Below are 57,671 nucleotides of genomic sequence, written 5' to 3'. Positions count from 1 at the left end.
GGATCACCCACCCGACGGGCCGGTGACCGGACGGTACGGTTCCTCCCGGACGGCGTGCGCCAACGTGAGCTTGAGGAACATCACGACCGGCAGCCACGCGAAGCCGTCCGGGGCCGGCAAACCGCAGGCGACGACCGTGGCGACGACGCAGCAACCGAGGGCGACCGGGCGTTGCAGGTGCAGGGCGGCACCCCGGACGGCGACGACGGACGTCAGGACGGCCAGGTACCACAGCGGCCCCCACCACCAGGACGCGCCGGGGAAGAGCAGGCCGACGGCGACCGGCTGCACGTGGACCGCAGCGAAGTGGACGGGACGCCGGACCAGACGGCCGAGGCGCGAGGCTTCCAGGGGCGAGTCGGCGGCATGGTGGTCCCGCTTGGCGGAGTTGAGCCCGTTGGCCACGACGCCTCCGGCCAGGTCGAAGGTGACCAGGGCGGCGAGCGCGTACTGCCAGGCCGTCCAGGTCTGCCCAGTGGGGCCGACGGCCAGGACGAGGGCCACCGCCACCAGTCCCGCCCCGGTGGCCAGGAGCCGCTCCTCCCGGCGTGCCCCCGTCCCGTGGACCGGGTCGGGCCTGCCGACCGGCACCGTCCAGTCCACCCGTACGCGCACCCGCTCCCCCTCGCCACGATCGTCGGCGCAGGCACCACGCCCCGACCGAACTTAGGCGAGTGTACAAAAACCTGCGCCGGTCGCCAGCCCGGTCCACGCTCCACCCGGAGAGACGGCGGCAGCGCCGGCCGCCGGCCGGGGCCGCGTGCGCACCGACGCGGACCGGGAAGGGGCACCCCCGACCCACCCGCACCAAAGTCATGACAATCTCGCGCCCCGCAATTCCCTCTTTTGGTATTGACTGGAACGGATGTCATCAACGACGGAAGGACGACAGATGCGTAAGCACCTCGCCGCGATCGGGATCGCCTCGGCGCTCACCGGCCTGCTGGCCCTCGCCACGCCGGCCAGCGCTGCTCCGGGCGACACGACCAGCGGGCAGCCGGGCGGGGCCCCGATCGTCGCCGCCACCTGCGAGTGGGTGGTGACCTGGCCGTCGGCGGGTGTGTACGAGCTGCCGACCCGGATGGACCCGGCGCTGAAGGTGAAGAACTCCGGCGACCGGGTCGGCGGTGGTTACTGCATGGAGCACTACAACACCAGCGAGTTGGAGTGGTACGTCTCCGTGTCGTGCAGCTGCGCCAGCGACGGGATCGGCTGGATGCGCCGCAACGCGCTCCGCGCGGCCTGAACCGGCACCCGGTCCGGTCCCGTCCAGGACGTACGGGGCCGGACCGTGTCCGGGTGCGCCGCAGGTCACCCGGGAGCCAGGTGGAAGCCCGCCTTCTGCTCGGCGATGTTCTCCGGATGGGTGCCCGCCTGGATCCGCGGCACGGGAGGGTGGTGGAGGAGGTAGTCACGGGCGGATGGGCTTCCCGGGATCCTCCTCGATGCACGCCGACCCTACCGACATACGGGACCGCCTGCGGTCCACCGGGCGGTTGCGACCACGGCGGACGGCCGGAGGACCACGGAAGCCCCACCCGCCCCCCCCGGGCGACTGAGCGAGCACTCAGCACACAGCAGCGGATGACACTCCGGTTCCCCCTGCTCACAAGACGTGTCGGCGCATCCGTCCGGTCTCCGCCGGCCGGGCGGAGCCCCTTGGCGGATCTCCATCGACGGGTAAGATCACGCAGGTCGACAGGTCCCCCTCCCTCCGCATCCTGTGGCGATCCGCATCGCTCCGGAAGGGCTGTCCCGATGAGACACGATCCAGTGACAGACGTGGCGATGATCCCCGGTTCCACCGCCGCCTCCCGGCGGGCCGTCGAACCGGGCCGGCGGGTGACCCTTCCCTCGGGCCAGTGGGCTGCCTGGAACCAGGTGATCCTGCGGGCTCCGGGTTTCCCCGCCGCCGGGCTGGCCGCACTCGCCTCCCCCGAGATCGGGCGCGCGGCCGACGCCGCGCTCGACGCGCCGGCCGGCGGTGAGCAGGACCGGGCGTACCGTGCGGTGTTCGAGCGGGAGATCCTCCGCGTGGGGACCGCGCTCCAGGACGTCGCCCGGGGCGACCGGTTCCGGCTCGCCCTCGGCTGGCAGAACCACCGTGCGCTGGCGACGGCGGTCGAGCCGCTGCTGCGCCGCCGACTCGGGACCGACCGGCGACACAGCAACCACCGTCAGCACGAGGAGCTGGTGGCCGGCTACTGGCAGCGCTACTGCCTGAAGAACGACACCATCGGGTTCTTCGGTCCGGTGGGCTGGACCCGGCTGGATCCCGACCGACCGGCCACCACCCTGACCGCCGGGCCGGGCCTGGTCGACCGCTTCGAGGTGTTCTTCGAGTCCTGGGCGATGGACCGACTGGCGACGGTGATCGCCGCCGAACCGGGCATGCCGGCCTGGCTGGCCCCGCGCCGGATGCCGTACGTGCGGCTCGACGGCGACACCGCCCGGCTGCCCGGTCGGCCGCCGATCCCGCTGACCGACCTGGAGGCGTCGATCCTCCGTCACTGCGACGGGGTGACCCCGGCGGTGGAGGTGGCCGCCGTGGTCCGCGCCGAGGTGACCGCCCGGCCGGACGACGCCGAGGTGTTCGACACCCTGAACCGGTTGTGCCGCCGGCGGCTGGCGAGCTGGAAGCTGGAACTGCCGCTCACCCCGTGGCCGGAGCGCTACCTGGAACGGGCCCTGCGGCGGATCGGCGACCCGGAGCTGGCCCGGACCCAGTCCGAACGGCTGGACCGGCTGGTCGCCGCCCGCGACGCGGTCCGGGCAGCGACCGCCGACGCGGCCCCGGGTCGCCTGGTCACCGCACTGCGCGAACTGGACCAGAGGTTCGTCGAGGAGACCGGCACCGCCGCCACCCGGCACGAGGGCAAGGCGTACGCGGGCCGCACCCTCGTCTACCACGACGCCCGCCGCGCGGTGGACCTGGTGCTCGGCGCCGAGGTGTTCGCCGCGCTGCGCCCCATCGAGCTGCTGCTGACCAGCGCGCGGTGGCTGAGCTACCAGGTCGGACGTGGGGTCACCGAGGTGCTGCGCGGGATCGCCTCGACCGCGATCGAGCGCGGTGGCGGGCGGCTGGACCTCAGCACCTTCTGGTTCGACTGCATGGCCCGGCTGCACCAGGAGTCGGCGCGGGTCGCCGACCAGGTGCAGGCGGAGTTCCAGCGCCGCTGGGACACCCTGCTCGACCACTCGGGGGACCGGACCACCGTCGAATACGCCGGCGCGGACCTGGCCGACCGGGTCGCCGAGGTGTTCGCGGCACCCCGGTCGGGCTGGGGCGGGGCCCGCTACTGCAGCCCGGACGTGATGATCGCGGCACCGGACCTGGCCGCGCTCAACCGGGGCGAGTTCACCCTGGTCCTCGGCGAGATGCACCTCAGCCTGAACTCCTGCCGGCACCACTGCTTCGTCACCCAGCACCCGGCGGCCGAGCAGCTCTTCGACTGCCTCACCGAGGACTTCCCGACCCCCCGCCTGCTGCCGGCGCTGCCGAAGGAGAACGTGGGTCGGCTCTCGGTCCGCACCCACTCGGCGCTGACCCGCGAGGACGACTACGTGGTGGTGCTCGCCCACCACACGGTGGACGCGGCCCGGCCCCGTACCCTCCCGGCGGTCGACCTGACGGTCGAGGTGGAGCCGGACCGGGTGGTCGCGGTGCTGCCCGACGGTAGTGCCCGCTTCGACGTGCTCGACCTCTTCTCGGAGATCCTCACCGACGTCGTGCTGGACCGGTTCCGGATCCTGCCCGAACGGGCCCACACTCCCCGGATCACCGTGGACCGGATGGTGATCGCCCGGGAGACCTGGCGGTTCGATCCGCAGGATCTGGCCTTCGCCACCGTCAAGGACGAGGCCGGGCTGTTCCTGGCGGCCCGCCGCTGGTGGCGCGCGACGAGCCTGCCGCAGCGGGTGTTCGTCAAGGTGCCCGGTGAGGACAAGCCGTTCCACGTGGACTTCGACAGCCCCACCTCGGTACGGATGCTGGCCCGGTCGCTGCGCCGGCTACGCACCGCCGAGCCGGACGACAAGGCGCTGATCACCGTCAGCGAGATGCTGCCGGACCCGGAGCAGCTCTGGCTGACCGACGCCGACGGCAACCGCTACACCTCGGAACTGCGTATCGCCATGGTCGACCTGACCCCGACCGATCCGGCACCGCCGCGAGCGGTGTCGTGACCGGCGACCGGCCGGAGTCGGCCGAGTCCGACCGCCCGCCGGTCGCCGACGGGCGTCGGGTGTGGTGGACGCACCTCGTCGTCCGTAGTGCCGGCTTTCCGGCCTCCGGTTTGTCACGGTTGACGCAACCCGCCCTGGCCGCCGCCGTCGACGTGGCGAACGGCGACCCGGCACCCGGCCACGGGAGGGCTCCCGCCGAGGGGACGCACCCGGCCGAAGGGACGCACCCGGCCGACGGGGGACTCGACGCCCTGTGGGCGGCGGCCACGCGGCGCGAACGGGTGGCCATCCGGGAGATCGCCGCGACCGAGCGCTTCCGGGCGGCGGTCACCTGGCAGAACCCGGGGGTGCTGGACACCGCGTTCACCCCGCTGCTGGCCCAACCGCTCGACGACGACCGGGCCGCCGCCAAGCGGCGGTCCCGGGAACGGCTGGTGACCAGCTACTGGCAGCGGTACTGCGTCAAGAACGACTCGATCGGCTTCTTCGGACCGGCCGTCTGGGGGCGGCTGTCCGACGACGACCCGACCGCCGTCCGGTTCCGGCACGGCCCGGCCCTGACCGATCGGCAGTGGACCGACGTGGAGCCCTGGGCGGTCGACCTGCTCGCCCGTGAGCTGAACCGGGATCGCCGCCTGGCACCCTGGCTGGCCCCTCGGCGGGCGCCCGTCCTGTGGTGGGACGGTACGCAGGCCGCGCTGCCCGGCCGCCGCCCGGAGCCGGTCGATCCGGTGGCCCGTACCCTGCTCGCCCAGTGCGACGGACGACGCCCGGCGCACGAGGTGGTCGCCCTGGCCGGCGCGGATCTGGGCCGCCCGGCGGAGGAGCTGTTCCCGGTCCTGGACGGGCTTCGTCGACGGCGCTGGCTGCTGTGGGACGTGGACACCAGTGGTGACCTGGACTCGCTCGACCAGCTCCGCGCGCTGGTGGAGACCATCGACGATCCGGCCGTGCGCGGACCGGCGTCCGACGCCGTGGCCCGCCTCGACCGGGCCCGGCGGGAGGTCGACCGCGACGGGACAGATTCGGACTCGCTCCGGTCCGCGCTCGACCGCGCCGCGGACACCTTCACCACGTTGACCGGCGCGGCACCGGTCCGGCGGGCCGGTCAGACGTACGGCGGCCGGACGCTGGTCGTGCAGGACTGCCGGCGGGACCTGCGACTCACCGTCGGTGCCGACCTGCTCACCGCGCTAAGCCCGGTCGACCTGCTGCTCCAGGCGGGCAGATGGCTGACCTGGCAGGTGCGGACCACGCTGCTGGAGCGGGTACGCGAGCCGTACGAGCGGGTCCGCCAGCGCGGCGGCGGACGTCCGGTCGATCTCGCCTCGCTCTGGCTGGAGTGCATCCCACTGCTCGGCACCGCCCTCGACGACCTGGTCGAGGATGTCTCTGCCGAGGCGCGACGGCGCTGGCAGGAGATCCTCGCGTGGCCGACCGGCGCACGTCGGTTCGACGCCGATCCCGACACGCTGCGCCCGGAGGTCGAGCGGGTCTTCGCCGCCCCGGCGAGCGGCTGGAGCGAGGGGCGGTACGCCAGCCCCGACTTCATGATCGCCGCGTCCGACGCGGACGCCGTCAACCGGGGCGAGTTCACACCGGTCCTCGGCGAGCTGCACCTGGGCGTCAACTCGCTGGACTATGCCTACTTCGCCCGGCTGCACCCGACCCGCGACGACCTGCTGCGAGAGGTCGACCTGGACTTCCCCCGGCCCCGGCTGCTGGTCATGGCACCGATGGAGGCCGGGGCGAACCTCGTGCCACGGACCCAACGGGCGCTGGTCCGTCCGCAGGACCACGTGGTGGCGCTGACCAGTCGGGTACCGTTCCCGACCCGGGGACGACCGCTCGACGGTGCCGACCTGACCGTCACCGAGAAGCCCGACGGTTGGGAGATCCAGCTGCCCGGCGGGGAGCGGTTCGATCTCATGGAGGTCTTCGCGCAACCGTTGAAGACCGCGCTGATGGCCCGGGTGTCCTTCTTCCGTGGCGAGCACCTGCCCCGGATCAGCTTCGGCCGGCTGGTCGTGGTGCGGGAACAGTGGCGGATCGCGGCCGACGAGCTCACCTTCGCCGCCGTCCGCGACGCGCGGGACCGGTACGCGCACGCCCGCCGCTGGTGGCGACGCCGCGACCTGCCCACGCGGGTCTTCGTCAAGTCACCGCTGGAACGCAAACCGTTCCACGTCGACGCCGACAGTCCCGCCCTGGTGGACCTGCTCTGCGCTGCGGTGCGCCGGCTGAAGACCGACGGTCCCGGTCACCGCCTGACCATCAGCGAGATGCTGCCGGCCACGGACGAGTGTTGGCTCACCGACCAGGCCGGCCAGCGGTACACCGCCGAACTCCGGCTGGTCGCGGTGGACCGGGCCAGCTGACGCGAGTGAAGGAGAAATTCGTGGCCCGTCCGGTGGTGGAGGTGTCGGGGCTCTCCCGTACGTTCACGGTCCGTAAGGAGACCGTGAGCGCGTTGCGCGACGTCACGTTCACGCTGCACGAGGGGGAGGTCGTCGGGCTGCTCGGGTCGAACGGCGCGGGAAAGACCACGTTGACCAAGATCCTGAGCGCGCTGCTGCTGCCGACCGGCGGGTCGGCGCGGATCCTCGGCCACGACGTGGTCCGCCATCCCCGACAGGTACGCGAGCGGATCGGCGTCATCTTCGGGGGCGAGACGGGGCTCTACGACCGCCTGACCGGCCGGGAGAACATCCGGTTCTTCGCCATGCTCAACGGCGTACGGCGACGGCAGATCACCGAGCGGATCGCGGCGGCGCTCGACGAGGTGGGGCTGACCGGTGCCGCCGACCGACCGGTGGAGACCTACTCCAAGGGCATGCGGCAACGCCTGCACATCGCCATCGGCACCGTGCACCGGCCCCGCGTGCTGCTCCTGGACGAACCGACCATCGGACTCGACCCGATCGAGGCGGAACGGCTGCGTACGGCGATCGGCCGGCTCCGTGACGACGGGGTCTCCGTGCTGCTGACCAGTCACTACCTGCTGGACGTGGAACGGCTGGCGGACCGGGTGCTGGTCCTGGCCGACGGCACCATCAGCGCGAACATGACGACCGGCGAGTTCGCGCGGGCCGCCGGATACCGGGCGGTGGTGACGGTGCGCGCCCGTGGCAAGGTGCCGCCCGGGCTGACCGACGGCGGTGTCGGCGTACTGGTCGACGGGATCGTCGAGGACGACGACGTGTGGTCGGCGCGGCTCCGGGTGCAGGACTGGGGCCCGACCTCGTTCGCCCATCTCAGCAGTGTGTTGAGCGACGCCGACGTACTGGACGTCGACGTGGCGCCGGTCCGGCTGGAGGACGTGTACGCGACCCTGGACCTCGGCGGGCGGCGGTGAGCCGGGCCGCCGTCCCGGTCCGGTCGGGCACGCCCGGATCGGACGACCGGACCGGATCCGCCGGGACGCGACCCGGGCCGGATCGGGAGTGGCTCTGGGTGCTGTTCTCCTCGCTCCGGTTGCAGACCCGCCTGATGCGGGGCAGCCCGTTCGCCGTGCTGCTGGGGATCGTGCAGCCGGTGGCCCTGCTCGCGGTCACCGTCGGCGCGAACGACCAGCTCACCACAGAGGCCACCACCCGGTTCACCGTCGGCGTGGTGATGATGGCGTTCTGGGGGGCCACGATCTGGACCGCCGGCGGCATCCTCCAGTTCGAGGTGCACGCCGGCACCCTGCGTGCCAACGTGACCAGCACCCGGTCGCCGCAGGTGATCCTGCTCGGCAAGTGTCTGGGTGCCAGCCTGTACACGCTGCCGATGATCGTGGTGACGACGATCGTCACCGTCCTGCTGCTGGGCGCGCCGCTGCGGGCGGATCGCCCGGGTCTGCTGCTGGTCGGCCTGCTGCTGGTCGCGGTCTCGGGCACCGGGCTGGGAATGCTGCTGTCCTGCCTGTTCCTGCTGACCCGACACGGCAACCACTGGTCGAGTGCGCTGATGTACCCGATCTACATCCTCGGTGGCTTCATGATCCCCATCGACCTGCTGCCCGGGGGCGTCCGGTGGATCTCGACGGTGGTCAGCCTGCGGTGGGCGACCGACTTCCTCACCGCCGCCGCGGCCGGTCGCTTCGCCGCCGGCTCGCTGGCCATGGTGGTGGCGCTGACCGTCGGCTACTTCGCGCTCGGCTGGTACGCGCTCCGGCAGATCATCCGCCGGGCCAAGCGGGAGGCACTCCTTGACCGTCGCTGAGCAACTGGGCCGGTCGGCCGAGACCGTACGGTTCGGCGTACGGGAGTTCTACGCGGAGAACCCACCGCACATCGTGGTCACCGTCCTGATTCCCCGGGCGGTGCTCCAGGCGCTCTTCATGACGCTGCTCGGCGGCGTGATCGGCGGCCCCGAGCTGCGGGAGTACGCGTTCGTCGGGTCGCTCGCGGTGATCCTGCCGCTCGCCGGGGTGATCGCGGTCGGAGAGATCCCGGGCAACGACAAGTGGAACGGGACCTTCTACCGGGTCCGCAGCGGACGGATGCACCCGTTCGTGATCTTCTTCCTGCGGGCCCTGCCGTACGTCCTGCTCGGCGTCGTCTTCAGCGCGGTGTCTCTGCTCGTGGTCGGCGCGCTCACCGGCATGGGCGGGCTGATCCTGCGGCTCGTCCCGCTCCTGCCGCTGTACGTCCTGATGTCGGTGACCGTGACCGCCGCCGGGCTGGCCGCGGCGGCCTTCGCGGTCGGCCGGCGGGCCGACGTGCTGATCGGCAACCTGCTGTCGTACCTGATCCTGTTCGCCGGGGGGATCCTGGTGCCACCGGGCCGGCTCGCGGTGGCCGACCTGGTCGGTGCCGTGCTGCCGGTCCGGCACGGCCTCCAGGCGGTGCACGCGGCGCTGGCCGGCGAGCCCTGGCTCGGCCACGCGGCGCTGGAGTGCGTGGTGGGTGCGGGCTGGGCGGCGGTGGCCCTGCTGGTGGTGACTCTCCAGGTCCGCCGGGCCCACCGGCACGGTCACGACGACTTCACCTGACCCGGCCGCCGGCGCGTGGCGCGGGGCGTCAACGCGACCGGAACAGCCCCGCGTCCAGGTCGGGCGTGGGTGTCAACGCGACCGGAACAGCCCCGCGTCCAGGTCGGCGTCCACTCCGGCGATCTCCGTCAGCACCTGTACGTAGCGGTCCACGAACCGGTCGGCCCAGGACTGTTCGTACTCGCTGGGCCAGCAGAGCAGCACCACCGTCAGCTCGTCCTCGCTGGCGTGCACGGACAGTTCGAACGGGAAGGGAGTGTCGAGGACGTCCGCGTCGTCCTCGAACTCCAGCCCCGCCACCTCGTTGTCGCCGTGCAGCCGGTTCATGAGCTGGAAGACCATCATCCGCCGGAACCCGTCGCCGGTGACCCCCAGTTCCTCGCGCACGTCGGCGGGGTACTGGTGCAGGTAGAGCTCCTGGTGGGCGAAGGCACCGACGAACGTCCGGTGGGTGTCCCGGACGAACTGCGCCGCGTCCCGCGACTCGGGCACCCGGCAGCGCAGCGGCACCAGGTGGGCGAACGGCCCGACCGTCTCGTTGACCTCCGGCCGGCCCCGGTTGGCGAACAGCGAGAAGATGGTCAGGTCGTCCTGGCCGCTGGCCCGGTGCAGCTCGGCGGCGAACGCGGTGAGCAGGAGCGGGAAGAGCGTGGTGCGGTGCCGCCGGGCGAGGCCGCGCAGCCGGCCGGCAAGCTCTCCAGGGAGGTGCCGGGTGACGGCGACCCGCTCCGGCCAGGGCAAGGTCGGGGCGTCCCGGTCGGGCAGTGCCGGCAGGCAGGCTCCGTCCAGTTGCTTCGACCAGTAGTCCCGCATACGTCGGAGGCCGTCCCCGGTCGACCACTGCCCGGCCCAGGACGTCCAGTCGGAGAACTGCCACGAGACCGCCGGCAGCTCGACCCGTTCACCCGTCCGGCGGCGGTAGAGCGCCTTCAGGTCCCGAGCGATGATCTCGCAGGACCAGTCGTCGGCCAGTAGCGCGTGCAGGTTGAGACGGATCTGGTGGTCGGTGGGGCCGAACCGCTGCACCGTCAGCCACACCGCCGGCCGACTCGACGGGTCGATGTCGGCGGCCTTGCAGGTGGCCGAACGGTCTCGCCGGGCCTCCTCGGACAGGCCGAGGTCGGTGAGGTCGAGCAGGTCGTAGCGGAGCGGTGCCGGCTCGTGGAGGCGCTGCCGGAGCGTCCCGTCGCGGAACTCGAAGGTGGTCCGGAGGATCTCGTGCCGGGCCACCAGGTCCTCGACCGCACCGCCCAGTGCGTCGAGGTCCAGCGCGCCCCGGATCCGGAAGCGGATGGACGAGTCGAGCACTTCCGCGCCGTCGCGTTGGTACGCGGACCACAGTTGACGCTGGCCGACGGACGCTTCGATGTCAGAAGTCACGACAACTCCACTCGCGATGGTCCGGGCATCGACGGGTGACTGACGCTACGCTCGAGCATCGGACACTGTCGGTAACCAGCCTGCTCGCCCGTCCAAGTCCGGGGTTCGCCACGAATCGTAGCCGGTCGACATCCAATGCTGAAGGTCGCCAGGACGGTGTCCAGCCACTTCCGGGCTACGAGGCTTCGATGCACCCGCGTCGGGTGATGCCTGCCGGTGGTGGCGCCGCCTGCGGGCGGCACTGCCGACCACTACGGACTGTCACACCTGGCGAGGATCTGCTGCCAGCCCGCCCGCCACCAGCCCGACGTTGCGGCAGGCGGGCAGGTCCGTCCGACGTCAGGCCGACAGCGAGGAGAGCGCCTCGGCGAGCTCCTCGGCCGTCGGATAGATGAACATCTGGGCGATTGGCACCGCCACGCCGGCCTGCTGGTTGATCATGGCAGCCGCGTCGACCGCGGCGGTCGAGTCGCCGCCGCTCTCGAAGAAGTCGTCCTGCGCGGACATCGAGGGGTTCTTCAGCACGACCCGGAAGACGGCCAGGATCTGATCGCTGAGCTGAGCAGTCATGCCCGGATCCTAGCGCTGACCTGTGCATATGAACGCAACTCACCTATTGCCGACCCAGTTTGATCGACTACCGTACCTGCACGGAGCGCCCTACCGCACCAGACGGTGAAGCTGGCCTCCGACGGCCGTGATGCTCTCCGGCCCCGGTCGATTCTGCCCGCGCGACTGAGGCCCCGGCGGACGCCACCGACAACCAGGACAGTCACCGTCAACACCGGCGGCGGCTTGCCATAACCACGCGAAATGTGGGGAGAAGTCATGTCATCAGGTCATCGCTCGATCTTCGTCGAACCACACCGGTCGCCGGCCGGTGTGCGACGGCTGACCGAGGACCAACTCGACCACGCGCGCAACCTGTTGCGGGTCGAGGGGGCAGTGATCCTGTCGGGAATCGTGCCGGCGGAACTGGTGGCGCGGCTCCGCGACGCGATGCTGGCGGATCTCGCCCGGCGCGAGCGTCCACTGCCCACCAACTTCGTGAGCGGTCACATCCAGCAGGACCCGCCGCCGGTGCCCGAGCTGCTCCTCCCCGAAATCATGACCAACGAGTCGGTGTACGCGGTGACCACCAGCCTGCTCGGGTCGGACGCCAAGAACGCGGTCTACAGCGGCAACATCAACCTCCCGGGCAGCGGGGAGCAGCCGGTGCACCTCGACGAGGGTCACCTCTGGCCCGGACCGACCGAGCATCCGCCGTACGCGCTGGAGGTCGACATCCCGCTGATCGACTTCACCCTGCACAACGGCACCACCGAGTACTGGCTCGGCACCCACCAGCTCAACCCCGTGGGCTGGTACGACGACTCGGGTCGGGTCAGCGCGTCGGCGCTGGAGGAGCGCCGCGCGGTCCGGCCGCCCCAACGGTTCGACATCCCGGCCGGCTCGGCGGTCATCCGGGACGCCCGGCTGTGGCACCGGGGCACGGTGAACCACTCCTCCGCGCCCCGCCCGATGGTGGCCATGACCCACTACTGCGACTGGTTCGAGACACCGCCGATCGTCCTGCCGACCGCGGTACGGCCGTGGATCGAGTCGTCGCCGTACCGGACGAGTGCGACCTTCACCGACGAGCCGATCGACTACTTGACGTCCGCGCATGCCTTCGCGATCCAATGAGCGCAGATCGCCCGGCGGTCGGCCCGGCCAGCGGGTGACCGGGCGGATGCGGAAGGGGAGTCACTGGTGAGGACATTGGTCGTCGGGGGTACCGGCACGGTCGGACCGGGCGTGGTCCGTGGGCTGGTGGACGCCGGACACGACGTGGTGGTCGCCCACCGTGGCGAGACCGTCGCCGAACTGCCCGGCGGGGTGTCGGTCGCCCGGGTCGACCGGCATCTCGACGGGGCGCTGGCAGAGCTGGTGTCGACCGTACGCCCGGATGCGGTGGTGGATCTGACCTGCGACGACGAGGAGGACGGCCGGCTCACCGTGGCCGCCTGCCGGGAGGTCGACCGGTTGCTGGTCGTCTCCTCCGTCAACGCCGCCGGCGGTCCGCTGCCGACGCCGGTGCACGAGCGGGTGGCACCCGCCCCGGTGTCCGACTACGGTCGCGACAAGCTCGGCCTGGAGCAGGCGGTCCGGGACAGCTGGGCGACGGGGGACTCCCGCGCGCTCCTGGTCCGGCTCGGTCCGGTGTACCGGCCGGGCAGTCCGCTGGACGGACAGCTCGCCGAGGACACGTACTGGCTCGGGCAGGCGCTGGCCGGTGAGCCGGCGGTCCTGGCCGACGAGGGCGAGCGGTACTGGAACCTGCTGCATGCCGAGGACGCCGGACGCGCCTTCGCCACCCTCCTGGCCAACCCGGCCGCCGAGCGGGACCTGGTGCTGGTCGCGTCCCGACGCCCGATCCGCTGGCGTGACCTGTACCGGACCGTCCACTCCGGGCTCGGCCTGTCGACGCGGACCGTGTCCGCCCCGGCGCAGTGGCTCGTCGAACAGCTCAGCGACGACGAGTGGCTCCAGGAGACGTCGCTGTGGGACCAGGTCTACGACCTCAGCCTGCTGGAACGGCTGGCCCCGGAGTACCAGGAGCACGCGGGCGACAAGGACCTGGTGGCGACGGCCGCGTGGCTGGTCGACCAGGGCGAGACCGGTGATCCGGAGCTGATCGCGGAGATCTCCGGCCTGGGCCGGGCGTGGGCCGCCCGCAACGGGTCGCCGACGGACGGTTAGCCGCCCGGTGTCCCGGGCGGGTCCATCGGGCCCACCCGGGGCCGGTGGGCTGTCCGGTCGGGCGGCGTCCCTGCTGGCGTCACTGGTTGGCGAGGACGACCTGCCGCGCGTCGACGACGATGTCCACCCAGCGTCACCGATCAGGGGACCTGCCGCGAAGGGCAAGGTCGGCCGGACGGAGTTCGTCGCGTCCGGCAGCAGCGCGACGAACTCCATCCGGCCGGGTTCCCGCAGGAGGAGACCGGCGGTCACGCCGACTCGGCGGGCCGTCAGTCGGTCGGGCCGGGCTTGCGGCCGACGGCGACGTAGAACGTGAGGATGCCACCCGGGGCGATGGTGACGGTGTCGTCGTGTGGGCGCCAGTCGGGATACTCCACGACTCCCGGCTCGGTCAGCTCGTACCCGTCGAACAGGGCGACGATCTCGTCGCGCGACCTCGGGGTCAGCTCCGCGCCCACCTCGGTGTTGTACTTGTCCTGCATCTGGGCCATGTCCGGGATGGCCGTCGACCACGAACTGTGGGAGAGCACCAGGAAGCTGCCCGGTGCCGTGGCGTCCCGCAGACGACCGACGATCCCGGCGGGTTCGGCGCTGTCCGGGATGTAGTGCAGCAACCCCAGCAACAGGACACCGACCGGTTCGTTCAGGTCGATCAGGGCCCGCAGGGCGGGGTCGGTCAGGATCTTGTCCGGGTCGCGGACGTCGGCCTGGATCACGGCCACCCGGTCGTTGCCGGCGAGGATCTCGCGGCTGTGCGCCACGGCCACCGGATCGACGTCCACGTAGACCACCCGGGCGTCGGGTGCCGCAGCCTGGGCGACCTCGTGGGTGTTGCTGAAGGTGGGAATGCCCGAGCCGATGTCGACGAACTGACGGACGCCCTGCGCCACCAGGAGCCGGACGGCCCGGACCAGGAACTCCCGGTTGGCCTTCACCAGTTGGGGGAACTGCGGTTCGGTGGTGAGCATGAACTCGCCGAGGTGACGGTCCGCGGCGACGTTGTGGCTGCCGCCGAGGAAGTAGTCGTACACGCGGGCGATGCTCGGTTGCTGGAGATCGACGCCCTCGGGCGCCCAGTTCGGTCGGTCCACACACGCCTCCCATGAGTCTGTGCCGTTCGCCGATTGGCCGGGGATGTTCTCCGATCGTGGTGAGTGGCGGATCACCGGCGACCGGTGGATCGCTGTGGACGTCACGGGGCCGGGACGGCCCACGTCCGGGCCGAACCCGGGGCCCGGCGTCCGCCGCAGGGCACCGGGGAGCCTTCGCCTCGGGGTCAGCCGAAACGCAGGGGCAGCACCTCGGGGCCGTAGATCCCGATGGGGGGCCGCCAGGTGACGGGACCGGCGACCGACGGGGGCCCCAGGCGTCGGGCGAGCACGAGCAGCGCCTCACCGAGTTCGGCACGGGCCAACGCGGCACCCAGACAGGTGTGCGGTCCCCCGCCGAACTGGAGTGGAGGGGTCTGCCGGGCAACCGTGATGTCGAAGGTGCCGGGGTTCTCGTACACCCGGGGGTCCCGGTGCGTCGCGGGCGTCAGGACGACGACCGTCGCGCCCTTCGCGATGTGCAGGCCGTGGTAGTCGAAGTCCTCCTCGGCCCACCGCAGGACGGTCCTCGCCGACGGGGACCAGCGCATGACCTCCTCCACCGCCTGTGCCGCCAGCTCGGGACGCTGGCCCAGCAGACGCCACTGCTCGGGGTGTCGGGAGAAGGTGACCATGGCGTTGGCGAGCTGGTGACGTGTCGCGTCATGAGCGGCGAACATCAGGGTCACGATGAGGTTGAGGACCTCGTCCCTGCTCACCCGACCCTCGTCCCGCTGGGCGGCCAGCAGCGCGGAGATGAGGTCGTCGCCCGGCTCGACCGACTTCCGGTCCATCAGGGCACCGACGTATTCGTACAGGCCGACGACGGCGGCCTCCACCCGTGCCTGGGTGTCACCACCGTGCGCGAAGCTGAGGACCAGGCCGAGGTCCATCGTCCAGTTCTTGAACGTGTCGTAGTCCTCACCGGGCACGCCGAGGAGCTGGCACATCGCCGCGAGGGGCAGCGGGTTGCCGAAGTCGTCGACGAACTCGCACACGTCCACCGACTCGATGTGGTCGGTCAGGCGCTCGGCCTTCGCCCGGATGAAGGGCCGCAGATCATTGATCATGCGTACGGTGAACGCCTTGGTGACCAGGCTGCGCAGGCGACGGTGTTCCTCCCCGTCGAAGGTGACGATCATCGAGACGTACCAGTCGTAGATCGGCCCCTCGGTGATGCCCTGCATCTCGATGAGACGGGTGCCGCCGTGGCCGAGCCTCGGATCGCGCAGAAGCTCCTGTCCCTCGGCGTACCGCAGCACGACGGGACCCACCGGGCTTTCCGCATACCAGCTTTTCGCCTGGGCCGACGCCACCTCGGGGGAATTGAAGTCGAAGTCGGGGTCGGCGAGATCGAGGAACGGAACGTCGTCGGTTACCGGGTCTGGGCTTGCGGTCGATGTCATGCTTCACTCCCGTGGAGCAGGATCCCGCTCCGGCGCATCCGGCCGCACCGGAAGACTAATGACAGGGAGTATGCCACGGCACCACGCTTCATGGGAGCGCTCCTCCATATCTCGCCCCCCATTCCCGCGATTGCCGAAAACATTCGACCAATGGGATTCCCAGACCTCGGAAATGGCCCACACATCCGGAGATAAAAGGTCCACGCAAATCGCGACACACGGGACCAACGAGGCAGTCCTCATCACCGCCGGCCGCCCCTCGGGCGCGTATTGATCGGCGGATCGGGCCTCGGGCGATACGGATCATTCGCCGCAACGGAAATCCGACCATCACCGGCGCACAGAAATTGGACCGGGCCGGGCCGGGCCGGGCCGCTCAATCAGGTCGGCAGCAGGCCCGATGTCCCTGGTGACGACCGGCGTCGTGCGGGATCCCAGTGATCGGCGACCGACTCAGCCGGCTGACGTACGTGATCGCCCACGCGCGCCGCCCGCCCGCCCGGCCGACCCGGAGCCCAACCAGCCCGCATGGAGCCATTCGACGAGGTCAGGGGGCGCGAGTTCCGCCAGACGGTCCTGGTAGCGACGGACGTCGGACGGGCCGAGCAACGCGCGCCACTGCCCGCTGGTGCCGGAGTGGAAGAAGTCCCGGTTGCTACGCCAGAGATTGGCGCTGGCCCCGGGTGCCAACTCGTCGGCACGCTCCCGCATACGCTCGAAGGTGGCCGCGCCGGCGAGCTGCTCGATCCGCCGGTCGCTGACGTCGATCGCCAGCACGGTGGCCAGGTGTCGGAGCTGGCCGGGCAGGTCCGTCAGGAGATCGTTGTAGTGGAACAGCGCCACCCCCGGTTCGTGCCGCCGCTCCCAGAACGTCCGCACGTGGTGGACCAGGTTGACCAGGGTCACGCCCGGGCCGGTCGGGTCGTCGACGAACTCGCCGTCCGCCCACTGCCAGAACCGCTCGAGCGGGTCGGCGGGCGGAGTCGGGACCTTCCGGGGGTCGATGCCGGCCCTGGCGGCCTCGGCCACTCTGACTGCGGGATTGATGTTGGCGCTGGCCGCGTCGAAGGACATCGCGACATCGCGTGGATCGCGGCCCTGGCAGACATAGGTCACCCGCTCGTCGAAGGGGAGTCCGTCGAGCGGCGTGTGGGTCTTGATGAAGCGTCGGTGCTGTTGGGCTTCGAGCGTCGCGCAGGTGCTGGCGAGGTCGTGGCTCACGGCATCGAGCCATGGGGAGATCTCGGTCAGCGGACGAGGGAACTCGGGCGAATCGAAGATCAGCAGAGCGCACAGCATCTGCATCCAACTCGTTCCACATTTCGGCGGCGTGCTGATCACCACGTCACCGTCCCGCATCGGGAAACCGGCCCACAGAGCACTGTCGGACACCCTGGTTCGATACCGTCGGACCTCCGCCATAGCCACAGACCCTCCCGCGCCGTCGACCCCACCCGCCCTAATCAGCATCGCAGTGTAGCAAGTCGACCGGCCGGCAATTGAGATCTTGAATGCGTCAGACCGATCCCGGGTTGATCGATTGCTGGGGCTTTTCGCGAATAACGGAATGCCACGGCCGACGGACGTCACCCACCCGTTCAGGGTGGCACCGCAAAGGTGGCCGCCGGCCGTTTTCGACACCCTGTTCGCATTGGTCCGATTGGTCACCACCTGCACAAGCCCACCTGCCTACGGCGCATCGCGCAGCGCGCACTCCCTCCCGGTCGACGCAGACCCGCGAGACGTCGAAGCACCCGGTCCACCGATGGGCGGTACCGACGCGGCGCGACCGGTCGGGCCGTACGCGGCGGACCGGCCGACTGGCATCAAGGCGGCGGTGGCCACGGGTGGACCGGACCATCCTCGCCGATGTCGCGCAAAACCCGTAATCATCAGCGGACAGGGCCGCTTTTCACCTCATCGGCGGTCACCGGTAACGCCTCCACAATGGATTGCTGACAGGAGTTTCGGACGCCGGTACCCTGTGGACACTTGAGATCGACATCAAGCTATCCAGTGCAATCGCCTGCCGGACAACCGCCTGCCGTGGCCGGCGGCTGCCGCAGGTGCCCACCGCGCCGACGTCCGTGGTCCCATCACGGCGGACGGTCCACTGGAACGGTGTACGTCGATATATCGGCGCGGGCCTACCGTGTCGAAAGAGAGGGAAAAGGATGCACCGGGTCAGATTGTCTCGTTGGCGGCTACTATCCGCCGTCGTCGTTCTCGGGGCCCTGCCGGCTCTCGCCGCCACCCCGTCCGCGGCAGCGGGACTGTTGCCGTCCACACCACCTACCTTCGAGCACGAACTGCTGGCAAAGGCCGCCCCCGACGAGTGCTTCGACGGGATCGGCTTGCCCTACCCGGCCGGCCCCCCGTGCGAGCAGGGCCAAGCCAAGGTCAACCAGGCCTACGTGTGGTCGCTCGCCCGGGCGGACAACCGCCTGTGGTTCGGCACCGGGGCGAACGTCAACTGCATCGTCGGCGGTACGACCCTCTCCCGACCGAATCCCCGGCTCAACGACGACTACGTGTGCGAGTACGCCGAGAGCCAGGTCGTGAAACAGAACCCGACCATGCCCACCAACGTCGGCGACCACCGCCACCCCCGGGCCTACGTCTACGACCAGTCCTCCCGGGTGCTGACCGAGAAGACGGACGACATCAAGAACGCCTCCGCCGACGACACCTCCCGGCTGCGGCGGACCCTGGGACTGCGGGCCGGTGCGACGCACCAGGGCGTCGTCCTCCTGGCCGGGCCCGCCCTCGGGCAGTCGGTCAACATGTTCGCGTTCGACACGACGACCGGGCAGTACCTCGGCTCGGCGAGCTTCGCCAAGTACGGCAACATCCGCAACTTCGTGATCGCCGACAACGTCCTCTATGCCGGAGTGGGCGTCGGCGCCAACGGCCGCGAGGGCGGATACGTCCTGCGGTGGGCCGGGGACCGCACCAACCCGTTCAACTTCGTCGAGGTCGGGCAACTGGCGGCCCAGGTGGCCGACCTGGCGGTGCACGAGGGACGGATCTTCGTCAGCACCTGGTCGGCGGCGAGCGGCGGCGCGCTCGCCGCAGGTTCGACGGCCCGCAGTTCCGGGCTGATCGGAAACGTCACCGGATCACTGCTCGGTCTCATCGGCATCAAGCCGGTCGAGGACGCGGATCCCGGAGTCGCCGGGGTGTGGATGAGCCCACCGCTGGCAGAGGGAGACCCCGGACTGACGGCAGGCGACAGCGCACGCTGGAAGCTGGTGTGGAGCGCGTCCTCCTACGAGCCGGATCCGATCATCGCCGGCACGTACGGCCTCGGCGCCCTGATGTCGTACGACGGGTACCTCTACTGGGGCACGATGCACGTGCCGATGAAGTCGACGAGCAAGGTCGCCGAGACGTACCCGCCGGCGGACGAGATCAAGGCTCGGGAACTGCTGGAGAACTCCCAGCGTGCGGTGAGCATCTTCCGGGGCAAGCGGTTCGGCACCCTCCTCGAGGACGTCGACCTGCTCTACGGAGAGGCGAAACTGCCGGCGTACGACGCGACCGCGAACGACGGCGCGGGTGCCTGGGAGTACGTCTCCACCGGGCACCGCGCCCTCCACGGCCGCATCGGCTTCGGCAACATCTACACCAACTACACCTGGACCATGGAGGTGGCCGGCGGACGACTGTTCATCGGCACCATGGACTGGAGTTACCTCGCGAAGGACCTGCTGCCCGACGCCGCGGCGCAGATGGGCTTCCGCAACGCGGCCAAGGGGCTCAGCAGCGAACTCGACCCGATCGTGATCGACCCGGCGCTCTACGGCGGCGACCTGTGGATGTACGAGTCGAGCCTGCGGCCCGCCACGGCGGTGAACACCAAGGGACTGGGCAACCACCTCAACTACGGCTTCCGCACGATGCTCCCGGACGGTGCGAACCTGTACCTCGGTACGGCGAACCCGATGAACCTGCGGACCGATCCGACCGACGACGTCCCGGAAGGCGGCTGGGAGTTGCTCAAGCTGACCCCGGTCGCGGACTGAGCGACCGGACCTGCCTGAAGAGCTGGTCGTCGGCCGTCGGCTGACGCACTGACCTGCCCCACGACCGAGGCGGCAGCCGGGTGACGGACAACGTCGTCCAGCTGCCGCCTCGATCGGTCATGGTCGGCGACGACCTGTACACGTGCGAGTGGAGTGTCAGGCAGCGCCCCCGTTGACGTACAGCACCTGGCCGTTGATCCAGCGGGCGGCCGGGCTGGCGAGGAAGGCCACCAGGTCGGCGGTGTCGGTGGGGTCGCCGAGCCGGTTCATCGGCGACATCGCCGCCATCCGGGCAATGACCTGCTCGTCCTTACCCTTGAGGAAGAGGGCGGTGGCGGTGGCCCCGGGTGCGACAGCGTTCACGGTGATGTCACGCTCCCCCAGCTCCCGGGCCAGGATCAGGGTGATCGCGTCCACCGCCGCCTTGCTCGCGGCGTAGGCGGCGTAGCCGGGCAGGGACAGCCGGGGTGTCGTGCTGGAGATGTTGACGATCGTGCCCCCGGGCCGGACCCGGCGGGCCGCCTGCTGGTCGACCACGAAGGTGCCGCGAACATTCGTACGGTGCACCCGGTCCAGGTCTTCGAGGTCCAGCTCGGTCATGGGGGCGTGGACCACGATTCCGGCCGAGTTCACCACGACGTCGATCCCGCCGTAGGTCCGCTCGGCGGTGTCGAAGAGTCTGGCCACCGCGAACTCGTCGGCGACATCGGCCTGCACCGCGACGGCGTCTCCACCGGCGGCGATGATCGCGGCCACCGTCTGCTCCGCCTCGACCTTGCTGGTGGCGAAGTTCAGCACCACCGCGTAGCCGTCCGCCGCCAACCGTTTGACGATCTGACGGCCGATGCCCTGGGAGCCACCGGTGACGATCGCGACACGCTGCGGGACGGCCATGATGAGCTCTCCTTGATCCTGAGGACCCCGTCGCGGTGAAGGTGCTCCAGCGACCGGATTAGATCAAAGAAAGACGTCTACGGCTGCCCCTACCTGCCTTTACGGCATTTGCCGGAGCGACGAATCGGTCATGTTGGGCACGCCGAGCGTGGCCGTCGATCGGCGAAGGCGAGGCCCCGCTCGGCCAGCGTGGCGGCCAGGATGTCGACCGCCTTCGGCCCGACCCCGTGCATGGCCAGCAGGTCGCGACGGCTACAGGCGGCCACCTGCGCGAGCGTCGTGATGCCGGCCGCGAGCAGGGCGCTGTTGGCGGGCCGCCCGATCGGTGGCAGGTCGCCGATCTGCGCCGGCACCTCGCGAGAACTCACGCGATCACGATAGCCTGGCCCGGCCGGGCCAGGTGGGTGATGATCAGGTCGACGAGGTCGATCCGGTTCGCGGTCAGGGACTCGAACCCCTGACCTTCCTTGAGCCAGATGACCTCGTAACGAGTGGCGAGAGCGCGATGGCCCGGGTCACGTCCGAGTCGCACCGGCAGCATCCCGTAGGACGGCTGCGATGCCGCTGTTGCTAGGGTGGTAGGGCGGCGGAGACTGCGGCGAGGAACCAGGGAGCGGATCATGGTGACGGGGGACGACGACATCTCGGGGTGAGCGACCCCACCGCCCGCCGGCCGGTGCCGGGGCGGTCTGTCTCGTCATGCTTCCGTCCGCTCGACCGGGAGCGCCCTGCCGCGTTCCCGGCTTTCCCCGAGGTCTTTCGATGTCCGACGCCTGCATCATCTGTACGAATCTGTCCTTTTTCTGGCCGGACGACACCCCGGTCTTCTCCGACCTGTCCTTCACCGTGCCGCCCGGCCGTACCGGCCTGGTGGCGCCGAACGGTGCCGGCAAGACCACGCTGCTCCGCCTGATCGCCGGCGATCTCACCCCGACCGGCGGCACCGTGACGGTCGACGGCGTGCTCGGCTACCTGCCGCAGAACCTCCCCCTCGCCGGTGACCTGACCGTCGCCGAGGTGCTCGGTATCGACGCGACACTCACGGCACTGCGGGCCATCGAGGCGGGCGACGCGGCGGAGGAGCACTTCACCGCCGTCGGGGACGACTGGGACGTCGAGGAGCGCAGTCGAGCCGAACTCGACCGGCTGGGCCTCGGTGACGTCGCGTTGGACCGGCACCTGCACACTCTCAGCGGCGGGCAGGTCGTCTCCCTCGGCCTGGCGGCGCAGCTGCTCAAGCGTCCGGACGTGCTGCTGTTGGACGAGCCGACCAACAACCTCGACATCGACGCGCGGCACCGGCTGTACGCGGTGCTGGCGGACTGGCCCGGGTGCCTGCTGCTGGTCAGCCACGACCGGCTCCTCCTGGACCGGATGGACCGCATCGCCGAACTCGACCGTGGCGAGGTGCACCTGTTCGGCGGGAACTTCACCGCGTACGAGGAGGCGGCGCGGACGGCACGCGAAGCGGCAGAGCGTACCGTGCGCAGCGCCGAGCAGGAGGTGAAGCGGGAGAAGCGGGAGATGCAGCAGGCCCGGGAGCGGGCCGACCGGCGGGCCAGCAACGCCGCCCGCAACCTCGGTAACGCCGGCCTGGCCCGGATCGTCGCCGGTGGGCTCAAGCGCAGTGCCCAGGAATCGGCTGGCCGGGCGCGGCAGGCGCACGCCAACCGGGTCAGCGAGGCGCAAGCGCGGCTCGACGAAGCCAGCCGGTCGCTGCGCGACGAGCAGATTCTCACCCTCGACCTGCCCGACACCACCGTTCCCGCCGGCCGCACCCTCGTCGCGGGCGAACGGATGCAGGTCCACCACGGCGGCCGGCCCGTCTTCGCCGACGACGGTGTCGACCTGACCATCCGGGGTCCCGAGCGGATCGCGCTGACCGGGCCCAACGGCGCCGGCAAGTCCACTCTGCTGCGCCTGCTGCACGGTGACCTCGACCCGGACGCCGGGCAGGTACGCCGTGCCGAGGGCCGCGTCGCCTACCTCTCGCAACGCCTGGACCTGCTGAATCTGGACCGGACGGTCGCGGAGAACCTCAGCGCGTACGCCCCCGACCGGCCGGAGACCGAACGGATGAACCTGCTGGCCCGCTTCCTGTTCCGTGGTGCGCGGGCACACCTCCCGGTCGGCGCGCTCTCCGGTGGCGAACGGCTGCGCGCCACCCTCGCCTGCGTCCTCTACGCCCAGCCAGCGCCTCACCTGCTGCTACTCGACGAACCCACCAACAACCTCGACCTGGTCAGCGTGAGCCAGCTGGAGAGCGCCCTCACCGCGTACCGGGGTGCGTTCGTGGTGGTCAGCCACGACGAACGATTCCTTACCGACGTCGGCGTGCAGCGGTGGCTGCGCGTCGACGGCGGCCAACTACGCGAGGTCCCCGCACCTGGCAGCGTCTGAGTTGTCGGGTGGGAAGTCGCGGACGGGCCCTCTCGGTGAGTGGTCGGTCACGGCAGGATCTCGACGTACCCGTCGGCTCCGTGGACGCGGATCCGCTGCCCGTCCCGGATCAGCCGAGTGGCCTGCTCCACGCCCACGACGGCCGGCAGGCCGTACTCCCGGGCGATCACCGCGCCATGGGTCATCAGGCCGCCCACCTCCGTCACCAGGCCCGCGACCGCGACGAACAGGGGGGTCCAGCTGGGGTCCGTGTAGGCCGTGACCAGGATGTCGCCCGCCTCGAGATCGGCCTCCGCCATGTCCAGGACGACTCGGGCCCTCCCCTCGACGGTCCCGGCGGAGACCGGTAGGCCGATCAGGGCACCGGCCGGCACCCCGTCGCGGCGGTACGACCCGGCGACGGTTTCGCCGTCCGACGTGAGCAGCCGGGGCGGCGTGAGCGCCTGGTACGACCGGAACGCGTCCCTGCGCTGGCGGATGAGCCGGTCGTCCACCTGGTTCGTGCGCGCGACGTCGTGGAACTCCTGGAACGTGAGGAAGAAGACGTCCTCCTTGTCGCGGAGCACGTGGGCCCGGACGAGGCGCTCGGCCTCGTCCAGCAGGGCCTGTTTGTAGACGAAGTAGCGACTCACGATGCCGTACTTCGGGTACTCCCGGTACCCGATGAAGGTCCGGACCCGGTCGATCATCCGCTTGGCCTCGGTGGCCTTGTGCTCCCCGTCCGGCAGGGCCCGTAGGCGCACCAGCACCTCCTGTGCCTTCCTCTCCGCTTCCTGCCGTCCCTGCTCGAAGCGCCGCTCGGCGGCACCCGGCTCGAAGTTCCTGACGTTGTCGAGGATCACGGGCACGAGCGTGGTGGGACGCTCGCTCCAACGCGGCCGCGTGATGTCGATTTCGCCGACGCAACGCATGCCGTACCGGTCGAGGTAGGCCTTGATGGCGTCGCGCGCTTCGGTCCCGCCCGCGAGCTTCGGCAGCTCGTCCAGAAAACCCTCGTCCCGGACGTCGTGCAGGAAGGCCACCACCTCCGGGTGCGGGCGGATCACGTCGGCGACGTCGAGGAGCGCCAGCCCCATCTCCGACGTGACGTTACCGGGGGCGGAGAGCGTGAGAGTGTCGGCGGCGTTCTTCTCGCCCAGCCACTCCTGCAGCTTGTCGTTGAGCCACCACGTGGCCTCCATCCCGGCCATGATCGCCTGCATGCTCAGTGGTTCACTGAGGAGCCGCCGGTGCTCCTCGAACGCCTCCAGCAGGAAGTCGAACAGCGCCGGTCCGTGCTTCGTCCGGACCTCGCTCCGCAGAGCGGCGACGGATGCCTGGGTGCGCTCGATCAGCTCGGCGACGATGGCCGGATCGGTCTCGATCGGGGCGGGCGTGCCGCCGGGCGGCGGCCCGCTGGGACCCTCGTCCGGAAGCGACGGGACGAAGTCGTCGCGGTCGAGGACGGTCTCCAGCGCGTCCCTGGTCAGCGGATCGGATCTCCCCGCCATCTCCAGGAGGCCGGCGCGGCTCGCGGGCGAGGCCAGGCGCCGGGTGACGTCGACGAACAGCCGCCCGCCGGCCTCGTGCATCGGCGCCAGGGCCGTCAGCCGCCACATCGAGAGCCCCAAGGGCTTCATCGGGTCGGTCATCATCTGCTGGTGACCGACGGAGAGGTAGACGTGGTTCTCCCCGTCGCCGGCCGCCGGGATCGGGAACAGCGTGGTGATCGGCCGGCTCTGGACGATCTGGAAGTCGTCGTCGACCAGGCACCATTCGATGTCCTGGGGACAGCCGAAGTGTGCTTCGATCCGCCGACCGAGTTGCACGAGCTGCACGACCTGCGCGTCCGCCAGCGCTGGCTGCTCCTGTCGCGCCGGGTCGACCGCCCGTTCCTGCGTCCCGCCTCCCGGCAGCGCGTGGATGGCCCGCTGCTTGGCGGCGACCGCCCTGGCGACCACCTCGCCGTCGCGCACCTTGAACACGTCCGCGTTCACCAGGCCGGAGACCAGGGCCTCACCGAGGCCGAAGCTGGCGTCCACGGAGGCGACCTTCCGGTTGCCCGTGACGGGGTCGGCCGTGAACAGGATGCCGGCCACGTCCGGGAAGACCATCTGCTGCACGACCACGGCCATATGGACCGTACGGTGGTCGATGCCGTTGCGCTGGCGGTAGATCACGGCCCGCTCGGTGAACAGCGAGGCCCAGCACCGGCTGACGTGCTGGAGGACCGCGGCCGGGCCCACGACGTTCAGGTACGTGTCCTGCTGACCCGCGAAAGAGGCGGTCGGCAGGTCCTCTGCGGTCGCGCTGGATCGGACAGCGTACGCAGCTTGCTCGCCGAGTCGGGCGAGAGCGCGGGTGATCGCCGCCGCGAGGTCGCCAGGAACGGCGACGCCTTCGACGGTCCGGCGGATCTCCGCGCTGAGCGTGCGGACCGCCTCCCGATCATCCGGGTTCAGGCGCGAGAGCTGATCGAGCCGATCGTCGATCGACGGCGCTTCCGCCATGATCCGCCGAAAGGCGTCCGTCGTCACGCAGAAGCCGGCCGGCACGCGAATGCCGTCGATCCGCGACAGCGCCCCCAGGTGCGCGCCCTTGCCGCCGACCACCGCGACCTGCGTTTCGTCAACCTCGTGCAGACCCAACACGTACTGCTCGATCATCGCGACACCTCCGCGCCGAGCGCCCACAACCGCACCGCCGATCCCACCAGTGGTTCGACGTCACCGCGTCCCCCGTACGCCGACAACAACACACGCACGTCGCGCCCCATTTCTTCGCCGGTGCTCGGTCCGGCCGACGATTCTGCGGCAAAACCCGGGCCTTGCCGCAAGCCCCCGGGTGCGATATACATTAAGAGTGGCAAGGAGTGCGATCTCCTTGTCCTTTCTTTTTGCCCCGCAGGAAGCGCAGGGTGGCCAGGTCGCGAATGGGCCTCTCATCGACACCGGGTTGAACTCGGAAGTCGAGATCCGCGACAGGCCACCGCTCCGCGACGCCCGGAGTCGGCCGAGGCCGCCGGCTGCCTCGATGCTGGACGACCGGGGCAACGGCGGCTGGCCTACCACCGTGGGTCGCCCGGCGGCCGGACGCGGGTCCTCGGCGGGCGGTCGGACCCGACGGCGGGGCGGCAGGCGGAATGGGGCGGCCGTACAGTGTGCCCCACCCCTTGACAAGGAGAGTGCCGTGACGCAGCCACCGGCGCCCCGACCGTCCGATGCGGACTCCGGCAGCGGCACCATGCCGCCGTACCTGCTGGCCATGCCGGCGGGCGCGGAAGGCCCCGGCGCCATTCCGTGGCCGGAGGGCCAGCCCGCGTGGGCGATCCCGGTCGAGCTTCCGCCCGGCACCCGTGGGTACGCCGTGTTCATCCCACTGGTGCCGGTCGCCGGGGCCGACGCGACTGCCACGACGATGACCACCGCGCCCTTGCCAGCCCCGGCGGCGACCACGATCGGCGGGCTGCCGGTGTCCGAGTCCGCAGCGCACGGTCGGACCGCCACTCCCGCCGAGACCGCCCCACCACGGACAGCGGGTACGACAGCGTCCGCCCCGGTGGCACCGGTCGCCGCGCCCGTCGGTGCCCCGACGAACGGGGGCACCCCGGCGACCATCGCGTCCGGCCCCGGCGGCCCTCCCCGGCCCGCCGCGACACCCGCTACCGCCGGCACCACACCGCCCGCTGGGACCTTCGGTCCTCCGGCGCACCCCGCCGCCTTCGGCGGCCCGCCCGGCGCTCCGACGCACCTGGGGATGGCCGGTGGCTTCTACCGGCCGAAGCCGCCCGAACCGTCGTTCCTCCAGCGACACTGGCCCGGTCCGAAGCCGGCACGCGGACGGGCGGTGCCCGCTGCGGTCCTCGTCGGCGCGCTCGGGCTGGCGTTCTTCGTGCCGCTCGGCCGCACCGGAATCGGGTGGTTCCTCGGCTGGCTGGCGCTGACCGCAGCCGTGGTGTTCGCGGTCCGGCGGGCGGTGGCGGAGCTGCCGCGTACCGAACGGTGGGTTCGGGCCGGCTGGGCGGCGGCGGCGCTGGCGCTGCTGGCGGTGCCGACGTTCCGCAACGCCTGGTGGTTGGTGACGTTCTGCGTCCTGGGCGCGCTTGGCTGCGCGGCGCTCGGCGTGGTCGGGGGCCGGCTCATCCGGTCGATCCTGTTCAGCCTGGTGGCCGCGCCGACTGCGGCGTTCCGGGGGCTGCCCTGGGTACGCGCCCACTTCCGGTCCGCCGCCGACCCGGGACTGCTCCGTCGCGTGGTCGGCTCGGCCACGGCCACCATCGCCGCGCTGGTCGTCTTCGGCACCCTGCTCGCCTCCGCCGACAGCGCGTTTTCGGTGCTGCTCGGTGCGATCGTGCCCGAGGTCGGCGTGGGTACGGTGTTCGGCTGGATCTTCCTCGCCACGGTGGGCGCGCTCTGTGTGGTGGCTGCGGTGTGGACCCTCTCCGCGCCACCGGACCTGTCGGCGGTGGACCGGCCGGCCCGCCGCAGCCTCGGCATGATGGAGTGGGCACCGGCCATCGGCGCGCTCACGCTGCTGTTCGGCGGTTTCGTGGCGGTGCAGTTCACCGTGCTGTTCGGTGGCGAGCGGCACGTACTGCGTACGGCCGGCCTGAACTACGCCGAATACGCCCGCAGCGGCTTCTGGCAGCTCGTCACGGTCACCCTGCTGACGTTGGCGCTGCTCGGCGGCGTGGGTCGCTGGGCGCGACGGGAGAGCCGAGCCGAGCGGATCGTGTTGCGCGTGCTGCTCGGTGCGCTGAGCGCGCTCAGCGTCGTGATCGTGATCTCGGCGCTGTCCCGGATGTACACGTACCAGAAGGTCTACAGCTTCACCGGCGAGCGCCTGTTCGTGATGGCGTTCGAGCTGCTGCTCGGCAGCGTCTTCCTGATGGTCCTGATCGCCGGGCTACGGCTGCGGGGCGGCTGGATCCCGCGCGGGACGGTGGTGCTCGCCGTGGCGATGCTGCTCGGCCTGGCGGTGCTCAACCCGGAGGGGTACGCCGCCAACCGCAACATCGACCGGTACCGGGAGACCGACAAGATCGACGCCTGGTATCTGCGGGCGCTGTCGGCCGACGCGACCCCCGCCCTGGCCGGCCTGCCCGGCCCGGTACGCCGCTGCACGCTGAGCTGGATCGCCGAGGACCTCGACGAGCCGGACCCCTGGTACGCCTGGAACCTGGGCCGGCTCCGCGCCCGGCAGGCCCTGGACCGGGCCGGTCCGGACGCGGTCGGCGGGCCGAGCGACTGCCGGGCGGCCGACCAGTTCGACCTGCCGAAGACCCGTCAGCCCCGCTGACCCGGCAGCCCCTGACCTTCTGATCCGCAGACCGATGCATGACGTCGGAGCAGTCACAGAGCGGGGCGGGGCGGGGGGACCGGGGCAGGGCGGGGCGACCGGCCACCACCACGAGATCAGCCGACGGAGCCGTCCGGTCGGGCGACCTCTTCCTCGACCAGCAGCTCGCGGGGCCATGCCGGAACCGGCCACGGAGGTTGTTCAGCGCCTGGCCCGTGAACGCCGGGTCAGGCGTCCACGCGGTAACGCGCGAAGATGGTGCCCTTCGAGAAGGTGTGCTGGTCGAGCAGGGTCAGGTTGCGGCGGACGCCGTCGGGCAGGGAGCGCGTGCCACCGCCGACGAGCACCGGGCAGATGACCAGGCAGATCTCGTCGACCAGGCCGGCCCGGTGGGCCTGGGCGGCCAGGTTGGCGCCGCCGATCGCCAGGTCGCGCGTGGCCGACTCCTTGAGCGCGCGGACCGCCTCCGGGTCGAACGTGCGCTCGATGCGGGTGCGGGCGCTGCGCGGCTCCTCCAGCGTGGACGAATACACGATCTTGTCGGCGGAGCGCCAGATCTCGCTGTAGTCGAGGATGTAGTCGGGGTGGCCGGGTTCCTCGTGCGCCGTCTCCCAGTAGGACATCACGTCGTAGAGCCGGCGGCCGTACAGGTGGGTGCCGATGCCCCGGTCGAGGTCGTTCAGGAAGCGGTGCACCTCTTCGACCGGCTCGCTCCAGCCGAACTTGCCGTTCTCGTCGTTCACGAACCCGTCGAGGGACACGATGTCGGTGCTGATCAGCTTGGCCATCTCTCCGCCTCCGCTTCTGGTTGCATCTTGCAACCGGTATCAGTCTAGTGGCTGAGCATGAAACGTCGGCCTGTGGGTCGGGCTTGGGCGTTGCGCCAGCGGACGTAGCGGGCGATGGCCTGGCCGGGTTCGTCGTGGTTGCGGTGACCGGTGCCGTTGAGCGCGGTAGCACGGGGCAGCGAATCGGCCTCGGTCCAGTTCAACCGGGACGCGTCGGTGGGCATGTACACCAGCTCGACGTTGTTGTCAGCACACCAGGTGCGCACCTCGGCGACCCCGATCCTTGCCGCGTGGAACGCCAGGAGGACCTGCTCGACCTACTCGTGACCGCCCCTCAGCGAAGCGTCTGCGCGCCGATGACGGACAGCATCTGGAGTTTCTCGTAGCTCTCGCTGCCGGGAACCGCGGTGTAGACCATCAGTGAGTGGGCCTGGCCCGGGTCGACCAGGCGCTGACAGTTCAGCTCCAGCGCGCCGACCTCGGGGTGGACGAAGTGCTTGACCTCGTGCGGACGTATCCCGATCTCATGGTCGTCCCACACCCGCCGGAACTCCTCGCTACGGGCCAGCAACAGCTCGGCCAGGTGCGCCGCCCGGGAGTCAGGGCCCCGGAGGGTGACCAGTTCGCGCAGCCCCGAGGCATACATCCGGGTCAGGAACGCATGCTCCTCGGGCGCGTAGATCTGCCGGGCGGCGGGGTTGGTGAACCACCGGTACCCCGCACTGCGGGCAGGACCGGCGTACCGCGTCGTGTTCCCGGTGAGCGCGACACCCATCGGGGACTGTCGCAGGGTTTCGCCCAGTTCGGTGACGATCTCGGCGGGGGTGTCGTCCAGACGGTCGAGCACCCGCAGCAGGCCGGGACTGATGTGGTCGTTGGGGGCGCCTCTGGGTGGCGGGTTGTGGCCGGCGAGGCGGAACAGGTGGTCGCGCTCGTCGATCGACATGTGCAGGCCCTGGGCGATCGAGGCGAGCATTCGGTGCGATGGCTGAGGGCCGCGTTCCCGCTCGAGCCGGGAGTAGTAGTCGGCCGACATGTGACACAGCGATGCGACTTCCTCGCGCCGTAACCCGTTCGTCCTGCGCCGCTGCCCGCGCGGCAGGCCGACGTCTTCTGGTTGCAGTGCCTCACGCCGATTACGGAGGAACTCCGCCAGCCCGGTGCGGTCGATCACGACGCTCCCCCTTCGAGTACTGCCTCGTTTCTACCGCCTGCAGGAAGAGGTAGCCACGGACCGCCGATCCCCCCATCGTGAGCGGAGGGGCGGCCTGGTGAGCCTGTGATCGAGAGGCCGTGGTTACCGCTCCGCCTTCGGCCGACGATCGATGACGTGACTCGAGGACCTGAACAACCAGATGGAGGAGCAAAGCCGATGCCACGTACACCGATCGACATCACCGTCCCCGACCTGTCCGGAAAGCGCGCCGTCGTCACCGGCGCGAGCGACGGGATGGGCCTGGGGATGGCCGCGCGGCTGGCCGCGGCCGGCGCCGAGGTGATCCTGCCCGTCCGCAATCCGCGCAAGGGCGAGGCCGCGATCACCACGATCCGGCAGGCCGCCCCTGGGGCGAAGGTCTCGCTGCGCAGCCTCGACCTGTCCTCGCTGGAGTCGGTCGCGGTCCTGGGCGACGCCCTGCGCGAGGAGGGCCGTCCGATCCACATCTTGATCAACAACGCGGGCGTGATGCGACCGCCGAACCGGCAGACCACGACCGACGGGTTCGAGCTGCAGTTCGGCACCAACCACCTCGGCCACTTCGCGCTGGTCGCCCGGCTCCTCCCGTTGCTGCGCGCCGGCGGTGCGCGGGTTACCTCCCAGGTCAGCATCGCCGCGCGTCGTGGCCGCATCAACTGGGACGACCTGAACTGGGAACGCTCGTACGACGGGATGCGTGCCTACAGCCAGTCGAAGATCGCGTTCGGGCTGTTCGGCCTGGAGTTGGACCGCCGCAGCAAGGCGCACGGTTGGGGCATCACCAGCAACCTCTCCCACCCCGGGGTGGCCCCCACCAGCCTCCTGGCCGCCCGCCCCGAGCTCGGCCGCAGCCAGGACATCCCTCAGTTCCGCCTGATCCGGGCCATGTCCGCTCGTGGCATCCTGCTGGGCACCGTCGAGACCGCGAAGCTGCCCGCGCTCGTGGCCGCGACCGACCCGGACGCCAAGCCCAGCGTCCTCTACGGGCCCAGCGGCCCCGGCAACCTCGGCGGTCCACCCGCCGAGCAGCGGATGTACCCGCCGCTGCGCAGCACCGAGGAGGCCCAGCGGGTCTGGCAGGTCTCCGAGCGGCTCACCAGGACCGCGTTCGTCGCGGCGTGAGCATCACGGGGAGCCACCTGCGCACCCTCGCCCGTCGCACACATCCAACAAGCCGCGCAGCCCCTGGTGAGTGGCCTGTCGGCGGTGGCACCGCCGAGCCGTCGCCCCCGATCCACCTGGCCACCATCGACCTGTTCGTGCTGCCGATCGTCGATCTGCAACAAACCTGCACGTTCCTGCCCTTGCCTCACGAGCAAGCGCTTTCCTAGCCTGTTGTTTCATCGATGTTTCGATCCTTGACCGGGCTGAGGGTGCGGACACGAAGCCACGTGCGGTGTCGGGTTGTCAAGGCAGTGCCTGCACCGTGCTCACTCCTGAGGAGTCCAACAGTGAGAACCACAGTGCGACACAAGCTTCTTGCCGGCGGCACCGCCGTGGCCGCCGCAGCCGCGGTCGCCGCGGCTCTGCCGATGACCCAGGCGTCGGGTGCGTCTGACGGCCCCAGCCCCGCATCGGTCGGCGCCAACGCGACCAACCTCAGCCTCGGGGCCGGCTCCGACGGCTCCAGCAAGGCCAGCGGCACCAGCTACGGCAACGTGCTCGACGGCAGCATGAGCACCTACTGGTCGCCGGCCGGATCGACCGGCCGCATCTCGATCAAATGGGGTTCCGCCACCACGGTGGCCTCGATCAACATCCGGGAGGCGGCCGGCGCCGTCGGGGCCATCGGCTCCTGGCGGGTCGTCAACAACGACACCGGCACCACCCTGGCCAGCGGCACCGGGGCCGGGGTCATCACCTTCGCCGCCACCTCGCTGCGCAAAATCAACTTCGAGATCACCGGCTCGACCGGTACACCGAGGATCGCCGAGTTCGAAACGTACGCCTCGGGCACCACCACCCCGCCGACCACGCCGCCGCCGACGACCGGGCCCACCACTCCGCCGCCGACCACGCCGCCGCCGACCACGCCCCCGCCGTCGAGCAGCACGCTGTACGTGGCACCGACCGGCACCGACAGCGCGGCCGGCACGGAGGCGAACCCGACGACGCTCACCTCCGCGATCACCCGGATCACCGCCGGCGGCACGATCTACCTGCGCGGCGGCACCTACCGCTACTCGCAGACCATCACCATCGGCCAGGGCAACAACGGCACGTCGAGCGCGCGCAAGAACATCTTCGCCTACCCGGGTGAGACCCCGATCCTGAACTTCTCGGCCCAGAGCGAGGATCCGGCGAACCGTGGCCTCGCGGTGGGCGGATCGTACTGGCACATCCGCGGCATCATCGTCGAGCGGGCCGGGGACAACGGCATCCTGCTCGCCGGCAACAACAACATCATCGAGCGTACGGTGACCCGCCACAACCGGGACTCGGGCCTTCAGCTCTCGCGTCTCGTGGCCAACGCGCCCCGCGACCAGTGGCCCTCCAACAACCTTGTGGTCAGCACCGTGTCGCACGACAACGTCGACTCCGACGGTGAGGACGCCGACGGTTTCGCCCCGAAGCTCACCGTCGGCCCCGGCAACGTCTTCCGCTACACCGTGGCACACAACAACATCGACGACGGCTACGACCTCTTCACCAAGAGCGACACCGGGGCCATCGGCGCGGTGACCATCGAGTCCTCTCTCGCCTACGGCAACGGCACCCTGAGCAACGGTGGCCAGGCCGGCAACGGTGACCGCAACGGCTTCAAGCTCGGCGGGGAGGACATCGCGGTGAACCACACCGTCCGGGGCAACATCGCGTACGACAACGGCAAGCACGGGTTCACCTACAACCGCAACCCGGGCGCGATGACGGTGTCGAACAACGCCAACATCGGCAACACCGAGCGCAACTTCAACTTCGACGGCGGCTCCTCGGTGTTCCGGAACAACACCTCGTGCGACAGCGGCTCGAACGACCGGATCGTCGGCAACTCCGACAGTTCGAACCAGTTCTGGTCCGGCACCAACGGATCCCGGTGCTCCCAGTACTCCGGTGCCCTGGGCTGGTCCTTCGCGTCCGATGGTCGCCTCGTCGTGACCTTCGGCGGCAGGGTGGTCACACCGTAACGAAGCAGGACGGCGCCGGCGTCACCACAGCGGTGCCGCCGGCGTCCCGCTGGCCAGCCAGCCGGTGGGTCTGCGACAGCGCTGGACCAGGCCGGACGTGAGGGATCTCGTCGCACGAGCATTGTCGGCATCCGCGCGGTCAGGACCGCGCTGAGCAGTGGGTTTCCGCAAGGATGACCAACAGCGCCGCGACACGGTGGCTGGGCACCACGTAAACGCCACGGTAAGGCGCGTGCAGCCAGCCGACGCTGATCAGTTGGCCCAGGTGGTGGTAAAGCTGGCCGACGGTCAGAGGGAACCGGCGGCGGTGCCGGACTTCCGGGATCCGCGCGACCTTCTTGCCCTCGTCGACGGGCAGGAGTTCTCCACGCCCGGGGCGAAGTTCGCGTATGCCAACACCAACCACGTACTGCTGGGGTTGTTGATCGAGCCGTCACCGGGAACTCCGCCGCGGACGAGGTACACCGCCGACTGATCGAACCGTTGCGCCTGACCGGCACCACGTTCCCGGTGCGCGGCGCGCCGATCCCCGGCCGGCACCTACGCGGCCACCTGACCAACCTGCCAGCGTCGTACGGCGTACCCGACGGCGTCCTCGACTTCACCGACCTCAGCCCGTCGATCGGTTGGACCGCCGGCGGCATGCTCTCCACCGTCGCCGACCTGGCCCGCTTTCACCAGGCACTACTGACCGGGCGGTTGCTGAGCCCGGAGCTCGGGCGGGCGATGGTCGCGGAGGCGGAGCCGCACGGGTATGGGCTGGGCCTCGCCCGCATCATCCGGCCCGGAATCGTGGGATGGGGCCACGACGGACGGTTTCCCGGCTACCTGAGCATCGTCGTGACGAGCGACGACGGCGCACGGCAGGCGGTGGTTGCGCTGAACACCGACCGGGTGCTGAGCCCCGAGGCCGAGGCGGCGACCGGCGAGGTGCTGCGGGCCGCCTTCAGTGCGCGTTCCGTAGGCGCACCACGCTGCCCGATGCCGCCGAGCACGTCGACGAGCGGGCAGCACCCCGACGCCGAGCCCCTCCCCTTCGTAGTCGAGCGTGCGCCTACCACATGATCGCGCTGATGACAGCCGTCGCGACGACCCCGAACAGCAACGGGATCAGACAGCCGACGACCGCGGTTCCACGCACCCTCGTCCTCGCGAACAGCGTCGCTCTGCGCGATCGACGCGCTTTATCCGCGACTCGCATCCCCGGCACGGCAGAACCGCCCTGTCGGTCCAGTTGCTCGTCCACCAGCGCGGCGAGGTCCTCGATCCACTCCCAGAATGCGGGATCCGTGTTCGGTAGCGCCCGACGCGCGATGAAGAAGACGCAGCCGTCGACGATCTCGACGTCGCAGTTGCCCGCGAGATCGACGAGCGCCTCCTGCACTGCGGGGGTGAGCAGTCTCCGGACGGCGTCGTCATCCTGCGGTGCGCAGAGCACCTGGAAATGCACGTCGAACGAGCCGCCTATCACCAGCGGCCGGTGCGATGGCGGTACCTTCCATGCGCACGACGGGAGATCTCGCGCGGCGGTCACCAGCGTCATCGGCGGCAACGCCGTCCGCACGGTGAACATGGCGTAGCAGGCCGTATGCGGCATGCGCGTCCGCCCCGTCCATGTGTCATAGGCGTAGTTCGCGACCTCGAACGGACGATGCGCAGTCGCGGTCACCAGATCGCCCGCGACACGCGACGATCCGACGCGGAACAAAGCCGCCGGCCGGACCGGGTTTTTCTCGATGGCGGTGTAGGACATCCCGTTCGCCTCGGTGAAGCGCCTCAGCCGGTACCAGCCGACCTCCGAGGCCCGACGCCCCCGGACGGCACCCCGGATCTTCATCACGGCGAGCGGAACCACCATGAGACCCGCGATCACCACCGTCGTGGCATCGGCGCCGGGCGCCCCGAACATGAGTTGCACAATTAGCACGTACAGGGCGGCCAACACCCCCGCACCGACCACAAGTACGGCGGCCTGGAACACGATCCGACTCCCGGCTGCGGCCTCACCGAAACGTCCGCCTTCGCGACGTATCAGTTCGCGGCCCTCCGCACGGGCGAGCGCAGGATCGACGGGGACGCGAAGCGCGGCGTCATCGAAGCGCGACGTCATCAGACCACCTCCGCACGGGTCCACGGCAAGATCCGTCCAGCTGCGTCAGCGTTCCGGCTGCCATGGCCTCTTTCGTCAGCGGCATCGGCACGGTGACCTGCCGCCCCACCTGCTTGAAACCGCCGATCCACGCGTCCGGCTTCGACTCCGCCATGATGGGACACGAGTTGAGCATCCCAGTCGGTGCTAACCGTTTGGTAAGCCATGTGACTCCTATCCCTTGAGGCATGAGCGCTTCCAGCATGCCGGTACGGCGCTAGAACCAGCGCACATGGTGGACTCGTCGGACTCGGCCACCATGTCGATGCCGGAACCATCCGCTAAGTCCTCGGCCGCACCGGACCCGGGCCAGCGCCACACGGTCGCCACCCGCCGGGTCCATTCAGCGTTCCAGAATGTGGACACCGACAGTGACAGGCCGCACCATGATCAAAATTCAGCGAGGCCCCGCCTGGCTGGCGGTGCCAGTCGTTGAGCGCGGGCAGGAGGTCGGCGGACTATTGCCGTTCGACCGGTCGAACCGCGCCCCACGGCGGCGGCCGAACTCCCTCTCCCCCCGGAAGCGCCTACCCGTTGCCGTTCAACTGCGCGTCGACCAGGGTGCGCCTCGTCGACGGGCACGCCGGTGAGGGTGGAGATCTTCCCGATCGTCGGGGTGGCGACGAGCCCGGCCGGGGTCGAGCAGGCCGACGTGCGGGTGCGCCTGGACCGGGTGGGAGTCGAGCATCCGGGCGCGGTGCGGAAAGCCGGGCGGGTTCGGGCAGCAGGTCCAGCGCGGCAGCCACCGTCCGACCAGCCGCCGGTGCGTCGTGGAAGCCTCGGGTAGCCACCGAGAAAATCTGGTCTCCGGCGACTAGACATTATCGGCGGGGCTGGGTAGTGTTGCCTCCGTTGACGACAGAGATCGGTAAGAACGCCGACGGAACAGCCGAGCGTCAAGCAGAGCCCGGAACCCTTCGTGGCTCGCTCGGCTACTGCGGTGGAACCGCATCACCGCCGATGCAAGGCAAGCGCACGTGAAGACCTTGACGTAATTCCAGGTCAGGGCAGCCGCAGGCAGGGCCGATGCAGGTTCGGGGCTCCGCCTGATGCAGGAAAGATCCGCCGCACGTGTGCGGGGCCGTGAAGTTGCGTGGGGCTCCGACACCGGCGGGCAGCACCACTGGTAATGGAAGTAGAGGAAAGGGAGGGCTGGACGCCGTTGGATCGCCCGCCGTCAGGACGTAGTCCGAGTTCTGCGGTGGACACCGTAGTCCCACCGAATGTGAGGTGGTCTCCGGTCACGCTTATGCGATCCTCGCACCCCATGTCGCTGATAGCGGCACGGTGCGGAAACGAGAACCCGACGAACCTGTCGGTAGATGGTGTATTCAACCCGTAACCCCGGGCCCCGGCGCTTCCTGCGCCGGGGCCCTCGTCATGGAGAGGTACGTATGGCCCAACCCGACGACATGCTCAACGACGACGACTACCCCGCCTACACCATGGGCCGCGCCGCAGAGATCGTGGGCGCCTCGCAGGACTTCCTGCGCCGCCTCGACGAGGCGAAACTCATCACCCCGTTCCGCTCCGCCGGCGGACACCGCCGCTACTCCCGCTACCAACTACGCCTGGCCGCACGGGCCCGGGAGATGGTCGACCACGGCACCGCCCTCGAAGCCGCCTGCCGGATCATCATCCTCGAAGACCAACTCGAAGAAGCCCTCCAGCACAACCGGAACCTCCAGCGCCGCCAGCAAGCCGACGCCGCCTGACCCACGCCTCACGGTCCTTCTCCACCCTTGAGAGGGACCGTTTGTCGTACCCGGATCCCCCCGCCGGCCCGCAAAGAGGAGTTTCTTGACAGCCCATCGAGGCGGGCGCGCGACGCGGTGCTGACACAGCACACCCGTGGCCAGCGCACCGGACAACGCCGGCCGGGCCGATGAGCCGGCAGCGGGGTTCCGGGCACCGGGCTGATGCTGTGACAGGGACCACGCACCAGGGCGCTGGCCCGGACTGCCATATTCTGTGCTACCGTTGCCCAGTTGCAGTTTTGATTTCCGTAGACGTTTTCAACGCCTGATGGGGTTATCTGAAACCCATACAGGCGTTTTTTCGTTTGTCGTGTCGGTTCCGGCGCGGGTGATCAACGCGGCGGCGTAAGGGTCCGCGCAGTGCGGTCTCTAACAGCCTGCGAAGGAGCAGACATGGCTACAGGTACCGTGAAGTGGTTCAACGGCGACAAGGGCTTCGGTTTCATCGCCCAGGACGGCGGCGGCGCTGACGTCTTCGCCCACTTCTCCGGGATCTCGGCGAGCGGTTTCCGCAGCCTCGATGAGAACCAGCGGGTGGAGTTCGACATCACCCAGGGCCAGAGGGGCCTGCAGGCGGAGAACATTCGCTCGCTCTGATCCGCAACTTCGCGAACGGCGGCCCGACTGGTTCAGCGGGCCGCCGTTCGGCGTTCCCCTACGCTACCGGGACCTGCGCACCTCGCCTCCAGCGAGCGCGGTGGGGACGCCTGCCAGAAGGGTGAAGGTGCGGCGTTGCTGACGAGTGGCAGCGGGTCCGCCTCAGGTGAGGCGGCCGAGCAGGCCGGCGATGCGGCCCCGGCGGATGATGGCTTCCGCCGGGGCGGGTTTCGTCCGGGGTGCGGGCCACGACCCTCTGCTCGGTCTGATTGAGACTGTGATGCCCGCGCTTGCCCAGTGGGGCAGCCCGACGGCCGGAGCTCGCTGCGGAAGCCGCAGCCCGGGTCAGAACGGCTGGGTGCCGCCGCTGGCGCGAAGTTCACCCTCGCTCTTCACATCGAAGATGTAGGCCATACCGTCCGAACCCTCGCAACGGATCGACGAGCCCTGTCGGTTGGTGAGGCCACCCTCGCATTGAAGGGTCACATCCTTACCGAGGTCGCGCTTGACCGCGGCGACCCCGTCCTTCTGTAGCTGCTCGTTGGACCAGTTGCCTTCGTGTCCGCCACCACAGCCGGCAAGAACGAGGGCCATGCTGACGGCAAGGATCACGCGGGATGTTCTCATAACAGCTCCTTTGGACGGGGGTGGCTGACCTTACCTGCCAGGTCCGACATGACCGTGCGCCTCGAACCCCGCATCAGGACAACCCACGACCAGACACCACTGCCACTTATGTCAACACCGGCTCAACCTTTTCAGGCGGAGCCGACAAAATTGCCGACGGTGGACCGGTGACGACCGCAGCCGGGGTTGCTCTGATTGTTCTTGCACCTGCAATCGTCTTCCTCTTCTGGCGGTCGTACCACAGGGCATGGGCGCGCGAGTACCCAGGTTGCACTGCTTCGAAGCCGGCCCGTTCTCGTCGGACACGGACAGCCGCAGCAGCCATACGCGTGGAACGAAGCGGATGTGCGGAAGCGGTGGGCGAATCGCTATTTGCGCTCCGCAAGGTAAGCCGCCTGCGAGAGTGGCTGAGTTGGCGGCACGGTTTCGTAGCCGACCGGCTCCCGACAAGGTGGGTGCGGACGCCGCCGCGGCGTCTAGTTTATTTGACCCAGGGATCGTCGAAGCGCCGGGCCCGTCCAACGGGGTTCTGTTGCATTGCCGGATCGGTGGGCACGCCGAGCCGCGGCGGCGTTCCGACGTGTCGAGACGAGTACGTCGATGATCTGGCCATGCTGGTCGGCGGCTCGGTGTGGTCCTGCGCGTTCAGCCCGAACGGCACGCTGCTCGCCACCGCCGGGAACGACCTGGTCATCCGGCTGTGGGATCCGGGCACCGGCCGGCTGCACGGCACCCTGGCCGCGCACACCCGGCGGGTATGGTCGGTGGCGTTCAGCCCGGACAGCAGCATGCTCGCCAGCGCCGGTGACGACGGCACCGTCCGGCTGTGGACGTCGCGGACCCGGAACACGCGCAGCTGCGCGCCACCCTGATCGGCCTTCCAGACGGCTGGGCCGCGGTCAGCCCGGACGGCCGGTACAAACTGGACATTGATCCGGGCAGCCAGTTCTGGCACGTCATCGGCACCTGCCGGTTCGAGGTGGGAGAATTGGACCCGTACCTGATGCAGGTGCGCCGGCTCTCGGTGGACGCCCCGTTCTGATCGCTGGCCGGGGCCGCAGTGGTGTCGGGCGCGGCGAGTCGGCCGGCGGCCTCGGCGGAGCGGATCCATGCCCTCACCGTCGCCGACAATTACACCTACCAGGTGGTCGTCGGCGATGCGCCGGTGCTGTGCTTGGTGTGGCCGGGGGCGGCTCACCGCGGGCTGGGCGGCGATGGGCAAGTGCCCCCGGCGTAGGCGAAGAGGGAATCGGTCGCACTTGCCCGGATCGATCTGTGCCGGAACATCGAGTCGGTGTCGACGATCGGGGCCGAGGCCAGTGGGTCCGGGCGCACCGGGCAGGCGTCGATGCGGTCGAGCAGCCACACCCGTTGCCCGCTCGGGCCGGTGCCGGGGCTGAAGGACAGGCTCAGGGCGGTGGTGCCGATGTACCGCGGCACCGGCACCTCCTCCGGTGTCCGGGTCAGGCAGGACGGGGTCGTCTCGACCACCCGGACGTCGATCACCGTGGCGCCGCCCGGCGCGCCGCTCACCCGCACCGTCGAGCGTTGCGGGCGCACCTCGATGTGCTGCGGGTCGTCCCAGAAGCCCGCCGGTGGCCCGGAGACGTCCGGGGCGGGCGTGGGCGGGCCGGTCGGCAGCACCGCCCGGCAGGACCGAACGGCCCGGTTCGCCGCACGGAGGGCGGCGGCGTGGTCGTCGTCGCGGTGCAGCGCGCCGAGGTACGGCCCGACATCCCCGCCGGGAACCTGGGCGCCGAGCAGGATGAACAGCCGGTCCAGGTAGGCGTCGACCAACGCCGGGCCCGGGCGGACCTCGTCGGCCGGTATCGAGAGCAGGTGCCGCAGCCCCACCGGGCAACGGCTGGCGAAGGTCGGCATGTTAATCACTATTGCCGCGGCGGAGATCGGGTCGTTGCACGCCCGTTCGAACAGGGCCCGCTCGTCCTGACGCTGCTGCTGCTCCAGCGAGTCGGTCCGCCGCTCGATGTACCAGGTGGCCGTCGAGGCCAGGACGAGGAGGGCTGCGGTGAGCATGGCGGCGACCGGCCGGGCGGGCCGGCCGCCCGGCCGGTCGCCGCGGGGACCGGGCGGGGCGTCGGCGGTGCGGCCTGCGTCATCCATGCCCCGGTACCCCCTTGCCACCGCGTCCAGAGTAGCCGGGCATCAACACGACCGGTCACGCCCAGCAGCATCGAGGCCGGGACGACCAGGAGAAGCTCGGCCGGTGACCCGGTGCGGAATCGCGCCCGGATCATCGCCGCGGACGGTGAGTACCAGGCCGCCGCGAAGCTCGCCCAGTCCGCCGCCACCATGGACGCCGATCCCGCCGCCCTGCAACTGCGGCTGCTGCAGATGGTGGTGGAGGTCGCCGCGGAGAAGAACAGCGCCCTCGTCATGCCGTTCCCCGTCGAACTGCTCCGGTTCCTCGACCGCGCGACGCCCACGCCGTGCGCCCCGGCACCAGTCGTCGCGACCCGGCCCAGGGCACCGGAGACAGCGACGATGCCGGACGTCCGCCGGATCCTCCCCGAATCCGAGCCCACGACGGCCGCAGTACCGGTCGGCTGACCGGCTGGAACGGCCGCTCGGTCCGGTGCCCGCGTCGGTCACCGGACCGCGGTCCAACGGCAGACGGTCACTCGGTGACGGGTGGGACCGACGTCCCGAGCATCGCGGGCGGTTCACCGCCGAGCGCGGCGGTCAGTTCGCGGCCCAGGAACTCGTCGTACTCGGCGCCGAGGGTCGACGTGCGGCCATGGATCTCGCGAAACCGATCCGCCGCCCGACGTTCGGCGATCGCGATCACCCACGCGAGGCCATCGTCCTGACCGGCAGCGGACCTCGGCGCGAGCTGCCACACCTCGACGAACACCGCCCGGGTCACGGCGACGGCGAGCGACGGGCTGCCCACCCTCTCACACACCTGGATGAAGACAGCGCGGACGAGACGACGGTAGAGGCGACCGAAGGCGGCCCGGTCACGGTCGGCGATCCGCTTGACGAGATCATTTACAGACTCTGGGCCCGGAACGACGTAGATAGCTGAAACAGGCATCTGACGGCTCCTGGTGGTGTGCCTGTGGCTGAGGCACCACCAGGGACCAGGGTGGCCGTTACGCCCTCACCCTACGCCATTGCCCCGGTCATTCCCTGCGGCAACGGCGACGGATACCGGCGCCCTGCAGTACCTCCTCGCCTGGCACCGCGACGCCCACGGCGAGAACTGCGACTGCGTACGGCGGGCGAACCGACTGTCTGCGGCATACTCACCACGCTCGCTCGGGATCTGTGACGCGGATCAGGCCGGGCCGTCCCCGAGCAGCGGTGGCACCACCATCGCCGCGAGCAGGTCGGTCACCGGCACGGTGGCGAACCCGACCCGGGCGTCGCTTGCCCCGTACGGCAGCCACAGCTCGCCGGCGTGGACGAGCCCGCCGCAGGAGTAGACGACGTTGGGCACGTACCCGTCCCGGTCGGCCTCCTCGGGTGACAGGAGCGCGCCGGGGAGCCGCGCGACGACCCGGTCGGGTCGGTGCAGGTCGAGCAGGAGCGCGCCGATGGCGTACCGGCGCATCGGGCCGACCCCGTGGGTGAGCACGAGCCAGCCGGCGTCGGTTTCGATGGGGGATCCGCAGTTGCCGACCTGGATCAGTTCCCAGCTGTCGCGGGGAACGTGCAGCGGCACCGGATCCTGCCACCGGTTCTCGCCGTCCAGGCAGGTCAGACCGATGGTCTCACCGTCGGTGCGGCACAGCGCCAGGTGCCGGCCGCCGATGGTACGGGGAAAGAGCGCCACGCCCTTGTTGCGAGCGCCCGGCCCGCGCATCGGGGTCGTCTCGAAGCGGCGCAGGTCGCTGCTGGCCAGCGCGCGGGTGGCAATGCGCCGTCCGTCGTAGGCGGTGTAGGTGGCCCGGTACACGGGTCCGGTCTCGTCGGTGAACCTGACGAAGCGGGCGTCCTCCAAGCCGTTGCTCTCCGCCGGAACGGCCGGCCAGAGTACCCGTTGGTGCAGGGCGGTGTCGGCGGGGAAGGTGGTGGCGTAGCTGGCGGTGTTGGTGCGGCGCAGCTGTTCGAGGGTGCGCGGCCCGGTGCTGCGGGAGAGCAGGTCCGGTGGCAGGCCGCCGAGCACCCGTTCGAAGGTGGCCTCGTCGTACCGGTCGGGCAGGGCGTCCAGCACGGTGGCGGTGACCTCGTTGTCGCACTCCTCCTCGATCAGCCCGGCGACGAGCAGGTCCCGGCGATGCCGTACGCCCATCCGCCGCCCGATGACCAGGGGACCGGACCGGTCGGCGACGCTGAGCCGTCGGCCGGGACCGAGGACCGCGGTGGCGAACCCGATCGACGACAGGTGGCCCTCGCCGATCTGACGCAGGCTCACCGCGACCCGCAACTGCCGGGCGTCCAGCCCGCTCTGGTCGGGGTGGGCCACCATCGACGGGTTGCACAGCGCGGCGGACTCGACCGCGTACTCGTGGCTGAAGTACGCGCCGACCAGCAGACGGCTGGTCGGGGAGAGGTCCCGGGCCCGGGCGGCGCGGTGCCGGACCAGGTCGTAGTGGTGATGGAACGTGCCAGCCAGGTCGCGGTGCCGGGTGCCGAAGCGGTGGAAGGTGTCCCGCAGCAGCCGGCCGGTCTCCTCGTCGTCGAGCTGCGCGACCCGGTCGATCAGCACCCGGGCGCGGCTACGCACCAGGGCGGCGTCCTCCCCTGGGACGAAGAGCTTGACGACGACCCGGCGCGGGTCGGGGGTGAGGACGAGGTCCTGCCGGACGGCCGACGTCCCGGTCACGACCACCGCCGGGCGTGCTGAAGGGTGGCGATCAGGGCGAGGGTGGATTCGGCGCCCTGGTTGAGGTTGGGTCCGTGCGCGGTCAGCCCGTCGTAGCCGCCCCCGGTCGCCGGATCCCACATCGGCGTGCCGACGTCGTTGTCGCCGAGGAACCACCCGACCGCCTGCCGCACCCCGTCATCCCAGCCGGGGTCGCCGGTGACCGTGACGGCCGTGGCGCAGGCGTCGGCGAAGGCAGCGGCCTCGATCGGCTGCTGGTCGTGCCGGAGCCGGGCCGCGCCGCGTCGCCACCCGGCGGCGGCCACCACCGACAGCCGCCCGTCGCGGAGCTGGACGTCGCGCAGCCAGGCCAGCATCCGCAGCCCGTGGTCGAGCGGCGGGCCGCCGTGGCGCAGCTGGCTGGCGGCGATCAACACCTCGGCGAGGGCCGCGCTGGCGTACGCCAACTCGGGTTGCGGCCAGGGCCATTCCGGGTCCGGACCGGGGGCGCCGACCGCGCTGGCCGCGTCCGCCAGCAGCGCCGCCGCGGCAGCGTGGGCCGGGTGGCGGCGCAGCACCTCGGCGGCGCCGAGCCCGGCGAAGGCCATCGCGTGCGGGGCCCTGGAACGCCGGGTGGCGCCCCGGCTGAAGGCGACCAGCGCCTCCTCCCGGATCCAGCCGGCCGGGCTGTGCGCGGCGGCGGTGCCCAGCCCCCACAACGCCCGGCCCCACCAGTCGCCGAGCCCGGGCCCGTCGGTCCAGCGCCGGTCGTAGCCGAGGCGGTTGTGGAACGCGCCACCGGCGTCCTGCGCGTGGGTCAGGAAGGTGAGGTAGCGCTCGGCGAGCCGGAGCACCTCCTCGGTCGGCTCCGGCTGGCGGCTGGTGACGACCAGGCCACGGGCCACGTCGTCGGTGCAGTAGCCGTGCTCGCGGCGGACGATGGCGTGGCGGGCGTGCTCGAACAGACCGGTGTCGTCGCTCAACCGGGTCAGGTGCGCGAAGCTCGGCCGGGGTGCCGCCGAGATACGGCCGCCGGCCGGCTTGGTGGGGTGGCCGGTGGTCGCGGTCACGCCGACACCGCGCTGACCGCGGGCGGGCGGGCGGCGGTGAGCCGCTCGGCGAGGGTGCCGTAACGGGTCGCCACCGCCGGCCAGCGCAGGTCTGCGGCCAGCGGCCGGATGCGGCCGGCCAGCCGGGCTGCCAGGCCCGGTTCGGTCAGGATCCGCCGGATCGCCGCGGCCAGCGCCGCCGGGTCCTGATGGGGTACGACCAGACCCGGCCCGCCGGCGAGCAGCTCGACGGCGTGCGGGAACGCCGTGGCCACGACGGGCACCCCGGCGGCCACCGCCTCGATGAGCACCCCGGAGGTGACCTGTTCGCGGGAGTCGTAGGGCAGCACTACCACGTCGGCGGAGCGGATCAACCGGCCGAGGGCGAGCTGGTCGTGGTAGGCGTCCTGGTAGTCCACGGCGTGCGCGACGCCGAGCTGGGCGCCGAGCCGGTGCAGTCCCGCCCGGTACGCCTCCCCCTGGTGCTCGATCACCTTCGGATGGGTGCGCCCCGCGACGGTGTAGGTGGGTGTGGAGTCGAGGTCCTGCAGCCGCGCGAGGGCCCGCAGCGACCACTCGATGCCCTTGCCGGGGCCGAGCAGCCCCCAGGTCAGCAGGTGCGGCCGGGCCCGGCGGTCGGCGGGTGCACCGACGATCTCGGCGGCGCCGTGCGGGATGACGGTGACCTTGCCCGGGGGCACGGTGTAGCTGACGAGCAGCCGTGCGCGGGCGGTGTCGGTCATCGTGACGACCGCCCCGGCTGCGGCGACGATCTGTTCCAGCAAGGACTTCTGCCAGGCGGAGGGCCGGCGGAGCACGGTGTGCAGGACCACGATGCTCGGCACGGTGAGGCAGCGCAGCAGCGGCAGGATGTCCTCGCCGTCGGTGCCCGGGTAGATGCCGTACTCGTGCTGGATGACGGCCACGTCGAAGGCGTTCAGGGCGGCGGCGGCGTCCCGCCAGCCGGCCGGATTGCTGGTCGACCAGGTGTGCACGACACTGGGCCCGGCCCGCTGGTCGTCACTGCGGTCGGTGACCCGCACGATGCCGGCGTGGGTGCCGTCGGCGGTCAGGTGGGCCGCGAGGGCGGAGTTGAAGGTGGCCAGTCCACACCGGGTCGGCGGGTGGGTGCTGAGGAATCCGTAGCTGGGCATGGGTGTCGGGCCTTCCGGTTGTCGGCCGCCGGCTTACGGTGGCGGCCTCACGCGGTGACGGCGCACGTCGGCCAGCGTGTGTGGCCGACGGAACGGATTCATGGGCGGCATACGCCCGGGGCGTGTGTGGTCGGGAACCGACGGTCGCTCGGTCGGTTCAGGGCTGCTGCCGACGGATGAGCTTGTCGTAGACAGCCAGGTAGTCGGTGACCATCCGGTCCGCGCCGAAGCGCTGGCGGGCCCGCTCCCGGCAGTTCGCCCGGTCGAGGGCGGCGACCCGGGTGACGGCGTCGACGGCCTGGTCGACGGTGGTGACGAGATGTCCCGTCACGCCTTCGTCGACGATCTCCGGCATGGACCCCCGCTTGTACGCGACGACCGGCGTGCCGCAGGCCATCGACTCGACCACGGACAGTCCGAACGGCTCGTCGAAGGCGATCGGGTGCAGCAGGGCGGTGCTCGAGCCCAGGACCCCCGCACGTCGGCGGGGGCCGACCGAGCCGAGGAAGACGACTTGGTCCCCGTCGATGTGCGGGGCCACCTGCTCGGCGAAGTACCGTTCGTCCTGCACGATGCCGCAGATGGTCAGCGGGCGGCCGGCGCGGCGGGCGATCTCGATGGCGGTGTGGATGCCCTTGTCGGGGTGGATCCGGCCGAGAACGGCCAGTCCGGGGCCGGCGTCGCGGGTGAACGGCAGCCCGGTGAGGTCGACACCGTGGTGCACCGTGGCGACGTAGTCGAGCTCCGCGCTCCGGTCGGCGTCGGAGATCGACACGTAGGACGAGCGGGCCCTGCCGTACGCGGGGAGGATGCCCGAGCCGGAGAAGCCGTGGACGGTGGTGAGCAGCGGAGCTCGGCAGTGTTCGGCGAAGGCCAGCGGCAGCCAGTCGAGGTGGTTGTGCACCAGATCGAACTGCCCGGAGCGGGCCATCGCGTGGGAGACGTGCATCGCCTCCCACACCCGGCCGTCCAGGCCCGGATCGTCGGCGTACCCCCGGGGGCACACGCCGTCAAGGGTGGCCGAGGTGACGGAGTCCAGCGTCGCGAAGAGGGTCACGTCCACGCCACGGTTGACCAGCCCTTCGGCGAGCAGACCGGTGACCTGCTCCCAGGGGCCGTAGTGGTGTGGGGGTGTCCGCCAGGCGACCGGTCCGAGCAGCGCCACCCTCACGGGGACTGCGCGCCGGCGAGGTCCGCCGGGTCGAGACGCAGGGTGGCGAGCAACCCGACGTGCTTACCGGGGTCGACCCGCTCCGGCAGTTCCCGCTCGACCCAGTCGGCCCTGGCCTGCTGGCCGCGCTCGCGCAGCGTGCTGACGATCCGGTGCCTGGCGATCCTCATCGTGTGCTCCCTCGTGAAGCCGTTCGGGGTGGTCATGGTCACCGGTTAGCGGTGTGGACGCGCTGGTCAAGACGGAGCCGGCCGGGCGGGAGCCGCAGTGCGCGGAGATCGTCGAGTTTGCGACAACCCTGGGCTACGTCGGCCCTTCCCGCCGTGCGGGGCGTCAGTGCGGTGCCCCCGGGACGGGTCGGCGGTGAGCGAACACCGTGCTCAGCACCAGGGGCAGGAGAAGGACGGTCACCAGGAGGAACACCCGCATGCGCAGCGCGCGGCCGTTGACGGCCCGCCGGAGCCGTACCCCGAATGTCGAGGGCCGGACTTCCCGCCGGCGAGCGGAGCGGACCCGGTCGCGGCGATCGGACGAACGGCCATGACTTCCTCTCCTGGTGATCTCAACGGTCCGGCCCGGGATTGCCCAGCGGTCCGGGACGACGACCGGTCATCGGAGCATCCCGGCTCTGAGCTGCGCCAGGGAGCGCTTCAGCAGCCGGGAGACGTACATCTGTGACAGCCCCACCCGGGTGGCGATCTGCGCCTGGGTCAGGTCGCCGTAGAACCGCATGGCCAGGATCTGACGCTCGCGCGGGGGAAGAGCCGCGAGGACCAGCCGGAGTGTCAGATGGTCGTCCACGGCTTCGTATCCCGGATCGACGGCGCCGATGAGCGCGATGCGCTCGATGCCGTCGGTCCGGGGCTGAAGCTCGTTCAGCGACGGCAACCGGTAGACCTCGGCGGCGGCGAGGGCGGCAATGAGCTGGGTGACGGTCACCTCCAGGTGGTCGGCGAGCTCTCCGTCAGTCGGTTGGCGACCCCGTTGCTGCCCGAGTTCGCCTCTGGCGACGGGCACCCGGGCAGTCAGTTCCTGGGCCGCACGGGGCACCCGGATCGCCCAGGCCGTATCGCGGAAGTGCCGCCGGATGGCCCCGAGGATGCTCGGGACGGCGTAGCTGGCGAACGCTGCCCCCCGCTCGGTGTCGTAGCCGTCGACGGCCTTGATCAGGGCGAGCGCGCCGACCTGCGCGAGGTCCTCGTAAGGCTCGCCGCGGCCGGCGTAGCGGCGGGCCAGTCGACCGGCCATCGGCAGATTGGCCTCGATGATCCGGGTTCGCAGCCGCGCACGGTCGGGGTCGTCGCGGGTCAGAGACGCACGTCGTCGCAACAGTTGTTCGCTGGTCGCGGTCGGAGTCGGCGGAGGGGATACGGCCGTCGCTGTCGCAATGGGGGTGACCATTGTTCGATGCCCCTAACGGGCTGGTGGCGGCAAGACTGGCGGCCACCGGGGACCCGGGCGACACGACCACCGTACGCCTTCATCTCCCCGATCGACACCCCCGGCAGCCGCGTGCCCGGAAGCTCGCTGCGCCGTCAGCCCGGCCGGTTCACGGCCGGTTTCGGCGCGAGCTGCTCGGAGCCGTCGACGATCGCCTGGGACAGGTCGGACAGCCGCAGGTTGCGGCTGCGGGCGCCGTCGCGCAGCAGCGCGAACGCTTCGCCCACATCCACCTGGAGGCGTTCGGCCAGGACCCCCTTGGCCTGCTCGATCAGGACTCGGCTGTTCAGCGCGGTCTGCAGCTGTTCGGTGAGGATGTCGCGCCGGTGGATGGCGCGCTGTTGCAGCAGTCCGATGGTGGCGACGTCGGCGAGTGCCTGACCGATGCGGAGCTTGCCCGTGTCGAGGGCCCCGGCCGGACGTCGAAGAGGTTCAGCGCGCCGATGACCTCGGAGCGCAGCCGCATGGGCAGGGCGTGCACCGCGGCGAAGCCGACCTCGGCCGCGGCGGCGGTGAACCTCGGCCAACGATCGGCGGTAGGCAGGTTGGTCACCGACACCGGTTGGCCGGTACGGAAGCAGTCGAGGCAGGGTCCCTGGTCGGTCTGGAGCTGGAACAGCTCCAGCAGTCGGGTGCGTTCGGAGGAGGCTGCGACCACCTGCAGCGTGTCCCGCTGGTCGGTCAGGAGCAGACCGGCCGCCGACACACCCAGCAACTCGACACACCTCTCGGTCAGCACGTGCAGGAACTCGATCACGTCGAAGTCGTCGACGAGAGTGTCGGCCATCTCGACGAATACGTCGGCTAGCTGGGTCTCGGCCATGTCAGTCACCTTGTCATTCAGGGTTCCGCCGGTCGCCCGACGGGGTGGTCCGCAACTCGCAGCCCTCGCATCGACCTTCTCGTTCACCCCTCTCGGCCACCAGGCGTCCCCGCCGGTTCGAGAGACGCAAGCGCCGGGCGACGATGTCAGCTGCCACATCCGGGAGGCGCCGGTCCTGGGAGTACGCGTAGGCGCGTAACCGGGTGAACGCCACCGCCGTCGGTCACCCCCCACTGGACCGTGATCATGTCGGGTGCCTGATGCACCTCGGGGTGCTGCAAGCCGGTCCTCTCGAGCCGCTGATCGTCCCGGTCCACCCCGCGCGGCGCGCCGCGTCGTCCAGCAGCACCGCGGAGGCCGTATCCGCCAGGACCAGTGCGTCGGCCAGTTGCTCCGCCCCGAGGTCACCGGCGCGGGCCCGGTACAGGTCCAGGACACCCACACGGATCCCGCCGATCCGTAGTGGCAACGCGAACACCGCTCGGACCCCGGCGAGCACCGCGGCCGGCGCGAACACCGGCCAGCGGTGCTGGCACTCCGATGCCGTCAGATCGGCCACCAGGGTAGCCATGAGAAACGGGCCACATGGACGGTCGCTATCGTGGCGTGCACCGTCGGCCTCATCGTCTGCTTTCTCACGAGTCAAGGCCTGGAGCGGGCCGACCGGTGGGCAAGCGTGGGATCAAACCTTGTCACCATCGTAACAATCTTGTCCGTGGCGAGCGCAGCCCTGTGGCGCAGCCACTGCACACACGCAGAGCAACTGGCTCCGGCATCAGTCTTGGAGAAGTCCGTACTCCACCTTCACGCAAACCTGCAGGTCGCCATCAACGCCCACACCCGCCTCGTCGTCGCACTCGGCGACCCCCAACCCGGCAACCGCAACGACACCATCGTCCACCGCACCTCTGGAATCGACCAGAAACTGGCCGGAAGGCCAGTCATGGCCGACGGCGCCTACCGCGGCAACCCCGAGGTGATCATCCCGTAGCGCAAGCCCGCCGACGGCAGCGACTTACCCGAGTGGAACGTGGGCCTGAACAAGCAGCACCGCACCGTCCGGACGTAGGTCGAACACGCCCTGGCCCGCATGAAGTGCTTCAAGATCCTGCGCGACTACCGCCGAGCCGCCCACACAGTGGCCGACACCGCATCCGGCATCGCCCACCTTCACAACATCATCCTCGCGGGAGGACACCAGCACCGTTACAGGGCAACGCCTCCACCGAGTTACGAGACATCCTGTGAGACCTAATATCCCGGAGCTCAGCCGCCACGGTGGTGACGGTCAGGGGCCCAACAGCGGTAGCTCCTGTCGCTACAGGAGATTGGTGAGGGCGGGGCAGACCGCCGAGTTGCTCGCCGCCGGGCTGCTGGTCATCGGGGCCGACGGCGTCGGTAGACGACGACCGCGAGGGTGGCCGCGGTGCCGGCGGCGGCGAGAACCGGTAGCGGTTTCCCGCGTACCGAGCTGCCGATCTTCGTTGCCGCCGCGCGGGCGGTGGTGACCAGGGTCGACTCCGCTTTACCGGTGGTCTGCGCGCCGGCTTTCGCCGCGCCGCCTACCGCGGTGGTGGCCTTTTGGGCTTTCTGCGCGACGGGCTTGATGCGCTGGGAGGCCTTCTGGCTCACCGTGCGGGCCAGTTGGGTCGCTGTGGTCTTCGCCGACTGCCCGGCCTGGGTGAGGCGCTGCCGGAGTCCGCCGGCCGCGGTGGTTGCCTTGGCGCGCAAACGGGTCTTGACCTCGGTCTTGGTGGCCAGGGCGGCAACGGTCTCGCCGAGCTCCGCGCGGGTCTGTTGAATGTCCTGTCGGGTCTTGTCCAGGTCACCGCTCCCCGCCGTCATGGCTGCCTCCGACTCGCCGCGCCGCGTACCGTCTCGGCGTCCGCGCGCACGCTGTCCCGGGTCGCCGTCGGCATGGCGGGCATGGCCTTGGTCACCTGCTTCTTACCGCGCTGCCCCGCGATCGCGGCGGCGATGGCCAGACCTACGGTGACGATCAGGGCGGCCAGCACGTCGGGCATGACCGCTCCCAGCGCCAACACGAGCGTGGCGACGGCAGCACCGCCGGCGTAGAGACCGAGCATGGCGCCTCCGCCGAGCCACCCCGCGCCGACGCCCGCCCGTTTGCCCTTCGCGGTCATCTCCGCCCGTGCCATCGTCAACTCGTCGCGCACCAGCCGCGTGATCTGCTCCGTGGCGCGCTGCACCAGCTCAGCGACCGGCGTGTCAGCAGAAGCGGCGCCGGGACCGCTGCCGGGACGTTCGGCCATCAAAACCCTCATCTCTTTGATACCTGAAGCGCTCACGATGGCCGGCCGGCCGGTGGCACTGCCCAGAACCGACGGTGTCAGCCTCTGTTGGTCGCCGGCATGCCGACTGATCCCTGCGGGGGAGCGTCGATTCGTCCCCCGAGGGGCGGGACACTGGTCTCGCCCAGCGGCCCGGCGGCGTCCCCCATGAGGGGACCGTGGACATCTTCCGACCAGATGCCGTCGGCACGGTAGCGCCGGCGCAGGGTCAGCGTGCTCACTGCGCCGCTCAGCGCCCCAGCCGCAAAGGCAAGAACGAGCGCTTGCCGGACGGCAGAGTTTCTCCTACGTGCCATCACTGCTCCCTGAATCGAGCCTGCATGTGCTTATTGTCGGACCCGGTGGCCGGAACCCGGTGCTTAATCGGCGGACTTGCATGACGTGAGCGCGGCCCGCCTCTCGGCCGCCGGGTCCAGCTGTCGATTCAGTGACCAGGCCGGCGGGCCCCGCCTGGCCGGGCTGCGCTTCACGCTCCTGCTCGAAGAGCCACTGAAGATCGTGCTGCCGGCAGCCCATCCACTCGCCCAGCCCATAGGGCCCGTCGCGGTCACTGAGCTGCGGTCCGACGTCTGGGACCGCCTCAGCCGAGGGCACCGGTCGCCGCGCCACGGTCGTCGGAACCTGCCGTTCCCTCGGCGGCTACGAACCCGTCGAAATCCGGCCTGGTCCAGCCTGGCCGGGCCAGTTCCCCGACGTCCGAGCACCCACGGAGCACCCCGATCAGCCCAGCCAAGCCATCAGGGCGTTGCAACGGCGGGTCTTGATCTCGTTGCGATCCTCGCCCGGCGCGGTGGCCGGGCGCAGTGTGGGCTTCATCCCGGCCGCCGCGCTGTCACGGGCATTGCGTTGTGGGGCATCGAGGTGGAAGGTCCGCCGGACCTTGCGCTCGGCCGGCCGGTCACGGCCTTCTCAGTCAAGGCGCCGGACGTCGCTGCAGCAAACGTCACCGACGGCAACACTGCCACTCGCTGGGGCTCCGAGTACTCAGACCCGCAGTGGATCAGAGTGGACCTCGGCGGTGCCAAGTCGATCGGCCCGGTCCTGCTGCGCTGGGAGGCTTCCAGCGCCAAGGCGTTCACCATCGACGTGTCTGGCGATGACCAGAACTGGACTACGGTGCACAGCACGGCGAACAGCGCCGGCGGCGCACAACTCATCCCCATTGCCGCGAACGTGCGCTATGTCAGGGTGTGCGGCACCGTCCGGGCCAACCCCCGATACGGCTGTTCGCTGTGGTCTGTCGAGGTGTGTTCGGCCTGAGAACGAGCACTCGGCTACCGCCGCCGAAAAGATTTCCGTTCATGAAAGTTTCCTAACTATTGACTTGCGCAAGCACTCTTGGAGAGAGTGCCGTCTATGCTCACCCGTAGAGCCCTGCTTGCTCTGGCCGGTGCCGCCGGCGGCGCACTTGCCCTGCCCGTTCCCGCATTCGCCCTGGACGTGAGTCTGGCGGCGGACCCGGTCGCGGACGAGTATCACCGCCTGCTGCTCGTGCACACCCGGTGGGTGCAGCAGCAGTGGGACCCGGCGATCGGCGCGTACCGGGCCGCGGATTTCCGGTTCGCTGCCGTCCTCGGCAACGCAGTGCTGCTCACCACCGACGGCTACGACGCCGGTCTGGCCGGTGTCGACGCGGCCGTCCTGCGCGGACAAACGCTCGCCACGATCACCCGGTTCGCCGCGACGAACCGGCTCGCCGGTGGCACCGAGTGGGGCCGACGGCTGTTCTGGGACTCGACGTTCGAGTTGTACTTCGTGCTCGCCGCCCGGCTGCTGTGGGCGGAGCTAGACGCCGCCACCCGGTCGAACGTCGACGCGATCGCACGCGGGCAGGCCGCCTACGCGTACGGGCTGGGCACCGGCAACGACCCGCTCAGCGGCTCCTGGACCCCGAACGGCAGCGCCGGCGGGTACCGCGGCGACACCAAACTCGAGGAGATGGGCGTCTACGCGCAGGCCATCGCGCCCGGCCTGGCGTGGGCTCCGGCCGGTGACGCCGAGGCGAGCCGCTGGCAGGAGCGGTTCGTGTTCTGGGCGGCCAACGCCAGCGGGCTGCCCGCCGCCGACCGCGCCAACCCGGCCGTGATCGACGGCCGCCCGGTCAGCGCCTGGAACGTCGCGCACAACCTGCACGACACGTTCGTGGTGGAGAACCACGAGTCGGTGAACCCGCACTACCAGGCCGAACTGTGGCGCACCGCCGGGCGGGCCGCCGCGCACTTCCTCGCCGCCGGCCGGCCGTTGCCCCAGGTGCTGACCCGCCAGCCCAACGGGCGGGAACTGTGGGCAACCCTGCGGCTGCTGGCCAGCGACGCCGGCGAGCCGGTCATGCCGATGGTCGCCGACCGCTACCACCTGTACGGCCGTGATGTGCTACCTCTGGCGTTCCTCGCCCAGGTCCAGGGCGACCGGCACGCCGCCCGCGCCGAGGCGGACCTGGCGGCGCGGCTGATGCCCTACCTGCGGTACGCGCCGGAGAACCGGCTCACGAAGTTCAGCGGCGAGGAGAAGTACGAGCCGGAGGCCCGCGCCGAGCTTGCCATCGCGTTCCTGTTCCACCGCTGGCGGACAACGCCGGTACAGCCGGTGACCAGCGCCGAGTTCTTCACCGCCGCCGCCGGAACCCGGTTCTTCGGCACAGCCGTCGGCCTGACCGCGCATCAGAGCACCACCGGCTTTGCTGCCGCCGTCACCAAACCCGGTCAGGTCCGGTTCCTGTGGCAGCCCGGCCACGACAACTGGCTGATCGACACCCGGGCACCCGCATTCCTGCCCGCACAGACCGCGCCGCCGATGCGGCAGTGGACGGCCGCCTACACCGCCGCCCGCGACGGCGTCGACTCCACCGCCACCGTGCTGCAGACCGCCGCCGGGTGGGCCGGATACGCCACCCTCCCGACCGGCACCGTCGTCTACAGCGGCCCCGGCCCGTCGTCACTGACCCTGTTCAACCTGACCATGCCCGGCGTCCCCGGCCTCGACGGCTCCCGGACCTTCACCGGCCCGGCAGGCACCGTGACACCCCCTGCCGGGCTCGGTGACGGCGGCACCGACAGGATCACCTTCACCGCCCGCAGCGCCAGACACGTCCGGTTCCTCGGCCAGTCCGCGTCCGGGCAGTACGGCTACTCCCTGTTCGCCTTCGAGGCGTTCGACGCCACCGGCACCGACCGGGCTCGCGGCCGTACCGTCACCGCGTCGTCGGCCGACCCGGCCTATCCGGCCACGAACGCCGTCGACGGCAACGCCACCACTCGCTGGGCGGTCTCCCGCGAGGACCGCAGCCGCGCCGACAGCTGGCTCGCCGTCGACCTCGGCGCTACCGTCCAGCTCACCGGCGTCACTCTCACCTGGGAGGCCGCGTACGCCACCTCGTACCTCGTGCAGACCTCGACCAACGGCACCACCTGGACCACCGCGGTCGCCGCGCCCTCGACCGCGACACTGGGCGCCTGGGCCGGCATCGACGGCCGCGCCGGCCTTGTCACGCACGGCGCCACCGGCCCGATCACTGCGTCACCGACGCGGATCACCATCCCGCCCGCCACCCTCATCGAGGGCTACAGCGGTGCCGGAACGGACCTGGCCGCCGCGGCGGCCAGGCGGCTACCCACCGGCGGGCCGGCCACCCTGCGCGTCAGCGACGCCGACGGGTACCTCACCCTGCTCAACCTCTCCCCCACTGCCGTCAACGGCGCGGTCCTGACCCTGCCGCGCGGCGACCGGCTCTACCGCGGGGTGTCCGTTGTCCGCGCCGACGGCGGCCTGGACCTGACCGCTTCGGTACCCGCCGGCGGCGGCGCCGTACGGCCCGCCCGGTTCACCGTGACCGGCCGCGCACCGACCGGCGCCCGATTCTCGGTCGCCGACTCGCACAACGTCACGGTCACCGCACCGGCAGGCGCCGCCATCGACGTTCGCCTGACCGCCGGGTCCTGGTCGGCGCAGGCGCAGGTACCCGCAGGCGCGACCCGGAGTTTCACCAAGCCGGTCAACGGGCCGGTCACCCCCACCACCGACCTGGCTCGCGGCCGCACCACCTTCCCCACCTCGCCGCTACCCGCAGGCATGGGCGAACCGTCGCACGCCGTCGACGGCAACCCTGGTACCTCCTGGCGCCCCGGCCCGAACGGGCGGATGGTCGTGGATCTAGGCGCGTCACGCACCGTCGCGGCCGTGTCGCTGGCCTGGACCAGCGGCACCCGCCGTGCCGTGCGCGTCGAGACTTCGACCGACGGCGCCACCTACAGCATCTTCAGCGGGCCGTTGTCCGCGCGGTACATCGCGGTGGCTGTGCCCGGCTGGACCACCGGCGACGCGGAGATCGTCGAGTTGTCCGTCACCGCGTAGCCCGCGTCCCCCGAGCCTTCGTGACGGCATGAGCACCCGTCGCGCACGAAAGGAACCCTTGAGAAAGCGTCTCCTGGCGGCCGACGCGGCCACGAGCGTCGCCACGGCCGCCATGATCGCGGCCGTCGTCCCCGTGACCGACGCGCGCCCGCCGCTACACCACTTATGCCCGGTCAGGGCCGTTTAGTCAAGGCATTCCAGGGACTTGACGGGTCCGTGGCTAGGCGGCCACGTTGAGAAAGAACTTTTCGTGATCGCCACCCGGGGCGCCGAACTGGCAGTTGACTACCCCACCGCCACCGTTGGTGGAGGCCGTCACCCCGAAGCCGACCAGGCGCAGAAACGAATTCGGAAACAACGTCGACTCGAAGGAGAACGAGCCACCTGCCTGCGGGAGAAGCTTGAACGTCTCGTGGGTACCCACGTGGACCTGGCAGTTGACGGTCCCACCGCCCGGCCCCCCGGGGATCTGCGGCAACTCGGCGGCATCCATGCGCAGATACACGTTCGAAAAGGTCGCCGACGCGAAGGCGAACGAGCCGTCGGCCTGCGGGAGAACCTTGAAAACCTCGTAGGGTCCCGCGCCAAATTGGCAGTTGACGACCCCACTGCCAGACCCGTTCCAGGTCGTCACCCCGGTGCCGTCCATGCGCAGATACACGTTCGGAAAGGTCGTCGACAGGATCGTGATCGGTGTGTTTCCGAGCGCCGCGAGTTCCGCCACTGACAACGGCATGAGAGGTCCTCTCCTTCTTCGCGAATTTTTACTCACGATAGTCGGATCGTCACGGAGAGATGAACTCTGGCGTTTGGCGAAGGGCGAACGTAACGACGATGGTGGACGGATGTGACAATACCGAAATGCAACACCATGCCGGGATTCTCCGAGCGGCGAGGACTGGCGGTTCCGGTTGGCCAGAGCCGAGGGCGAGCGCGATCAGCGTCGCGTCTTTTCCACCAGTAGTTCTGGTCACGCCGTTTCCGCCGACTAATTAGTGCGGTTGGCGCTGACGCTCGACCGCTGTTGACCTGGGGGCGAGTCGATGCCGAGCAACGATCGGCTAGAATAAATGGCAAAACCGCTCGTCCCGGGAACCGGATAGGGCTAGCACTCTAGCAGGAGAACCGTTCTGACCTGCTGTGCCGGTGTGGTTTTGTCCGTCGACAGTGAGCAGCCACCGTCGAGCCTGAGGTTGTGTGGACCACACAGGATGCGGCGGTGGCTGCCGCCTACAGACTGATTACCTTCAGGAGTTCGGCCACAGCACGGCCCGCGAGTTTGATTCGCGGCGGGGAAGACCGAAATGTCCAAGAGCGATCCGCACTGGAGTCCAGAACCAACGGTTATAGCGCGCTGAAAATCACCTCTACTGTGGAGTGCCGCACTGGTGGTGCTGCATGATTGGGCCCGGTTGGGAGAAAGGCTGCAACCGGTCCGACATGTCGGCAGAATGAAGATGTTAGGCGCGGAAACGTGAGGAGAAACATGCCGGAGTACGAGAAGGCGATGCGGCCCGAGGACATCACCCGGCTCTTCGTCGAGCGATCCAACGCCGGTGACGCGGCCGGAGTCGCCGCGCTCTACGAGGAGGACGCCGTGATGGCCTATCCTCCCGGCGGTCGTACCGTGGGCCGGGAGGCGATCCGCGAGCTGTGGGAGAAGGTGCTGACCAACCGGCCCCACTTCGAGCCCGAGGAGCCGCTGCCGACGTTGGTCAGCGGGGACATCGCGCTCACCTCGACGCCGCCGAAGGACGGGGCCGGGGCCCGCGCCCAGGTCGTCCGGCGGCAACCGGACGGCAGCTGGCTGCGCCTGCTCGACCAGCCCGAGTTCGTCCAGCCGGGCACCTGACCGGGGGCGTCCGCAGCGGCGGGGGGGGGGGGGGGGGGGGGGGGGGGGGGGGGGGGGGCCCGGGCCCCCCCCCCCCCCCCCCCCCCCCCCCCCCCCCCCCCCCCCCCCCCCCCCCCCCCCCCCGGCGCCCCCCGCG

At 70.5% G+C, this 57,671-nt stretch carries 53 protein-coding genes and 1 pseudogene; 25 read left to right on the top strand and 29 right to left on the bottom strand.

Going from position 1 to position 57,671, the window contains the following annotated elements:
* Window positions 1-3: 3 nt before the first annotated feature.
* On the bottom strand, window positions 4-615 hold the full coding sequence (locus ACIBJE_RS23035; protein WP_396751464.1) for a hypothetical protein: 612 nt from the start codon (window positions 613-615) through the stop codon (window positions 4-6).
* Window positions 616-892: 277 nt separating this feature from the next.
* Here ACIBJE_RS23035 and ACIBJE_RS23030 point away from each other — a divergent pair, with 277 nt between their 5' ends.
* The 6 genes from ACIBJE_RS23030 (at window position 893) to ACIBJE_RS23005 (ending at window position 9,163) form a co-directional block, all read left to right on the top strand.
* Window positions 893-1,246 carry a hypothetical protein gene (locus tag ACIBJE_RS23030; protein WP_396751462.1) on the top strand — a complete coding sequence of 118 codons (354 nt, stop codon included), beginning with the start codon at window positions 893-895 and terminating at the stop codon, window positions 1,244-1,246.
* A gap of 542 nt (window positions 1,247-1,788) precedes the next feature.
* Complete coding sequence (locus tag ACIBJE_RS23025) at window positions 1,789-4,185, top strand: lantibiotic dehydratase (RefSeq protein ID WP_396751575.1); 2,397 nt, start codon at window positions 1,789-1,791, stop codon at window positions 4,183-4,185.
* Between the two features lie 119 nt (window positions 4,186-4,304).
* Window positions 4,305-6,563 (top strand): lantibiotic dehydratase, encoded by a 2,259-nt coding sequence (locus ACIBJE_RS23020; protein WP_396751460.1) that lies wholly within the window; start codon window positions 4,305-4,307, stop codon window positions 6,561-6,563.
* Window positions 6,564-6,583: 20 nt separating this feature from the next.
* The gene (locus ACIBJE_RS23015) at window positions 6,584-7,540 is read left to right on the top strand and encodes an ABC transporter ATP-binding protein (RefSeq protein ID WP_396751458.1); all 957 of its coding nucleotides are present in this window, start codon (window positions 6,584-6,586) and stop codon (window positions 7,538-7,540) included.
* Between the two features lie 98 nt (window positions 7,541-7,638).
* Window positions 7,639-8,391 (top strand): ABC transporter permease, encoded by a 753-nt coding sequence (locus ACIBJE_RS23010; RefSeq protein WP_396751456.1) that lies wholly within the window; start codon window positions 7,639-7,641, stop codon window positions 8,389-8,391.
* Window positions 8,378-9,163: an ABC transporter permease gene (locus ACIBJE_RS23005; RefSeq protein ID WP_396751454.1), complete on the top strand. Its 786-nt coding sequence runs from the start codon at window positions 8,378-8,380 to the stop codon at window positions 9,161-9,163. The genes ACIBJE_RS23010 and ACIBJE_RS23005 overlap by 14 nt, the downstream gene beginning before the upstream one ends.
* A 72-nt stretch (window positions 9,164-9,235) precedes the next feature.
* On the opposite strand, the gene ACIBJE_RS23000 is transcribed toward ACIBJE_RS23005, so the two are convergent.
* On the bottom strand, window positions 9,236-10,543 hold the full coding sequence (locus ACIBJE_RS23000; protein WP_396751452.1) for a condensation domain-containing protein: 1,308 nt from the start codon (window positions 10,541-10,543) through the stop codon (window positions 9,236-9,238).
* A gap of 339 nt (window positions 10,544-10,882) precedes the next feature.
* Entirely contained in the window at window positions 10,883-11,113 is a 231-nt protein-coding gene (locus ACIBJE_RS22995; RefSeq protein ID WP_396751450.1) for a phosphopantetheine-binding protein, read from the bottom strand.
* Window positions 11,114-11,371: 258 nt separating this feature from the next.
* On the opposite strand from ACIBJE_RS22995, the gene ACIBJE_RS22990 reads away from it, so the two are divergent.
* Window positions 11,372-12,229, top strand: coding sequence for a phytanoyl-CoA dioxygenase family protein (locus ACIBJE_RS22990; RefSeq protein WP_396751448.1), 858 nt, complete (start codon window positions 11,372-11,374; stop codon window positions 12,227-12,229).
* Window positions 12,230-12,295: 66 nt separating this feature from the next.
* On the top strand, window positions 12,296-13,285 hold the full coding sequence (locus tag ACIBJE_RS22985) for an NAD-dependent epimerase/dehydratase family protein (RefSeq protein WP_396751446.1): 990 nt from the start codon (window positions 12,296-12,298) through the stop codon (window positions 13,283-13,285).
* A gap of 269 nt (window positions 13,286-13,554) precedes the next feature.
* Here the strand turns inward: ACIBJE_RS22985 and ACIBJE_RS22980 are convergent, their stop codons facing one another.
* The 3 genes from ACIBJE_RS22980 to ACIBJE_RS22970 all read right to left on the bottom strand — a co-directional run bounded on the left by ACIBJE_RS22980 (window position 13,555) and on the right by ACIBJE_RS22970 (window position 17,171).
* Window positions 13,555-14,376, bottom strand: a complete 822-nt coding sequence (locus tag ACIBJE_RS22980) for an SAM-dependent methyltransferase (RefSeq protein ID WP_396751444.1) — start codon at window positions 14,374-14,376, stop codon at window positions 13,555-13,557.
* A 185-nt stretch (window positions 14,377-14,561) separates the two neighbouring features.
* Window positions 14,562-15,779 (bottom strand): cytochrome P450, encoded by a 1,218-nt coding sequence (locus ACIBJE_RS22975; RefSeq protein WP_396751442.1) that lies wholly within the window; start codon window positions 15,777-15,779, stop codon window positions 14,562-14,564.
* 453 nt (window positions 15,780-16,232) lie between these two features.
* A complete protein-coding gene (locus tag ACIBJE_RS22970; protein ID WP_396751440.1) occupies window positions 16,233-17,171 on the bottom strand; it encodes a sulfotransferase domain-containing protein in 939 nt (312 codons plus the stop codon).
* Between the two features lie 782 nt (window positions 17,172-17,953).
* On the opposite strand from ACIBJE_RS22970, the gene ACIBJE_RS22965 reads away from it, so the two are divergent.
* Window positions 17,954-19,804 (top strand): hypothetical protein, encoded by a 1,851-nt coding sequence (locus ACIBJE_RS22965; protein ID WP_396751439.1) that lies wholly within the window; start codon window positions 17,954-17,956, stop codon window positions 19,802-19,804.
* Between the two features lie 156 nt (window positions 19,805-19,960).
* Here ACIBJE_RS22965 and ACIBJE_RS22960 read toward each other — a convergent pair whose 3' ends face one another.
* The 3 genes from ACIBJE_RS22960 to ACIBJE_RS22950 all read right to left on the bottom strand — a co-directional run bounded on the left by ACIBJE_RS22960 (window position 19,961) and on the right by ACIBJE_RS22950 (window position 21,230).
* Window positions 19,961-20,698: an SDR family oxidoreductase gene (locus tag ACIBJE_RS22960; RefSeq protein WP_396751437.1), complete on the bottom strand. Its 738-nt coding sequence runs from the start codon at window positions 20,696-20,698 to the stop codon at window positions 19,961-19,963.
* 128 nt (window positions 20,699-20,826) lie between these two features.
* Complete coding sequence (locus tag ACIBJE_RS22955) at window positions 20,827-21,066, bottom strand: DNA-binding protein (RefSeq protein ID WP_396751435.1); 240 nt, start codon at window positions 21,064-21,066, stop codon at window positions 20,827-20,829.
* Window positions 21,063-21,230 (bottom strand): hypothetical protein, encoded by a 168-nt coding sequence (locus ACIBJE_RS22950; RefSeq protein ID WP_396751433.1) that lies wholly within the window; start codon window positions 21,228-21,230, stop codon window positions 21,063-21,065. The genes ACIBJE_RS22955 and ACIBJE_RS22950 overlap by 4 nt, the downstream gene beginning before the upstream one ends.
* 230 nt (window positions 21,231-21,460) lie before the next feature.
* Here ACIBJE_RS22950 and abc-f point away from each other — a divergent pair, with 230 nt between their 5' ends.
* On the top strand, window positions 21,461-23,098 hold the full coding sequence (abc-f, locus tag ACIBJE_RS22945) for a ribosomal protection-like ABC-F family protein (RefSeq protein ID WP_396751432.1): 1,638 nt from the start codon (window positions 21,461-21,463) through the stop codon (window positions 23,096-23,098).
* A gap of 47 nt (window positions 23,099-23,145) precedes the next feature.
* Here the strand turns inward: abc-f and rph are convergent, their stop codons facing one another.
* Complete coding sequence (gene rph, locus ACIBJE_RS22940; RefSeq protein WP_396751430.1) at window positions 23,146-25,743, bottom strand: rifamycin-inactivating phosphotransferase; 2,598 nt, start codon at window positions 25,741-25,743, stop codon at window positions 23,146-23,148.
* Window positions 25,744-26,266: 523 nt separating this feature from the next.
* Between rph and ACIBJE_RS22935 the strand changes: the two genes are divergently transcribed.
* The gene (locus ACIBJE_RS22935; RefSeq protein WP_396751428.1) at window positions 26,267-28,375 is read left to right on the top strand and encodes a DUF4153 domain-containing protein; all 2,109 of its coding nucleotides are present in this window, start codon (window positions 26,267-26,269) and stop codon (window positions 28,373-28,375) included.
* Window positions 28,376-28,602: 227 nt separating this feature from the next.
* Here the strand turns inward: ACIBJE_RS22935 and ACIBJE_RS22930 are convergent, their stop codons facing one another.
* The 3 genes from ACIBJE_RS22930 to ACIBJE_RS22920 all read right to left on the bottom strand — a co-directional run bounded on the left by ACIBJE_RS22930 (window position 28,603) and on the right by ACIBJE_RS22920 (window position 30,337).
* On the bottom strand, window positions 28,603-29,163 hold the full coding sequence (locus ACIBJE_RS22930) for a dihydrofolate reductase family protein (RefSeq protein ID WP_396751426.1): 561 nt from the start codon (window positions 29,161-29,163) through the stop codon (window positions 28,603-28,605).
* 44 nt (window positions 29,164-29,207) lie between these two features.
* Entirely contained in the window at window positions 29,208-29,429 is a 222-nt protein-coding gene (locus ACIBJE_RS22925; RefSeq protein WP_396751424.1) for a transposase, read from the bottom strand.
* A gap of 68 nt (window positions 29,430-29,497) precedes the next feature.
* Window positions 29,498-30,337, bottom strand: coding sequence for a helix-turn-helix transcriptional regulator (locus ACIBJE_RS22920; RefSeq protein WP_396751422.1), 840 nt, complete (start codon window positions 30,335-30,337; stop codon window positions 29,498-29,500).
* Window positions 30,338-30,535: 198 nt separating this feature from the next.
* Between ACIBJE_RS22920 and ACIBJE_RS22915 the strand changes: the two genes are divergently transcribed.
* From ACIBJE_RS22915 to ACIBJE_RS22895, 5 genes are all read left to right on the top strand, one after another.
* On the top strand, window positions 30,536-31,480 hold the full coding sequence (locus ACIBJE_RS22915) for an SDR family oxidoreductase (RefSeq protein ID WP_396751420.1): 945 nt from the start codon (window positions 30,536-30,538) through the stop codon (window positions 31,478-31,480).
* Window positions 31,477-31,689: a hypothetical protein gene (locus ACIBJE_RS22910; protein ID WP_396751577.1), complete on the top strand. Its 213-nt coding sequence runs from the start codon at window positions 31,477-31,479 to the stop codon at window positions 31,687-31,689. Before ACIBJE_RS22915 ends, ACIBJE_RS22910 begins: the two co-directional genes overlap by 4 nt.
* Before the next feature lie 120 nt (window positions 31,690-31,809).
* On the top strand, window positions 31,810-33,483 hold the full coding sequence (locus tag ACIBJE_RS22905) for a cellulose-binding protein (protein ID WP_396751418.1): 1,674 nt from the start codon (window positions 31,810-31,812) through the stop codon (window positions 33,481-33,483).
* A 232-nt stretch (window positions 33,484-33,715) separates the two neighbouring features.
* On the top strand, window positions 33,716-33,958 hold the full coding sequence (locus tag ACIBJE_RS22900; protein WP_396751416.1) for a hypothetical protein: 243 nt from the start codon (window positions 33,716-33,718) through the stop codon (window positions 33,956-33,958).
* Between the two features lie 8 nt (window positions 33,959-33,966).
* Window positions 33,967-34,548: a hypothetical protein gene (locus ACIBJE_RS22895; RefSeq protein WP_396751414.1), complete on the top strand. Its 582-nt coding sequence runs from the start codon at window positions 33,967-33,969 to the stop codon at window positions 34,546-34,548.
* Here ACIBJE_RS22895 and ACIBJE_RS22890 read toward each other — a convergent pair.
* On the bottom strand, window positions 34,538-35,593 hold the full coding sequence (locus ACIBJE_RS22890) for a hypothetical protein (RefSeq protein WP_396751412.1): 1,056 nt from the start codon (window positions 35,591-35,593) through the stop codon (window positions 34,538-34,540). The genes ACIBJE_RS22895 and ACIBJE_RS22890 overlap by 11 nt on opposite strands.
* 1,433 nt (window positions 35,594-37,026) lie before the next feature.
* Here ACIBJE_RS22890 and ACIBJE_RS22885 point away from each other — a divergent pair.
* Both ACIBJE_RS22885 and ACIBJE_RS22880 read left to right on the top strand, forming a co-directional pair.
* Complete coding sequence (locus ACIBJE_RS22885) at window positions 37,027-37,347, top strand: MerR family transcriptional regulator (protein WP_396751410.1); 321 nt, start codon at window positions 37,027-37,029, stop codon at window positions 37,345-37,347.
* 435 nt (window positions 37,348-37,782) lie between these two features.
* Window positions 37,783-37,986 (top strand): cold-shock protein, encoded by a 204-nt coding sequence (locus ACIBJE_RS22880; RefSeq protein WP_088983346.1) that lies wholly within the window; start codon window positions 37,783-37,785, stop codon window positions 37,984-37,986.
* A 345-nt stretch (window positions 37,987-38,331) separates the two neighbouring features.
* Here ACIBJE_RS22880 and ACIBJE_RS22875 read toward each other — a convergent pair whose 3' ends face one another.
* Entirely contained in the window at window positions 38,332-38,613 is a 282-nt protein-coding gene (locus ACIBJE_RS22875; protein WP_396751407.1) for a hypothetical protein, read from the bottom strand.
* A 548-nt stretch (window positions 38,614-39,161) separates the two neighbouring features.
* On the opposite strand from ACIBJE_RS22875, the gene ACIBJE_RS22870 reads away from it, so the two are divergent.
* Window positions 39,162-39,485 (top strand): WD40 repeat domain-containing protein, encoded by a 324-nt coding sequence (locus ACIBJE_RS22870; RefSeq protein ID WP_396751406.1) that lies wholly within the window; start codon window positions 39,162-39,164, stop codon window positions 39,483-39,485.
* Window positions 39,440-39,655, top strand: a complete 216-nt coding sequence (locus tag ACIBJE_RS22865; RefSeq protein ID WP_396751404.1) for a hypothetical protein — start codon at window positions 39,440-39,442, stop codon at window positions 39,653-39,655. Before ACIBJE_RS22870 ends, ACIBJE_RS22865 begins: the two co-directional genes overlap by 46 nt.
* A 152-nt stretch (window positions 39,656-39,807) precedes the next feature.
* Here the strand turns inward: ACIBJE_RS22865 and ACIBJE_RS22860 are convergent, their stop codons facing one another.
* Entirely contained in the window at window positions 39,808-40,737 is a 930-nt protein-coding gene (locus ACIBJE_RS22860; RefSeq protein WP_396751402.1) for a hypothetical protein, read from the bottom strand.
* 111 nt (window positions 40,738-40,848) lie between these two features.
* On the opposite strand from ACIBJE_RS22860, the gene ACIBJE_RS22855 reads away from it, so the two are divergent.
* Entirely contained in the window at window positions 40,849-41,184 is a 336-nt protein-coding gene (locus ACIBJE_RS22855; protein WP_396751400.1) for a hypothetical protein, read from the top strand.
* A gap of 67 nt (window positions 41,185-41,251) precedes the next feature.
* Here the strand turns inward: ACIBJE_RS22855 and ACIBJE_RS22850 are convergent, their stop codons facing one another.
* From ACIBJE_RS22850 to ACIBJE_RS22805, 10 genes are all read right to left on the bottom strand, one after another.
* Window positions 41,252-41,671 (bottom strand): hypothetical protein, encoded by a 420-nt coding sequence (locus ACIBJE_RS22850; protein ID WP_396751398.1) that lies wholly within the window; start codon window positions 41,669-41,671, stop codon window positions 41,252-41,254.
* A 243-nt stretch (window positions 41,672-41,914) separates the two neighbouring features.
* Window positions 41,915-43,405: a glycoside hydrolase family 130 protein gene (locus ACIBJE_RS22845; RefSeq protein WP_396751396.1), complete on the bottom strand. Its 1,491-nt coding sequence runs from the start codon at window positions 43,403-43,405 to the stop codon at window positions 41,915-41,917.
* Entirely contained in the window at window positions 43,402-44,454 is a 1,053-nt protein-coding gene (locus ACIBJE_RS22840) for a glycosyltransferase (protein WP_396751394.1), read from the bottom strand. The genes ACIBJE_RS22845 and ACIBJE_RS22840 overlap by 4 nt, the downstream gene beginning before the upstream one ends.
* On the bottom strand, window positions 44,451-45,587 hold the full coding sequence (locus ACIBJE_RS22835; protein ID WP_396751393.1) for a glycosyltransferase: 1,137 nt from the start codon (window positions 45,585-45,587) through the stop codon (window positions 44,451-44,453). The genes ACIBJE_RS22840 and ACIBJE_RS22835 overlap by 4 nt, the downstream gene beginning before the upstream one ends.
* A gap of 157 nt (window positions 45,588-45,744) precedes the next feature.
* Window positions 45,745-46,758 carry a glycosyltransferase family 4 protein gene (locus ACIBJE_RS22830; RefSeq protein WP_396751391.1) on the bottom strand — a complete coding sequence of 338 codons (1,014 nt, stop codon included), beginning with the start codon at window positions 46,756-46,758 and terminating at the stop codon, window positions 45,745-45,747.
* Complete coding sequence (locus ACIBJE_RS22825) at window positions 46,755-46,928, bottom strand: hypothetical protein (RefSeq protein ID WP_396751389.1); 174 nt, start codon at window positions 46,926-46,928, stop codon at window positions 46,755-46,757. The genes ACIBJE_RS22830 and ACIBJE_RS22825 overlap by 4 nt, the downstream gene beginning before the upstream one ends.
* 439 nt (window positions 46,929-47,367) lie before the next feature.
* Window positions 47,368-48,159 carry a SigB/SigF/SigG family RNA polymerase sigma factor gene (locus ACIBJE_RS22820; RefSeq protein ID WP_396751387.1) on the bottom strand — a complete coding sequence of 264 codons (792 nt, stop codon included), beginning with the start codon at window positions 48,157-48,159 and terminating at the stop codon, window positions 47,368-47,370.
* 134 nt (window positions 48,160-48,293) lie between these two features.
* Entirely contained in the window at window positions 48,294-48,449 is a 156-nt protein-coding gene (locus ACIBJE_RS22815; RefSeq protein ID WP_396751573.1) for an ANTAR domain-containing protein, read from the bottom strand.
* 35 nt (window positions 48,450-48,484) lie between these two features.
* Window positions 48,485-49,108: a GAF domain-containing protein gene (locus tag ACIBJE_RS22810; protein ID WP_396751385.1), complete on the bottom strand. Its 624-nt coding sequence runs from the start codon at window positions 49,106-49,108 to the stop codon at window positions 48,485-48,487.
* A 157-nt stretch (window positions 49,109-49,265) separates the two neighbouring features.
* The gene (locus ACIBJE_RS22805; protein ID WP_396751383.1) at window positions 49,266-49,580 is read right to left on the bottom strand and encodes a hypothetical protein; all 315 of its coding nucleotides are present in this window, start codon (window positions 49,578-49,580) and stop codon (window positions 49,266-49,268) included.
* Window positions 49,581-49,832: 252 nt separating this feature from the next.
* On the opposite strand from ACIBJE_RS22805, the pseudogene ACIBJE_RS22800 reads away from it, so the two are divergent.
* Window positions 49,833-50,213, top strand: a pseudogene (locus ACIBJE_RS22800) (transposase family protein); the annotation flags it as partial.
* A 185-nt stretch (window positions 50,214-50,398) separates the two neighbouring features.
* Here the strand turns inward: ACIBJE_RS22800 and ACIBJE_RS22795 are convergent.
* Both ACIBJE_RS22795 and ACIBJE_RS22790 read right to left on the bottom strand, forming a co-directional pair.
* Window positions 50,399-50,866 (bottom strand): DUF3618 domain-containing protein, encoded by a 468-nt coding sequence (locus ACIBJE_RS22795; protein ID WP_396751381.1) that lies wholly within the window; start codon window positions 50,864-50,866, stop codon window positions 50,399-50,401.
* Entirely contained in the window at window positions 50,863-51,294 is a 432-nt protein-coding gene (locus ACIBJE_RS22790) for a phage holin family protein (protein WP_396751571.1), read from the bottom strand. Before ACIBJE_RS22790 ends, ACIBJE_RS22795 begins: the two co-directional genes overlap by 4 nt.
* Window positions 51,295-52,179: 885 nt before the next feature.
* On the opposite strand from ACIBJE_RS22790, the gene ACIBJE_RS22785 reads away from it, so the two are divergent.
* The gene (locus ACIBJE_RS22785; RefSeq protein ID WP_396751379.1) at window positions 52,180-52,593 is read left to right on the top strand and encodes a discoidin domain-containing protein; all 414 of its coding nucleotides are present in this window, start codon (window positions 52,180-52,182) and stop codon (window positions 52,591-52,593) included.
* 96 nt (window positions 52,594-52,689) lie between these two features.
* Window positions 52,690-55,683 (top strand): discoidin domain-containing protein, encoded by a 2,994-nt coding sequence (locus tag ACIBJE_RS22780; RefSeq protein WP_396751377.1) that lies wholly within the window; start codon window positions 52,690-52,692, stop codon window positions 55,681-55,683.
* 220 nt (window positions 55,684-55,903) lie between these two features.
* Here the strand turns inward: ACIBJE_RS22780 and ACIBJE_RS22775 are convergent, their stop codons facing one another.
* Window positions 55,904-56,419, bottom strand: a complete 516-nt coding sequence (locus ACIBJE_RS22775) for a fascin domain-containing protein (protein WP_396751376.1) — start codon at window positions 56,417-56,419, stop codon at window positions 55,904-55,906.
* A gap of 771 nt (window positions 56,420-57,190) precedes the next feature.
* Between ACIBJE_RS22775 and ACIBJE_RS22770 the strand changes: the two genes are divergently transcribed.
* A complete protein-coding gene (locus tag ACIBJE_RS22770; protein ID WP_396751569.1) occupies window positions 57,191-57,535 on the top strand; it encodes a YybH family protein in 345 nt (114 codons plus the stop codon).
* Window positions 57,536-57,671: the final 136 nt, after the last annotated feature.

The organism is Micromonospora sp. NPDC050187 (genome assembly GCF_044459745.1).
Taxonomy (GTDB): Bacteria; Actinomycetota; Actinomycetes; order Mycobacteriales; family Micromonosporaceae; genus Micromonospora.
Note: the sequence above shows the minus strand (reverse complement) of the source record. Positions and strands in the feature narration are given on the sequence as shown.

Bases quoted from the DNA above. Each gene is read 5' to 3' on its own strand.
- ACIBJE_RS23030 (WP_396751462.1), top strand. From the start codon at position 893: ATGCGTAAGCACCTCGCCGCGATCGGGATCGCCTCGGCGCTCACCGGC.
- ACIBJE_RS23025 (WP_396751575.1), top strand. From the start codon at position 1,789: ATGATCCCCGGTTCCACCGCCGCCTCCCGGCGGGCCGTCGAACCGGGC.
- ACIBJE_RS22995 (WP_396751450.1), bottom strand. From the start codon at position 11,113: ATGACTGCTCAGCTCAGCGATCAGATCCTGGCCGTCTTCCGGGTCGTG.
- ACIBJE_RS22990 (WP_396751448.1), top strand. From the start codon at position 11,372: ATGTCATCAGGTCATCGCTCGATCTTCGTCGAACCACACCGGTCGCCG.
- ACIBJE_RS22975 (WP_396751442.1), bottom strand. From the start codon at position 15,779: ATGACATCGACCGCAAGCCCAGACCCGGTAACCGACGACGTTCCGTTC.
- ACIBJE_RS22965 (WP_396751439.1), top strand. From the start codon at position 17,954: ATGCACCGGGTCAGATTGTCTCGTTGGCGGCTACTATCCGCCGTCGTC.
- ACIBJE_RS22960 (WP_396751437.1), bottom strand. From the start codon at position 20,698: ATGGCCGTCCCGCAGCGTGTCGCGATCGTCACCGGTGGCTCCCAGGGC.
- abc-f (WP_396751432.1), top strand. From the start codon at position 21,461: ATGTCCGACGCCTGCATCATCTGTACGAATCTGTCCTTTTTCTGGCCG.
- rph (WP_396751430.1), bottom strand. From the start codon at position 25,743: ATGATCGAGCAGTACGTGTTGGGTCTGCACGAGGTTGACGAAACGCAG.
- ACIBJE_RS22930 (WP_396751426.1), bottom strand. From the start codon at position 29,163: ATGGCCAAGCTGATCAGCACCGACATCGTGTCCCTCGACGGGTTCGTG.
- ACIBJE_RS22915 (WP_396751420.1), top strand. From the start codon at position 30,536: ATGCCACGTACACCGATCGACATCACCGTCCCCGACCTGTCCGGAAAG.
- ACIBJE_RS22890 (WP_396751412.1), bottom strand. From the start codon at position 35,593: ATGACGTCGCGCTTCGATGACGCCGCGCTTCGCGTCCCCGTCGATCCT.
- ACIBJE_RS22885 (WP_396751410.1), top strand. From the start codon at position 37,027: ATGGCCCAACCCGACGACATGCTCAACGACGACGACTACCCCGCCTAC.
- ACIBJE_RS22880 (WP_088983346.1), top strand. From the start codon at position 37,783: ATGGCTACAGGTACCGTGAAGTGGTTCAACGGCGACAAGGGCTTCGGT.
- ACIBJE_RS22875 (WP_396751407.1), bottom strand. From the start codon at position 38,613: ATGAGAACATCCCGCGTGATCCTTGCCGTCAGCATGGCCCTCGTTCTT.
- ACIBJE_RS22860 (WP_396751402.1), bottom strand. From the start codon at position 40,737: ATGGATGACGCAGGCCGCACCGCCGACGCCCCGCCCGGTCCCCGCGGC.
- ACIBJE_RS22850 (WP_396751398.1), bottom strand. From the start codon at position 41,671: ATGCCTGTTTCAGCTATCTACGTCGTTCCGGGCCCAGAGTCTGTAAAT.
- ACIBJE_RS22835 (WP_396751393.1), bottom strand. From the start codon at position 45,587: ATGCCCAGCTACGGATTCCTCAGCACCCACCCGCCGACCCGGTGTGGA.
- ACIBJE_RS22825 (WP_396751389.1), bottom strand. From the start codon at position 46,928: ATGAGGATCGCCAGGCACCGGATCGTCAGCACGCTGCGCGAGCGCGGC.
- ACIBJE_RS22820 (WP_396751387.1), bottom strand. From the start codon at position 48,159: ATGGTCACCCCCATTGCGACAGCGACGGCCGTATCCCCTCCGCCGACT.
- ACIBJE_RS22795 (WP_396751381.1), bottom strand. From the start codon at position 50,866: ATGACGGCGGGGAGCGGTGACCTGGACAAGACCCGACAGGACATTCAA.
- ACIBJE_RS22790 (WP_396751571.1), bottom strand. From the start codon at position 51,294: ATGGCCGAACGTCCCGGCAGCGGTCCCGGCGCCGCTTCTGCTGACACG.
- ACIBJE_RS22780 (WP_396751377.1), top strand. From the start codon at position 52,690: ATGCTCACCCGTAGAGCCCTGCTTGCTCTGGCCGGTGCCGCCGGCGGC.
- ACIBJE_RS22775 (WP_396751376.1), bottom strand. From the start codon at position 56,419: ATGCCGTTGTCAGTGGCGGAACTCGCGGCGCTCGGAAACACACCGATC.
- ACIBJE_RS22770 (WP_396751569.1), top strand. From the start codon at position 57,191: ATGCGGCCCGAGGACATCACCCGGCTCTTCGTCGAGCGATCCAACGCC.